Origin of the sequence: Rhizobium sp. BIGb0125, assembly GCF_024810055.1 — a bacterium.
Lineage (GTDB): Bacteria > Pseudomonadota > Alphaproteobacteria > Rhizobiales > Rhizobiaceae > Agrobacterium.
This window is the reverse complement of the sequence record NZ_JANUDV010000001.1, coordinates 1-57,671: the sequence shown is the minus strand read 5'-3', so window position 1 is coordinate 57,671 and position 57,671 is coordinate 1. Positions and strand designations below refer to the sequence as shown.

Sequence of the window (57,671 nt, the reverse complement as noted above, 5' to 3'; positions counted from 1 at the left end):
TCAAGAACGATACGCACGCCACTTTCCTTGAGTTTGACCAGGGCCGCAATGCTGGTCGCACCGGTCAGCATTACGGTTTCCGTCACCTCAAGCTCAAGGCGCTCAGGTGACAATCTGGTTTCCTGCAAGGTCTGCTCAACCGTTCCGACGATATTGCTCTGTCGCAACTGGACGGCAGAAAGGTTTACAGCCAGCCTGATGTTATCAGGCCAGCTCATCGCATCGGTGCAGGCTTGTTTCAGGATCCATTCGCCGAGCTGAATGATAAAGCCGGTTTCTTCCGCCAGCGGAATGAACTTGTCGGGCGGGATCATCCCCTGTTTGCGGTGACGCCAGCGCACAAGCGCTTCATAAGCGGCAATCCTGCCATCATGCAGATTGATGATCGGCTGATAATGCAGCTCGAATTCATTATTCTGCAAGGCAAATTTCATGTCCATTTCCAGCGCGTGCTGGTCTTGAACGGCCATGTCCATGCCTTCTTCATAGAACACGGAAATGCCGCGCCCCATTGCCTTTGCACGGTACAAACCAAGATCGGCATTTTGCAGCAACTGGCCCGCAGACACGCCATGCGCAGGCGCACAGGCAATGCCGATACTGGTGCCAACCATCACTTCATGGTCATCCAGCATGAAACTGGTGGAGATGGATTCCAGAATGCGCGAAGCCAGCTTCTGGCCCTCGCGCAATGGATTGCGGCTCACCCTCTGCACAATCGCAAACTCATCACCACCGAGACGTGCCGCGATGTCATCAGGACCAAGTACGGAACGAACACGCGATGCGGTGGACACTAGAAGCGCATCGCCTGACGCATGGCCAAGCGTGTCATTGACCGTCTTGAAGCGGTCGAGATCAAGCAACATGACATTGAACATCTTGCCGGTCTGGGCGGTCTCTTCCAGGCAGGCATTCATGGTTTTCATTAGCAAGGCACGGTTGGGCAACCCGGTCAGCCCGTCATGGTGGGCCATATGCTCCATTTGCAGCGCCATATCGCGCACCTGTCGCAACCGGCCTCTTTCGACCACCGCCTCACGCAGGCTTTCAATGGCTGTGGCCATCGCACCGATTTCGTCCTTGCGGTTGCGAAACGGTGTTTCCACATCGGTTTCTTCGTTGGCGATACGCAACGTCGCCTGAATAAGCGCCGGAACGGGTTTGAGAAACCGCTTGGCAACAAAGCTGACGATGATGCCTGTGACGCTAAAAACCCCTAGCAGAACCAACAGGGAGTTCCGGAGCAACCGTTGCTGGACATTGTAAAGCTCCGAAGCCGTGCCGATACTGGTCGCCACCGCACCGATAACCTCGCCACCTTGGTTTTTCACGATCGGCAGCAGCCCAATATAATGTTTGACGCCGTCGATTTGCGCAAAGCCGGTGGCAAACTCACCTTTGCCACCATAATCCTGAAATATCGGATCATGGATCGGTGCCAATACGTCTGACCCGGAACCACCATCATAGGCAACGGCAACGCTGACAAATGCAGCCTGCTCGGTATCATAACGGTAAAGCCACGTGGTCTTTTTGGTTTGCGCACTGACCAGCGCCAGCACATCGATGGGACTGAAACCGGTCACCAGGACGGATTCGTCATCGCCGATCGGCTGATCGGTGACAATGCGATCGACCTGCCCGCCATCATCCACACTGACAGCAATGTAGGTGTAGATGCTGCGCAAGGTAGCACTGGCGATTTGGGTATTGATCCGCGCCTGGTTACGCCATTGTTCACTGGCGGCAGTCACAAACATCGACCAGCCGACAAAAGCTCCGGCGCCATAGGCAAAAATTACTCCGCCCAGAAAAACAAGGGTGATTTTACCAACAAGCGAACGCCTCCACGCGTTCACACGCATGAAAAGTGTCGGCTGGCGGATATGAGCGCCTGCCTGTTGTGGCACCCCCGTTTCAATCGAACGGATAATTTTCTGAACCATGTGACAAAGTAATTCCCAGTCATACGAAGGCACTGTGTCCGGTTTGTATTTTTCTCACAGGCCTCACCCCATGGAAAACCATCATCAACGGGGGGTATTGAGAACCAATTAATGAAATAGAATGATTACGACGCATAAGTAAGAATCTTATCAAAAATGCATAAAAGCCGCCCCTTAAGGACGGCTTTCACGATGATGCAGCAAATATACTGTCGCTCACATATTCAGAGCGGGAGTGTTCTCCACAAAAAATTGCGGAGAACAGCTTGTATTTTAGTGGTTGTCACGCGGCAGACCCTTGGTCTGGGCAATACGCTGATATTTCACCGCAGGCTCGAGCACGGCACCACTTTCCATCTGACCAACAATGGCACGCTGGATTTCCTGCCATGGAGTCTGGTGAGCCGGGTATTCGTAACCGCCATCCTTCTCCAGAGCTTCGTAACGTGCAGCCAATTCTTCACCGGAGATTAGAATGTCAGCCTTGCCGCGACCCACGTCAACGCGAACGCGGTCACCGGTTCTCAGGATCGCAAGACCACCGCCAGCGGCGGCTTCCGGCGAAGCATTGAGGATAGATGGGCTCCCGGATGTACCAGACTGACGGCCGTCACCAATGCAAGGCAGCGAGTTGACGCCCTGCTTCAGCAGGTAGTCTGGTGCACGCATGTTCACAACTTCAGCTGCGCCCGGATAACCGATCGGACCTGCACCACGCATGAACAGGATCGTGTTGGCATCGATAGCCAGAGACGGATCGTCGATCCGGTGGTGGTAATCTTCCGGACCATCGAACACGACCGCACGACCTTCGAAGGCTTCCGGATCGTTCGGGTTGGACAGGTAACGGTTGCGGAACTCTTCCGAGATAACGCTGGTCTTCATGATGGCAGACGAGAACAGGTTGCCACGCAGTACGCGGAAACCGGCACGTTCTTTCAAAGGCTGTTCGTAAGGACGGATAACCTTTTCGTCTTCAATGATCGCACCGCGACAGTTGTCGCCAATGGTCTTGCCATTGACCGTCATGGCGTCTTCCTTGATCAGACCCTGCGTCATGAGCTGGTTGACCACGGCCGGGACGCCACCGGCATGGTAATAATCTTCGCCGAGATATTCACCGGCTGGCTGCAGGTTCACCAGCAGCGGAACGTCTTCACCGTATGTCTGCCAGTCATCAACCGTCAGTTCAACACCGACGTGACGTGCAAGACCGTTGAGGTGGATCGGTGCGTTGGTAGAACCACCGATTGCCGAATTGACGCGGATTGCGTTGATGAAAGCATCCTTGGTCATGATATCGGAAGGCTTCAGGTCTTCCTTGACCATTTCAACAATGCGCAGACCGGTGAGATAGGAAACTTCCTGACGGTCACGGTAAGGAGCCGGAATAGCGGCAGAACCTGGCAGCTGCATGCCGAGTGCTTCAGCCAGCGAGTTCATGGTCGTGGCCGTACCCATGGTGTTGCAGTAACCGGTTGAAGGTGCAGAGGAAGCAACCAGCTTCACGAAGCCCTGATAGTCGATTTCGCCCTTGGCGAGAAGTTCGCGTGCCTTCCAGACGATGGTACCAGAACCGGTACGCTCACCGCGGAACCAGCCGTTCAGCATCGGGCCGACGGACAGTGCAATTGCCGGAATGTTGACGGTGGCCGCCGCCATAAGACAGGCAGGCGTGGTCTTGTCACAACCGATGGTCAGAACAACGCCGTCAAGCGGGTAACCATACAGCACTTCAACGAGGCCGAGGTAAGCAAGGTTACGGTCGAGACCAGCGGTCGGGCGCTTGCCGGTTTCCTGGATCGGGTGGACTGGAAATTCGATAGCGATGCCGCCAGCTTCACGGATACCTTCGCGCAGGCGATTGGCCAACTCAAGGTGGTGACGGTTGCAAGGCGAAAGATCAGAACCGGTCTGGGCAATACCAATAATCGGACGGTCTGACTGCAATTCCGCCTGGCTCAAGCCGAAATTCATGTAACGCTCGAGATAAAGCGCCGTCATATCCGCGTTGGCCGGGTTATCGAACCAGGCGCGAGAACGCAGTTTTCCGGAAGTGGACGGAAGATTATCGGAATTTCCCATGGTGATTGCCTCAAAACAAAAATAAGACGACAGCCGCGTCAATGCTCTGTCTGGGAAGGTATCCGCACGCAGCTATGCCACTACGGTCCACGCTTCCGTTATTTGTATTACTATTTATCGAGGGGAACGCTTGTCAAGAGTCGTTGGCACCAAACACGGCACTCTCGTATAAAAGAGCTAAACAGCATTATTTTTAATACGCTAATTTACCACAAAGACACATATGTTTTTTATTGCAAAGCAAACATGAGTGCAATAATCATACTATATGCTGAATCTTCATCGCCCTGTTGTGTCAGGAGACGACCAAGCTATTTCTCGCAAATGGCTGAATTTTGACGTACAGTTTTAACGAAATGCAGAAATGGGCCAACGCCAAGGAGATTTCGTGGGGCTGCTTGAAACGACGATCACAGGACGTAAAAGACGCAGTAGCCACGCACATGTTGTTGCGGAACTAGGCAGCGGAATAGTCTCGGGCAGCATTGCCGAGGGATCGATCCTGCCGGGAGATGCCGATCTGTCGCTGAGGTTTGGTGTTTCGCGCACAGTTCTCCGGGAAGCAATGAAGACATTGGCCGCAAAACGGCTGGTCGAACCCAAGGCGAAAGTTGGCACCCGAGTTCTGGGCAGTGAAAGCTGGAACTTTTTTGACGCTGATGTTCTTGGCTGGCGCTGCGACGCTGGGCTAGATCAGGAATTTGTAGAACATCTGGCAACAATCCGCATGACGCTGGAACCGGCAGCCGCAGCGGCTGCCGCCACTCAGGCATCAAGCGACGATATTGCAGCGCTTTATGCAATTGCTGCCCGGTTTGATGACCTTAGCCACACACCGGAAACCATTGCCAAGGTGGACCTTGATTTCCATCTCGCAATTGCCCGCATGTCCGGCAATCCATTCATGCGTTCGGCAAGCGGTCTGATCGAAGCAGCGCTGGCAATCTCCTTCAAGCTGTCGTCACCAGCCGCTTCGCCAGAAACCATCGAGGAAATCGCAACCAACCATTTGCGTATTGCCCACGCCATTGCCCTGCGTGATCCAGAAAAGGCAACGGTTGCGATGCGCCATGTCATTGAAGCCGGGAAAGACCGTATTGCCGTTCACCTTACAAAATAGACAGCAATTTTGAAAACTGGCTTCAGGACAGAATGAAGCCTTTACCATCCTCAAGTTTGAGAACAGTCAAACGGTTGCTGTTAACAGCACCGGTATCAATTCCGATGCGGTTTGGGCCTGTTTCCGGCCGCTCATAAACCGTATGACCGTGCACCACCAGAAACGGCAGTTCCGGCCCGCGTGACAGAAACGGTTCGCGGATCCACAACAGATCGCGGTCATCCTGCTCCTCCAGTGCCACGCCCGGCCGCAAGCCGGCATGGACAAACACGTAAGACCCGATCCGGACATAACCGACCATATTTTTCAGCAGCTCCACGTGCTGTGAAGGAATGGTGTCAGCCAGCGCCCGCTTCAGATCATCAATGCCCTTTTTGCCACGCGTCAGCATGTAATCGGCATCGATGCCGTAGGACAGCAATGTCTGGCGGCCGCCAAAGTCCAGCCAGTTCATATGGCGTGCCGGGTCATCCAGAAATTGCAGAAACGCATCATCGTGATTGCCACAGACGATATAGCGCTGCAGGCCGTAAGAAGACGGTGCACAGAGATAGTTCATCACATCCGCGGAGTTTTTGCCACGATCGATGTAGTCACCCAAAAGAATGACGAGACCTGCCTGTCCGTTTGCAATCAGATCACCTGCCACAAGGCTTTCGGCATGCTGCAGCAGATCTATACGACCGTGAACATCCCCGATGGCGTAGATAGGATAATGCGGGATTTGCGGACCAAGATCGATTCTCTGCCTTCTGGGCTCGGTCGCTGCCTGTGGTGCAGCCTTGTTCCCGAACAGTCTTTGCAATGACGGTATCATTCTATCGAAAAACTTTCCTGCACAGCATTCCAATTCATTTGGGGCTGCCAGCCGCGGCCCGCTCCAAAGGCGTTACAGCATTCTTTTCCAACAACATATCAGAAACGCTGCGTCCATTTATACGGCAATCGACGAGCCATGTCCTGAGTGCGATGGAAGTTCTACGACATTCCACAAACTTTCTGGCCAGAATATTCCGCAAAACAACCGATGCCTTTGCGCCACATGCATTTCTTTGGCCGCTCTTATCAATGCAAATCTTGCGTGAGGGTATTCCAACGACATTTTCCAGAAGGAAAATACCTTCGTCCGTCGAGAAGGACGCACTGTCGTGGATTTTCATGTTGAATTGTGCACGGAACTTGTAGGGAAATTCATCGATCAAAGGAATATCCGGTTCGCGGCGCTGTACTTTTACAGGTTCCGTCGTCCAAACGGCCCGCTGATCCGGTGAATACAGCCCCTTTTCAAGCAAATGTGATGATGCATCACTTTCTGGTGGCGCGACAATTTGTGCAACCACCATCATAGCCAGCATGAAAAAACCAACAGCGCAAAACAGACGGAAAACAAGTCTTGTGACTTCTTGCATTAATCATACCGAAAATTATTGTTTCATAGAACTGTTCAATGGTTTATGGGCGTCAATTCTATAACACCCACGTTATGACCTTAAAAAATTTCAGAAAATGCATTTGCCATGCATGAGGTGCTGTCTTGAGTACGCTTTCCCTGCCAGTGAGCCTCGTCATAAGTAAAGCACGGAGCATTTGTTCAGTAATTTACTGGTTGATTATCTTGCTGTCGGTCGTTGATTACGGTGGCTCGGGTACAAAAACTGTTCCAATCCTCTGTCTTGGCATTTTTGCACTGCTGCCGATGATGCTGGCAACGGCAGGTCTGCCGAAATATTCCCGTTCAGTTATAATCGGAACGGCCGTTGTTTTGATAGCTATTTTGGGTTTTATCACGTTCCAGACCAGCCCGCTGCCCGGCCATATGCTGGCGCACCCCGCCTGGCAGGAAGTGGTCAAACTCAACCCTGATACCGTGCCAGTGATATCCTTGACCCCGGCGGACGACATGGGCGGTTTTCTGAAAATCGCGCTGTGTGCAGGCATCTTCATGCTTGGCCTGATGCTGTATGATACGGATGAGCGCGCACTGTCAGCACTCAAGATCATCGGCATCGGTGGCGGGATCATTGCCATATGGTCCATCCTGCAGTTTCTGCTTCTGCCCGGCACTCTCGGCTTTGGGCAGAAGAAATTTTATCTCGACAGCCTCACCAGCTTCTTCATTAACAGAAACACCGCAGGAACGTTCCTCGGCCTGTTGCTGCTAGCATTGTTTACGCTGGCATGGCGCACACTTGAGCCCTTGGAAATTCGCCATATCTGGGGACGCATCACCTATGGCACAGGCCTGACCGACAACCAGAAAAAACAACTTCTGCATACCGGCTTTTATACTCTGTTGCTGTTTGCAACCTTCGTTGCATTGATGCTGACCCGCTCGCGTGGCGCAACCGCTGCAACATTCATTTCCCTGATGATGCTTGCCGTTATGCTGGTGTTTGGTTCGAAAAAATCATCCGCCACGAGTTTCGCCCGACCAACGCTGTGGACACGCATTCGCCCCTTTGCCCTCACGGGCGCTGCAATGTTCATGGTGATGATCATGTTCTCGGCCTTTGCCGGACGTGCATCTCTGCGCATCGAAGCCGCTGGCGGTGAAGACGGCCGTTTCTGCGTCATGCCGTTTATCAAATCCGCGGTTGCAGATCATTTGCCTTGGGGCAGCGGCCTGTCCAGCTTCCAATCCGTCTATGCCGGATATCATGAAGCCGCGTGCGGCATATCCCGTGTATGGACCCGTGCCCATAATGTTTACATGGAAGGCCTGCTGACGTTCGGCATCGTGTTTGCCATTCTGGTTGCGATTTTTGTCGTCACCTTCGCAACCATCTTCATACGAGGCATTTTCAAGAGAAAGAACTACGGTTTCGCACCCAAGCTCGGCCTTGCGGCTATCGTTCTGGTCGCCATTCACTCGGCAATCGATTTTTCCGTGCAGATACCGGGCATGGCAACAAGTTTCGCAGCGCTGCTCGTGCCGCTCGTCACCATAAGCCTGCGCCCCTCCGCCGGGAGACGGAAAAGACAGAGCCGTTCCTCATAACAATTTGCGGAGCGGGCTGATGTGGCGGGTGTAATACCAGCCGGGAGATTGTGCCGTAATAAGGTTCTCATACATGGCACGAGGAACAGCGATTGTCCTTTGGCGACCATCGTGAAATGTCACGGACAGCATGCGTTTATCCTCGTCATATGACGCAGATGCAATAAGTTTCGATTTCAAAGTCGAACTGTCCGTTATGTGCTCAGCCATTGCCTGTTTCCATTCGCGACGGTGTAACTTTTCGTTAATCTTGTGCGGCGCACAACAGAATGTCAACTCACCAAATCTCTTCGGTCAATTGTGCGGTATACAGCCAGAATGGCCTTGCTCGAATTGTTACGTGATAAGTTTAAGCCATCAATTTGACGGACGTTTAAAATAAGCCTGAACCTTATTTACAAAATAAAAATATCCATACGTGTTGTCTGTGTTGGTATAACTATCAATGCGGCCAAAGTACGAAGGGTAGTAATCATTTCGCGCCCGAAAAGTTCCGCACATCCATTCGCAGAACAAGTCAAAAACTAAAAAAACTTTTTATTACAAATAGATAAGTCGGAAAATATTGCTCCCGCAATAGCCCGCGGCGACGTAACCCGAATTGGTATCTATCAAAACATTCCCTTATCAGACACAGTTTGACCGTTGCCACAGGGCAGCACGGAAGCGTCGCAGAAATGCATTTGTGTTTGGCACGTAAGCAGCCCTTCCTTCTTAAACGACAATCATATGAACGCATGACTTGCAGCCGGCAACAGCTGCCAGAACGGATTTGTACGCCTTTGTATTTTGTAACGTGCAATCCCAAAAACCCGGCGCAACCGGATAATAAGGCCTGATCAACAGGTCGGGATGAACCGCAGATGAATTGTATTGATCACATCTGCCCAACTGTAACCGCTACGGAGCATGCACAGACGAAAAATCCCGTTTAGATGAAAGGGATGTCGAAAGCTGCTCCAATTTCTTTTGGAGGAAATGAAATGGGTGCTTACGATCACAAATCGCCAAGCGGCAGCGACGACGACATCACGAAAATCGGCGCGCTTTCAGACGGCTTTGCCAACACAGCGACCAATGACACCAGCGTAGAAGACAGCAATGTCGGCGCAGCCAATGGTAACAACCGCAACAACGACAATAGCGACAACAGCACCAACACGGACATTGATGCGAAAGTCGACGTTGCCGTTGGCAATGGCGACAACCGCGACAATGAATACGACTGGAGCTATGACAGCAAAACTGTAAGCCTGTCGGACAATGACACCAACACCAAGACGACGACCATCACCGACACAGACACCAAAGTTGACTATGACTGGAGCTATGACAGCAAAACAGTCAGCATGTCGGACAACGACACCAACATCAAGACAACCACCGTTACCGATACCGACACGGACATCAAGAACATATCAGATGACGACACAACCAACACGTCAGGAAGCTTCAATTCTTCCGAAAGCTTCTACAAGTCGGACACCGACTTTGCCGTTCTTGATGATGTGAAGGACTTTGGCAATCTGGGTATTGCCGGTGGCGACCTCACATTCAACCTCGGTGACGACTTCTCGTTCACACTGGATGTCGACAATGTACTGAACAGCTCCCTCAACGGTGGCAGCCATAACACAGGCTTCAGCCTTGTGCAGGCCAACCACCTTGCTGATCAAGACGTCGCTTATGACGTCAAGATGAACAACGGCGGCGCTGAAAACCACCTCAAGGCCGATGCAGGCACAGCCTACGGTGCTGAAGGTGTGGATATGGACGGCAAGGGTTGGGACCTCAAGGCAGGCGACGACGTCGCAGGCACGAGCACAGCCGATGCATCTGCGATCCTGGCAAATTCCGGCTTCCACATGGAACTGGTACAGGGTGCCAACATGCTCAGCAATGCCGTTGATGTCAGCATCATCGGTGGCAACTCTCACATCACCGATGTGGGCGAAGATACCTCAAGTCACTGATGCTCCCTCGACAATGAAAAGGCTGCACCGGCACCCGCCGGTGCAGTTTGGCGGTTGTGAAAACCGGCAAAGGGCATCCGGTGGCAGCAGAAATCGCACGCTCCCAGTCTCCCCTGAAGTGACCAGCCTGCGATTTCTGTTCGTGATGCCGCTCTAAAAGGAGGGGTTCACCATGTATGTGTATGACGACAAAATTTCGGAAATGATCGCGCACTTCATCGGGCTGTTCGAGACCGAAACAGAAGAAGCACGCATGCGCCAGAAATTTCTCGACGGCAGAAGCACCCCGGACAAAAATCCTGCCCTGCAGACAGAGGAAACACAGGATCGGGATTTCGATTCCCGGCTTGCCTTGCAGGACTATGCACCCGGCGTCAATTACCACGCTCCCTATTATGACTGGAATTACCTCGGCTACAGACCAGCCGGAGATTTCAACGACGCTCTCGACCGACTGCACGCCGGTCATGCTCTCGGGTTGAGCGCACCGCGCATCCACCATCCGGGGGTCGGGCCGTTTTCGCAAGAACAGGAACTCGTAATCCACGGCGGCCCTGGCTCCACCATCGCGCACACCGCGCAGGTCAATCTGCTTCAGGACGATGACTATCTGAACATGACTGACGGTGTGAACATTCCACGCGACACGACCTTTGTCACGGCACGCATGATGGAGTTTTACGACAAGGCCGAGGGTTATATTCCGTTCTCGGGCTTCACCCGCACGGATGAATACGCAAAACTCCAAGACATTGCCAAGGATGTCCATGACTACGTCGACAATGCCCGCGAAAATGACATTACCTCCCTAAATACCGGTGCAGAAGTCGATTTCGTTTTGGCTGCCCATCAAATTAATGGTGTCTACATCAATGGCGCGCTGTCCGCAGAGGCACCCGATGTCAATGATTTCATGCCGGAGCGCGGAATCGCCAAACCTGCTGAAGAACCAGAAAAAAGTGAAGTTTCACTGGAAAGCGACGCAGCACATCCCAATAGTGTGGATGTTGCAGCGGGCGCCAATATCGTCGCCAATATTACAACTCTAACCAATACCGGCGTCATGGCTCCAGTCATGGCTGTGATGGGCGATTACCATCAGATCGATGCGATAACCCAAGCCTTTGTTTATAGCGACCGCGACGAAATAGACAGCGCACTCACAACTTCAGAAAACCATTCTGCAACTGCGGCATACAATATCGCGACATTCGAAAGAGGCGCGTACGAATACTCGACGAACCCTTCTGCCGTTGATGAGCATGGAGACTTGGTATTCCCAACCGCCTGGCGCGTCAGCGTTGTTGATGGCGATGTCTGCTTTGTGAACTGGCTGGAACAATATCAGTTCATTTCCGACAACGACACGATGACCATCACGACCACCGGCTCCGAGGTCAGTGTGCTGACAGGCGGTAATGCCGCCATCAACCTGTTTTCGTTCCTAGGCATGAGTACGCAGTTCGATCTCATCATCGTTGGCGGCAATGTGCTTGACATGAGCATCATCAGTCAGATCGCCGTACTCTACGATAATGACTGGGTGCGCGCCACGGCCGATTTGGGCGGCACCAATGGTGCCGTTGCCCAATCCGGCAACAACCTCATCTGGAACCAGGCATCTATCCACAATATTGGCAGCAACGATCGTTTCGAGGCAATGCCGGACCACATTGGCAAAGCGGTTGATGCCATCAATGAGCGCGATCGAAACCTTCCTGATGGCTTTGCGACCGACCCGACCTTTGCGGGCTACGCGGGACTGAATGTCCTTTACATCACGGGCAACCTCTTCGACGTCAACATCATCAAACAGGTTAGCATTCTAGGAGATTCCGACGATGTGACCCAGGCCATATCCAAGGTTCTTGAGAGCAATCACGATGCGACCGTGACTGTCGACACCGGAAGCAATGCCATCGTCAACATCGCCCAGATTGTTGACTACGACAGTTTCGGTTCCACAACCTACCTGGCAGGTAACCTCTATTCAGATGCGATCCTCATTCAAGGCGGCATCATCGAACATGATACCTCTCAGCCAACGCCCGTTGGAAGCGGCCTCGCAAACGAGGTCATAGCATTTCTCCATGATGACAACCCTGCGGTGGACGATACCGACGGCGTTATTAACGCCGGTCACGACCTGTCCTGGTCGTCGGCACATCCAGTCGACGTCATGCAATCCGTCGTCGCGTAAATAGCATTCCGAAGGAGAAGCAGATGAACCAGTTTTCGCGTAATCTAACTGCCGACGGAAAGGCAAAAACCGAAGACGAGGTAACCGAGGCATGCATTTCGGCCATCAATGATGCCGTTGAAAAATTTCGCACACTGTCCCAACCCGTTGAAGAGGTAAGAAGCAATGAAAAGGTGGAACTTACCGCTCCACCACCGGTCGAACCGACCCGGCCAACAACAACAATTTCCGCTCCAGAAGTGCCAGTCGCACCAACGCCTCAACCCATACCGCAGGAAACTGCACGTATAGCCCCTGAAGAACAGGTTCCTCCGCAACGGCCCATCGACCGTGAAACAAGCGAGCCAGAACCACAGTTGAAATCAGCACCAGAGGTTCCAGCCTTCACCAAAACAATCGATAGCAATGTCGGCCCTGTACGTGACAATGAACGCCGCGTGGCGACCGGCGGTGGCGGCAATGGCAAGGACCCGGAATTTCGTGGCGGTGGCGGCGGTGGTGGCGGCGGCGACAATACCGGCTTCCACAAACGCAGCGAACCGGTGAATTTTGCGGTCAGCCTGGCGAAGGGAATTGCGGCAATCCGGCGCAACATGATCATCGTGATGTTGTTCACAATCGCCATAAATGTACTGCTGCTTGCCATTCCTCTTTATCTTTTTCAAATTTCCGACCGCGTTTTGACCAGCCGCTCAATGGATACGCTGATCATGCTGTCCGTCGCAGTCCTTGGCGCGGTTCTGTTGCAGGCGTTCCTCGATTCCATTCGCCGCTTCATCCTGATGCGCACGGCGGTTGAACTTGAGGTACGTCTGGGCGCCCCAATTCTTAGCGCCGCCGCGCGCGCATCGATGCATGGTAATGGCAAGGACTACCAGATTTTGCAGGACCTGCAGCAACTGCGGTCCTTTATCACCTCGGGCACGCTGATTGCGTTTCTCGACGCGCCATTGATGCCGTTTTTTGTTGTGGTCGTATATCTGGTGCATCCGCATCTGGGCATCATCATCATGGTCTGTTGTGCGGTCCTGTTTCTGATCGCATGGCTGAACCAAAAGTTCACAGCCCGTCAGTTTGCCGAAGCAAATGTCTATCTCAGCCGCGCCAACTTCCATCTCGACTCTATGTCGCGCAATTCGCAGATCATCAACGCCTTGGCGATGATCCCGGAAGCTGTGAAAATGTGGGGGCGTGAGACAGCCGGTTCGCTGCAGTCACATGTTGCAGCACAGGATCGCAACATTATCTTTTCCGGCATATCCAAAGCCTGCCGAATGATCACCCAGATCACCTTGCTCGGCTGGGGGGCCCATCTGTCCCTGACCGATCAGTTGACAGGCGGCATGGTCATTGCTGCGTCGATCATTTCCGGCCGCGCGCTGGCACCAATTGAAGGTGCTATCGAAGGTTGGCACCAGTTCAACAAGTCGGCCACGGCCTACGGACGCATCAAGGCGCTGCTGTTGAATTCACCGCTTAATTTCCCACGCCTGCGCTTGCCCAATCCTGAAGGGCGACTGGATGTAGAACGCCTGCTGTTTGTGCCACCACCACAGAAGAAGGTTATTCTCAACGGCATTTCCTTTTCTCTGCAAAAGGGTGAATCGCTTGCCATCATCGGCAATTCCGGTTCCGGCAAAACAACCCTTGGCAAGATGCTGGTCGGCTCGATCATGCCAACCTCAGGCAATGTGCGCCTCGACCTCATGGATCTGCGCAATTGGGACCAGCGGCAGTTCGGAGAAAGCATTGGCTATCTGCCACAGGACGTGCAGCTCTTCCCCGGCACCATAAAGGCTAACATCTGCCGCATGCGTGACGATGTCGAGGATCGCCAGATTTTTGAGGCTGCGGTGCTGGCGGATGTGCACGAATTGATCGCCGGTTTCCCGCAAGGATATGAAACCGTCGTGGCGGCCGATGGCGCACCACTCTCCGGCGGCCAGAAACAACGTATTGCCCTTGCCCGCGCTTTCTTCGGAGATCCGAAATTCGTTGTACTGGATGAGCCGAATTCAAACCTTGATACGCAAGGCGAGGCTGCCCTGGCAAAAGCCATTATACACGCAAAGAAGCAGGGCATCACAACGGTCACGATTACCCAGCGCCCTGCTCTTCTGCAATGCGTCGACAAGATCATGGTCCTGAAAGACGGCACCGTGGCGATGTTCGGCGAGCGGATGGACGTCCTTAAAGCGCTGTCGCGCGGCAACAAAAGCGAACAAAATGGCCCTGCTCCACGCATTGAGGGAGAACGCAAATGACTTTCCGGAAAAAAGGCAAAAAGCAGGATATAAAAGAACAAGGCCAGCTTGAATGGTATAGCGAGGTGCCACGCTCGATACGTTTACACAGCGTTGTTGGTCTGGCCGTGCTTTTCACCGCATTTGGCGGGTTTGGCTACTGGGCGGGAACCGCACCGCTGGCATCTGCCATCATCGCGCAAGGCAGTTTCGTTGCCACCGGCAACAATAAGATCATCCAACACTTGGAAGGCGGCATTATCAAGGATGTCGGCGTCAGTGAAGGTGATGTGGTGCATGAGGGAGATGTACTCCTCACCCTCGACAAGACCGCAGCTCTTTCTAACGAACGGATGCTGAAACTGCGCCAACTGCGACTGGAAACGATCGTCACCAGACTGCGGGCAGAAGCGCAAGGTGAGAAAACTTTCAAAGTGCCGGATATCGTTTTGAAAGAAGCCGCCGACCCGGATATCAACGCGATCATTCAAAGCCAGAATGTTGTGTTTCACAGCAAACAGATCAAGCTTGAAGAACAACTGAACCTTATAGAGAAGAATATCAAATCCCTTGAATTCCGCTACGAGGGCTACAAGGGTCAAAAAGACTCTTTTGATCGTCAGCTATCTTTGCTGACGCAGGAACGGGATTCAAAGGTGCGCCTCGCCAAGGAGGGCGTCATCCGCAAAACCGATATGCTTGCGCTGGAACGGGCCATAGCGGACGCTATGGGCGATATTGCCCGGCTGAGTGGCGAGATGAACCAGAGCGAGGCAGAGATTGCCAAGTTCCGGCAAGAAGCAATCATCGCGATCAACTCCAACAAACAGGCAGCACTGGACGCATTGGAAACGGCCGAATCCGACCTCGACAGTATTCGCCAACAGCTGCACGAAGCGGCCGAAGTGCTTGATCGTACCATTATCCGCTCACCGGTGACCGGCACAGTCATACGTTCCTATTACCACACCGCAGGTGGCGTTATTACCACCGGCAAACCGATCATGGAAATCCTGCCAGCGGGTGTTCCGCTGATCCTTGAGGCACAGGTGCTACGCACCTCCATTGACCAGTTGCATGAAGGTCAGACAGCGGCGATCCGCTTGTCTTCCCTCAATCGCAGAACCACACCCGTGCTGCATGGCAAAGTGTTCTACGTATCTGCCGACAGTATCGAAGAAAGCAGCGGTCTTTCGACCAAGGATGTCTACATTGTGCGTGTCCGCATTCCCGATGAGGAAATTGCCCGCGTCAATGGCTTTCATCCTGTTCCCGGCATGCCGGCGGATGTGTTGATCCAGACATCTGAGCGTACCTTCTTCGAGTATCTGACGAAACCGATTTCGGACAGCATGTCACGCGCCTTCAAGGAACGTTGATGATCGTCAGACGGAAGCATATGATCGTGCTGTCATGCCAGATGGGAGGACCACAATGGCAGCCATGTCAGATGTTCTGTTACGTGTCGGACGTTTAAATTACGTCTGGACCAATACGGAAAGCCTGCTGATCTACATCATCGCTCATCTGCTTCGCGTTGAAAAAGAAGCAGCCATTGTGGTGTTTCTGACACTTAATACAACGCGCGCCCGCATCGATCTCATCGAGCGACTTGCCAAGCTTTCCGCAACGCCTGCGGCCGAGCGGAAGGCCATTCTCGGTATGATGGCACGGTTGAAGTCAGAATCCAAAATGCGCAACAAATACAATCACTGCATTTATTCGTTTGACGAAAACGGCGAGATTTCCAGCACACAACTGATGCGTCTGTTCGACGATGACAAGGAAGTCCGCTACGGCAAGGTTGAGCAGATGGACCAGAAGGAGTTGGACTCCCTTGAAAAATCGATCGGCGCGATAGTCGAACTCAGCAAGACCATCTGGAATTTCATTCACGCCAGCCCTCATGTGTCAGGCGAGTTGTAAAGCCATCTCAAGCCTCCCACTCATATTGACAAGCGAAAAGCAGGCGCTCTTATACGGGGAAAATTCAAAGGATAATTTCCCCATGAGCCTGCCCATCATCGACATCGTTACCGAAAACCCGACCGAGCAGGATTGTGCAGCAATCATCGCACCACTGCGCCAGTTTAACCGGGCAAACCGCGGTATGATTGAGGATAAGCCGGACTTTGCCGTGCTGGTACGTGACCCTGGCACTCGTGAGGTACTGGGCGGCCTTTACGGCACCGACAGCTACGGTTGGGCTTTTGTGAAATACCTCGTCGTTCCCGAACAGTTCCGTGGCCAGAAACTCGGCTCACACCTGATTGAAGAAGCCGAAAAAATTGCTCGAGACCGTGGTTATATCGGCATATGGCTGGATACTTTCGAGTTTCAGGCCAAACCGTTTTACGAAAAGATGGGCTACACCGTATTTGGTGAACTGGAAGGCGCACCAAATGCCATCGGCCGTTACTTCCTCAAGAAAAAATTCTGATCATTTGGCCACGTCTTTTCGGTGACATGGGCGTGAGCCTAATCCCTATTGATGGCCGATTTTCACCCATAGGGAATATTTGAAGCCGAATAATTCCCAATACAATGAACACTCCCGACAGAGGTAAATCGTAACGGGAGGGGACCATGCGCATCGATGTAATCGATACGGATCAGGCGTTTGACGATGTGCGTGAGAATTGGGATCGCGTTTTCATGAGCGACCCCTTCGCACAGCATTTCCTGTCTTGGGTGTGGTTGAAACGCTATCTTTTCCGCCGCAAGCGCTGGTTTATTCTGGCCCTGCGCGAAAAGGCCGAAGGTTCTCCCTACGTCGCCTTTTTCCCCTTGCGCATTGTCACGATCCTCAATGAAAAGACCGGTCGTTTTTATGATGAAATGATCATGGCCGGGAATTTTGCCGCTGACTATACCGGGTTCCTGACCATGGCCGAATATGAGCAGCATGCCGTTGAGGGCTTCTGTTCCTATATTCGCCAGCAGAACTGGACCAACCTGAAAATAGAATATTTCTACGGTCCTCCCGGACGCCGCGAAGCGATGATACGGGCACTGCAAGGGCCGGACGTCATGTTCCGGGACAGCACGCCCAAGAGCCTGAATGACATCGACAATTGCGTGTGCCCGGGCGTACCGCTGCCGGACACTTTTGACGCCTATCTCGATAGTCGTATGAGCAGCCAGTCACGACAGAAATTACGGCGTTTCCTGCGCAAGGTGGAAAGCGACGCGGACTGGCAAATCACCTTTGCAACCCCGCAAACCATCAAACGCGACATTACAATCCTATTCGACCTGTGGCGCATAAAATGGGCGCCTTTCAAGGGCAAGGAGCGCACCGAAAGGTTGATCGCGGGATCACGCGAAATGCTGATGGATTGTTTTGTTGACGGCAATCTGGATGTGCCCGTTTTGTGGTATCAGGGCAAACCATTGGGTGCACTTGCCAATATTGTTGATCGGCAGAAAATGGCCGTCCTGTTTTATGTCACGGGCCGAGATGAAAACTGGAAAACCCCTTCACCGGGTTTTGTTCTGCACGGTTATTGCATACGACGTGCGATCGATAATGGCTTCCACTATTATGACTTCCTGCGTGGCAACGAGCCCTACAAATATATGTTCGGGCCGGATGAACGCCAGATAAGCTGCACGTTGTTTCGCTCCCGCACCGGGGAAAATCTCGGCGGCACCTTACATCCTCGTAGCATTCGCTTCGTCTATGAAAAGGCGCTGCAATTGTACAAAGAGGGCAAGAAGGGGAATGCCGAGGTTGCCTTCAAACAAGTGGTAGACGCAGCGCCACAACATTACGGCGCACGCTTTGGACTGGCAAATCTGCTGTTTGAAAAAGGAAAACTCCCGCAGGCGGAAGTTGCCTTTTCCACTCTCGCCAGGCAGGTCGATAGCCCCGTTCCTGTGCTGATGCGGTTGGGTGAAACACAGCTTGCGCTGCATCACTACGAAGAAGCATCGGTAACCTTCCAGAAAGTCACCAAACTGTCGCCATTTAACCGCGAGGCGCTCTACAAACGTGGCGTTGCACTGACCGCGTCTGGAAATACAGTCGAAGCACTGGAGATATTCTCGACGCTAAAGGGATATTATTCCGACAATCCTGTTCATCGGGAATACACTGAAAAAGCCAAGTTGGCCTTTGACCGATTGATGGGAAGTCTGGGAATTGGCCTGTCGAAATTGCCACCCGTTCCGGCGACGCCAAAACTGCTTCATTCCTGATCCAAGCCAGCACAGAAAGCGCCCTGAAAAGCCGTTATTTTTCAGGGGGTGTGGAACAAAAAGCGCGCGCGCAGATTATCGTTCCAACAACCTTAAGCGCGAAGACAATTTTGAGCTACTTTCAACCTAAAATAAGGCAATTTTAGCAATGGATTTCCACAAATTTGATTTTTTGGTAGACAATTCAAGTTAATTGAATTATATGATGAGCACACTTCATCGCGGAAGCACCGTAATTCTCAATATTACTGCGTGCAACATGGCCGCTAAATTCGCGTGCGTGACTTCGTTATTGAACAAGTTGCACGATAAAAAATCCATAATGTTCGGGTGAAACCGGACAACCAATAATAACGCAAGAAAGACTACGTATAAGGATATTTATTCTTTGACGTTACAGTCTTCAACTCAAGGAGAATGCCTGCGCTATTGAGCGCGGCTCATATTGTATGGCTTTGACAACTGAAAATGAGACGTCTGTGCAGCAGCACTCGACCAAGATCAGTCTGAAAAACATCTACAAGGTTTTTGGTGACCATCCCGAGAAAGCCTTGAAAATGCTCCGGTCGGGGCAGAAAAAATCCGAAATTCACAAAGCGACGGGCTGTTCGATCGGTGTCAATGATGCCAGTTTCGACATCCGCTCTGGCGAAATTTTCGTCATTATGGGCCTGTCGGGCTCTGGAAAATCCACTCTCCTGCGCCTTCTTAACCGGTTGATCGAACCAACATCCGGTTCGATCGAAATCGATGGACGCGATATTACCGGCATGTCGCAGCGTGACCTGATTGACGTGCGCAGACGCGACATCAGCATGGTATTCCAGTCCTTTGCCCTGCTTCCCAATCGCACAGTGCTGAACAATGCCGCCTTCGGTCTTGAAGTGGCAGGCGTTGGTGAAACAGAGCGCAACGAAAAAGCCATGGCCGCCCTCGCTGCCGTTGGTCTTGCCGGTTATGAAAACAGCCGTCCCGATCAGCTTTCCGGTGGTATGAAGCAGCGTGTCGGTCTGGCCCGCGCTCTTGCTAGTGAACCCACAATTCTATTGATGGACGAGGCGTTTTCGGCACTCGACCCGCTGATCCGCACAGAAATGCAGGACGAGCTTGTCCGGCTTCAGTCTGAACACAGCCGCACGATTGTGTTCGTCAGCCACGACCTCGACGAAGCCATGCGCATCGGCGACCGTATCTGCATCATGGAAAACGGCAATGTTGTGCAGGTCGGCACACCTGACGAAATCGTTCTCAACCCAGCCAATGATTATGTGCGTTCGTTCTTCCGCAACGTCGATGTCTCGCACGTCTTCAAGGCTGGCGATATTGCCCGCAAAACGCAGGTCACCATCATCGAACGGCAGGGCGTTTCAGCCGCCGCAGCGCTGGAGCGCATGAAGAGCTTTGACCGAGAATACGCGATCATTCTCGGCCGCGACAAAACCTACCATGGCATGGTCAGCCAGACCTCCGTAGTGGAAAAGGTCAAGGCTGGCGCGAGCGATCCTTACCGCAACGCCTTCCTGCCAGAAGCCGAGGCGATTGCCGCATCCGAACCCTTGTCCAATGTGATGAGCAAGGTTGCAGGCAGCCCATGGCCTGTGCCTGTCGTCGATGACAGCAACCGCTACCTGGGTTCGATCAGCAAGTCCACGCTGCTGGAAACGCTTGACCGCACCAACTGATGACCATCGCAACCCCATGTCCTGACAAGCTGCGCTTTAAGGACATGCCGCCTTTTATCCCGGCGATTGCGGATGGAACAGCTCACGCCGTTCTTCGTCGTCGCCGCAACAATTGGACCCTCTCATGAATTTCGATATCGGAGACGGTATAGACATTGCCGTCAATTACATTCTGGATAACTTTTCCCCTGCACTGGATTTCATCGCCGCAGCAATCGGCTTCGTAACCAGCGGCATTCAGGACAGCTTGCTGGCCATTCCCATGCCACTTGGCATGGCCATTTTTGTCGCGCTGGCTCTCTGGCGCGTCGGCGCAGGTTTTGCGGTTTTCACGGCCCTGTCGCTTTATCTCGTCAACCATATGCAACTGTGGTCAGCAATGATGGAGACCCTGTCGCTGGTGTTGGCATCGACCATCATCGCCATGCTGCTTGGCCTGCCAATGGGCATTGCCATGGCGCGCAATGACAAGGTCGCCGCGGTTGCCCGTCCAACGCTGGACCTCATGCAGACGATGCCAGCCTTCGTTTATCTTATTCCCGCTGCCATGTTCTTCGGTCTTGGCGCGGTACCGGGCACTATAGCCACCGTCATTTTCTCCATGCCACCGGTCGTTCGCCTGACCAATCTGGGTATTCGCCAGGTGCATGCAGAATTTATCGAAGCAGGTCTCGCCTTTGGCTGCACGCCCTCGCAGCTGTTGCTCAAGGTACAGTTACCGAACGCCATGCCATCCATCATGGCCGGCATCAACCAGACGATCATGCTGTCGCTTTCCATGGTGGTCATCGCCTCGATGATTGGCGCAGGCGGCATCGGTAATACCGTGTTGACAGGCATTCAGCGCCTTGATGTTGGCACCGGTTTTGAAGGTGGCATCGCCGTCGTCATTCTTGCTGTCATTCTGGACCGCATCACCCAGAGCCTTGGCAAGGAACGCCCTGCCTTCTGGCGTGTGCTGTTTCACAAGAACGCCCGCGAACCACAACTGGTCACTGCCACCAACTAACTTTCCCCATAAGCGGGCTCAAACCCGCCCCATGCGAACCTTCAAAAAAGGAGCACATATGTTCAAGACAATCGCAACCCTTGGCCTTGCAGCCATGATGTTTGGCAGCACGGCGACACTTTCCGTCGCGCAGGATGCCAAGCCAGTCAAAATCGGCTGGGCAGCATGGTCGGATGCCGAGTTTGTTACCAAACTTGCCGCCAAGGTCATCACAGATAAGTTGGGCACCAAGGTTGAACTGGTGCAGACAGATGTTGCACCGCTCTATCAGGGTGTCAGCCGTGGTGACATTGACGCCATGATGATGGCGTGGCTGCCGCAGACCCATGCGGATTATTATGACAAGGTCAAAGACAAGGTTGAGACCCTTGGCACCGTTTACGAAGGTGCAAAGCTCGGATGGGTCGTTCCCGACTACATTCCGGAAGATGCCATCGCCTCGATCGAAGATCTGGCCAAGGATGACGTGAAAAAACAGCTGGCTAACACCGTTCAGGGCATTGATCCTGGCGCGGGCCTGACACGTCTGTCCGAACAGGCACTGAAAGACTACGCCTTGAGCGACTACAAGCTGCAGATTTCCAGTGAAGCCGGCATGCTGACCACTGTCGACCGCGCCATGCGGTCTGAAAAATGGTTTGTCGCCACCTCGTGGAGCCCACACTGGATGTTTGGCAAATACAAGCTTCGCTACATCGCCGATCCTAAAAACTCGCTTGGCGAAGCAGAACATGTCGACATTTTGGCTCGTAAAGGCCTGAAGGAAGAAAACCCTAAGGTCGCCGAGTTCCTGTCACGCATGAAGCTGCCAATTGCCGATCTGGAAGCCGCGATGTTCAATGCTCAGGAAACCTCCTACGACGAGGCCGTTGCCAAATACATTGAAGATCATCCCGATCAGATCGCCGCATGGGTCGGCGAAGAAAAAGGCTGATAATTTTACAGCCGGGCGGTCCAAATCGCCCGGCTGTTACCGTGATGACCGGCAGGTGATATCTTGTGACAATCCATTCTTTCCCGACCTTCTCCGCCCATGACGACACGATCGGTGGCCGTCTCTCGCTGGCCCGTGATGCAGCACAGCTTTCAACCGAAATCGTCACTGCAAAGCTTGGAATTTCCGCACTGGTCTGGTCGCACTGGGAAAATGACCGCGATGAACCGCCGGAAAATTATCTCGATCCCATTGCCAGTATTCTTGGCGTCACCCGCAACTGGCTAACCACCGGGCGCGGCGATGGCCCGGCTGATATCTATTTGCAATAAGTACGTGTGCTTTCAGTCGCCAAGTGACGCGAGCCCAAGCACCGCAGCACCCACCAGTCCCGGCTCAATGGCGCACTGCGCCTTGACCACAAGCGGTCGGGAAATTTTGCGCAGGATACGACTGCGCACCGCGTCATCAAGCGCCGACAGCAATTCCTGCGAATTCGAAAGACCGCCACCAACTGGCACGATGCTAGCGCCCGTAACGTTGACCACCAGTGCAAGCGGCGAGGCAAGCAGATCGACCTCGACATCGATGGTACGGCTGGCTTTTTCATCGCCCGCACACCAGAGATCAATGATCTGCTGGCTGGACTTCTCTTCTTGATGCAGAAGCTCGTGCAATTTCTCCAGACCGCGCGCGCTACAGGTTGCGTCGATGCAGCCGTGAAGACCGCAACCGCAGCGGAACGGCGGAATATGAGCCGGTGGATTGCCCGCTTGTGTCGCAGCGACCGGAGCATGCCCCCATTCGCCGGCAAACCCGCCATTGGCATTGATCAGCTTGCCATCAATCACCAGTCCGCCGCCAACACCTGTCCCGAGGATAACACCAAAAACCACCCGGTGGCCTTTGCCGGCACCAATGCCGGCTTCCGCCATCACAAAACAGTCGGCATCATTGGCAACGATAACCGGCAGGCCAAGCTCGACCTCGAGATCAGCTTTCAGATCACGCCCGTGAATGCAGGGAATATTGGCAACGGTTGCCCAACCATTGTCTTCATCGACAACACCGGCAATCGAAATCGACACACATTCAGGCTTCGTTTCGCAGTCTTCAACCGCCTGACGGAGCACGCCGACGAACGCTGTGAAATCATCTTTCGGCGTTGTGACGCGCGGCAAAAGGCGAATGTCTTCAACCGAATACGCCAAGGCACCCTTGATCGTGGTGCCGCCAATATCAAAACACAGAATCATGGACATGCTCTCATTGCGCGTAGGGGTCAGCGGACCAGAATGGCGCGAAAATCATTGACATTGGTACCGGTTGGACCGGTGTGAAATATATCGCCAATAGCAGAAAAGCCGCTGAAGCTGTCATTGCCATCCAGCAAGACCCGTGGATCAAGTCCGGCAGCCCGCAGCCGTTGTACGGTTCTACCATCAACAAAGGCACCGGCATTATCTTCGGAACCATCGATCCCATCGGTATCTGCGGCAAGTGCGCTGATATCAGCGCCGTTGATGCCAATGGCAAAGGCAAGCGCAAACTCACCATTGCGGCCGCCTCGCCCACCTTTTTGCCGCAAGGTGACGGTGGTTTCTCCACCGGACAGCAGAACCACAGGTTTGCGAAAAGGCCGGTTGCGAACAGCCACTTCGCGCGCCAATGCGGCATGCACCGACGCCACCTCACGCGCTTCGCCCTCAATCGAGTCAGACAGGATATGAGCCTCCAGCCCGTGCGACCGGGCAACATCTGCGGCGACCTCCAGTGAAACGCTGGCGGAGGCAATGATGTGTTGGCTGTTGCGTGCAAAAACGACATCACCGGGATGTGGCGCATCCGCTGCTGGCGAATTCAGATGCCGCAATGCGGCCTCCGGCAGGGCAAGTTTGTACTGCCTGACGATCTCAAGCGCATCCTGCCGCGTCGTGTCATCCGGAATGGTTGGGCCCGATGCCACAAATGCTGGATTGTCGCCGGGAATATCCGATACGATCAGGCTGACGACCCGGGCTTTTGTCGCCGCGGCAAGACGACCACCCTTGATGGTGGAAAGATGTTTGCGCACGATATTCATTGCAGAGATTGGCGCCCCCGACGCCAGTAGCAACTCATTGAGGGCGATCTCGTCCTGAAGCGTCAAACCTTCTGGCGGCGCAGGTAACAAAGCCGAACCACCACCGCAGATCAGTGCGATCACCAGATCATTTTCTGAAAGCCCAGAAATGGTCTCGAAAAGCCGCTTGGCCCCAGCAAGCCCATTTTCATCCGGCACCGGGTGGGCGGCCTCAATAACCTCGATTGATTGCGTCTTACAACCATATCCGTAGCGGGTCACCACCACACCGCTCAGCGGTTCAGGCCACAGACTTTCAAGAGCAGCGGCCATTTGTGCAGCGCCTTTTCCGGCACCGATAACCACCGTGCGGCCATTCTTCGGCGGTGACGGCAGATGTTTTTTAATGCCGATTAACGGGTCAGCAGCCTCAACTGCCGCTTTGAACAGAGCCTCCAGCAAGGCGCGATCCCTGGCTGTATCAAAAGTATTATCCAGTCCCAAAGCTTGCCGTCCACTTCGTGATTTCGATACGGCAGGATTGGTGATGAATGCCGCAGAAGCGATTCTTAGGAACAATCGCGCGGCTTGCCAACATTCTTTTGATAGACCGCTGCGCTTGTCCATTTCGGACACGAACAAGCACGCTACGGCAGCCTGCTCAGTAGACATCCCTAAGGTAACGTTTTTCGGATGAAAGCCGCTTCACATATGCCTCGGCGGCATCACGATCCATGTTGCCATGCCTGGCAACAATATCCCTAAGAGCGGTATCCACATCCCGTGCCATATGGCTTGCGTCACCACAAATGTAGAAATGCGCTCCCTCCTCCAACCAGGAAAACAGCGCGGCACCCTGCTCTTGCATGCGGTGCTGAACGTAGATTTTTGCGTCCTGATCGCGGGAAAAGGCCAGATCAAGACGGTTGAGGTGGCCGGTTTTCTGCCACTGCTCCAATTCCTCACGATAATAAAAATCAGTTGCTTGCCGTTGCTCACCGAAGAACAGCCAGTTTTGTCCTTTCGCGCCCGTAGCTTGCCGGTCCTGAAGAAAGCCCCGGAACGGCGCAATGCCGGTGCCAGGCCCCACCATGATCACGGGGGCATCTGAATTGTGCGGTGGACGAAAATGCGCGGAAGGCTGCACAAAAATCGGCACCGGACAGTCCGTGGCACGATCTGCCAGAAATGCCGAGGCTGTACCTGAACGGCTCATCCTTTCATTGAGATAGCGAACAACAGAGACGGTCAGATGAACTTCGTGAGGATGTAATTTCGGGCTGGACGCAATCGAATAAAGCCGCGGCTGAAGCCGTTTGAGATTGCCAACCAGATCCTGAGCACCAAGGGAACAAGGCGCAAAAGCCACCACATCGGCAATCTGCCGGCCCCACAGCCAGTTCGCCAGCTGCGCCTTCCCACCAGCCAGAATGTCGGTCAGGGCTTTGTTGCCGGACAGTGCCGCCCACGACTTTGCAAAATCAGCACTTGCCTTACCAATCTCGAGATGGCGTTGAAGCGCCTCGAAAACTGACATCTCGCCCAGACCATCAAGCGTCACAGGACTATCGGCATCCAAGTGAAGTGAGGTCAGAATTTCTTCCGCCAACATCGGGCAGTTACTAGGCCACACGCCCAGCGCATCCCCGGCCTCGTAAACCATACCGCTTTCGCCAAGATCAAATACAAACTGGCGAACGTCCTTTGCCCCGCCCTCTTTCGTCAGGCATCGATTGACCAGAAGCCGAGACGTGTAGGGAGCTTTGCGCGTAAAAGCCGGTTTGGCATCCGACTTCGCGGTCTCAACGAAACCGACCGATGATGAGGCTGAGGCAACTGCCGCCTCCTTTTTTGGCTGCAGTTGTTCGTGGACACGTGTTTCCCACTCGACAATGACGTCCTGATAATCCGGCTCGCAATCCATCCGCTCAGTCAGGCGCTGCGCCCCAAGTGTCGCCAGCCGCTGGTCCAGCTTACGGCCAAAACCGCAGAACTGGTCGTAATTGCTGTCGCCAAATGCACAGACAGAATAGTGAAGCCTCTCCAGTCGCGGGGCGTTCTCCGCATTCAACATCGTCCAGAACGCCTCGCCTCCATCGGGCGGATCACCATCACCAAAGGTGCTGACGAAAAACAGGCAGATGCCGCTACTCGCCATATCCTCAATTGACAGGTCTTCCAAGGCAACAAGCCGGTGATGTTTGCCCTGTGCAGCCAGTTGTTTGGCAAAAGCAATCGCTGCCGTTTCCGCATTGCCGGTCTGCGATGCCCAGGCAATAACAATGCTTTGACCTGCGCCTTCCACACTGTCCGTCGGCACAAGAAACGGCGCCAGCGGCACCGTATCAGCCTGTCTAAGGCGACTGCGTGAAAAAAGCCCCGCCAGCATGCCATCGATTAACAGTCGGCGTTCCTGCACAAAGGGCGCATTGTCAGGCAGAACCGGTGTTTCAATAGTACCCAAAGTCGCTGCCGCATTTAGGCCAGTTATAAAGCCTTGCAGATAGGTCTGCTCGGGAGTGGTCAACACCGGTGCAGGCGCCAGACTGACACCGGTCATCCTGCTGAAAGCGGCAATTTCCGACACGGGAGAAAGAGAAAAGGCGGTGGCTGGATCTGCAATGGCGTTCACGGGGAAGGTCTCCTTTGCGGATGCGGGCTTGTTGGCTTTTTCGCTGAGGCGAATTGAAACGGCCGTAAATTTGAATTCGGGTTGAAGGGAGATCGGATCAACCGCATCACTGGTCACAGCATTGATGGCGAGATCATCGCCAAACACATCGTTCCAGTGAAATGGCGCGAAACAATTACCGGGCAAAACACGGTCGGTGACCACAGCCGGTAGAATAGCCCGTCCGCGTGCGCTTCTGATTTCCACCCTGTCCTTGTCTTCAATGCCAAATTCGGCAGCATCCTCAGGATGGATCTCGACAAACGGACCGGGGTTGAGCTTGTTCAGCGTAGCGATCTTGCCGGTCTTGGTCATCGTATGCCACTGGTGCTGCAAGCGGCCGGTATTCAGAACGAAGGGTCGCTCCGCCCCCGGCATTTCAGCGGGCTTCATATGCGGCCGTGGGATAAATACAGCCTTGCCGCTGGCCGCGGCAAACACCAGCCGTGGAGCTCCAGACTCGTCCATATTGAGGGGTTGGCTCTGGCCGTCACAAAGGTAGCGGATCGGGTTACGCGACGGGCTTTCTGTCGATGCCACCGGCCACTGCAATGGGCTACGGCTTAACCGTTCATGGCTTGCCCCACGAATATCGTATCCGGTTTTCGGGTTCCAGGCCTGTTTGATCTCTTCAAAAACCTCCGCTGAAGAGGTGTAGCTGAATGCCTCGGCATATCCCATTTCCTGCGCAACACGGGTAATCAGCAACCAGTCGGGCATCGCATCGCCCGGTGGCTCAACCGCTTTTGGTGTCAGCGTGATGTTGCGCTCCGAATTGATCAAGACGCTGTCGCCTTCGGCCCATAACGCGCCGGGCAGGAGAATATCGGCGTAGATATTGGTTTCCGTGTCGAGAAACGCGTCTTGCACCACTACAAGCTCGGCTGCCTTCAAACCCTTCAGGACATTGTCGCGGTTAGCAACGCTGGCAACCGGGTTGGTGCAGATGATCCAGCAGGCCTTGATCAGCCCGTCCGCCATCTCCTGAAACATCGAAACCGTCCCACCACCCGCTTCCGCCCGCAAGCTGCCATGCGGAATGTTCCATAGATCTTCGACGAAGGTTCGGTCTGCTTCAACAAGTGCGGAACGCTGGCCCGGCAAACCCGGACCCATGTAGCCCATTTCACGCCCACCCATGGCATTGGGCTGGCCGGTCAGCGAGAAAGGTCCGCTCCCGGGCCGACAGATCTTGCCCATGGCGAGGTGCAGATTGCAGATCGCATTGGTGTTCCAGGTGCCATGCGTGCTTTGATTCAGCCCCATGGTCCAGCAGCTCAGCAACTCCCGCGCCGCACCCATCATGTCAGCAGCCTGCAGAATATCTGTGACTGCAAGCCCGGTAATGTCAGAGACTTTTTCAGGCGTGTAATCGGCCAGAAAAGCAGGCATTTGCTGCCAGCCTTCAGTGAACTCGGCGATAAAGCCGCTGTCTGTATGGCCGTTTTTGACAATCAGATGCAGAAGACCGTTGAGCAGCGCCAGATCGGTTCCCGGCCGAATTTGTAGAAACAGGTTCGCCTTGACCGCCGTGCCATTACGGCGCGGATCAACCACGATAAGACGGGCACCCTGTTTGACGCGGTCCATCATCCGCAAGAACAGGATCGGATGACAATCAGCCATATTGGCGCCGATCACAAAAAACAGGTCGGCCTTGTCGAAATCCTCGTAAGAACCGGGCGGTCCATCAGAGCCAAGTGACAGTTTGTAGCCACTGCCAGCACTTGCCATGCAAAGGCGCGAGTTGGATTCGATATGTTTGGTGCGGATAAATCCCTTGGCCAGCTTGTTGGACAGATATTGCGCCTCGAGCGACATCTGGCCGGACACGTAGAGTGAAACCGCATCCGCCCCGTGCCGTTCAATAATCGCATTCAGCCTCTGTGCGGTTTCCTTGATCGCCTTTTCAACGGCAACCGGAACCTGGTCCTGGTCGCGTCCATGGCGCATATGCGCCTTATCCATCCGGCCTGGATCAGCGATAACCTGCGCACAGCTATTGCCCTTCGTGCAAAGCCGGCCAAAATTTGCCGGGTGGGTCTTATCGCCGGAAACCTTGACGACGCGGTTATCCTTGACTTGCATCACGATACCGCAGCCGACACCACAATAGGGACAGGAACCTTTGACCGTTCTGGTATCTGTCATGGCAAAACCTGCATACACATCACCCGGTTCGAGCAAGACCTTCCGATCTTTTAAAAATCCCAAAAACAAAAAAGCTGCAGATCGAAAATTGCCGCTCCTTTAGGAACGTCAGTTTCAGATCAGCAGCTTTGCTATAAGCGCCCGCCGTTGGACGCCTTCAAAACGAAGCAACAAGCGTGCCAAATAAAAACGGGATTGTAATTGCAGCGAAAAATGCCCGCACACGGGTCCACGCTTGGGATTGATTTTAGGTTCAAGGCACAAAAATCGGCAGCATCAATTTGCCATGCCTACACAACGGGCAGTGAATTCAGGGGCGAACACAGAGGTGTAACACACTCAGATCAGCCACAAGCCCCCTGCTCATCGACGCCCGGTCGCAGCATGAATGGCATGAAGCCATGCAACCACACGCCAAAACTCAGCGCCCACAAGGCAGCACTCAGACCATGATGATAGGGCGCTATAGTGGATAGTGCATCAAACTCGGGAAGCACCCGAACCAGTGCGGCAAGGATCATCAGACCAGCAGAAACATGCGCCTGCCATGGCAAACGGTCGAGGTTGCGCCCCGTATGACGAAGACCGGCGATGATAAACACCGCCATTACAGCGCAGCCGAGCGCGCCCAGCGACAACATGTGCAGACCGGCAGCTGACGATAGGTTAAAACTAAGACGGGTTGCCCCAAGCGCCAGAAAACCGATGCCCGCAAACGCATTGCCAAAAGCCAGCAGTAGAACCTCGGTTTTGAACGCAGCGCGGCCGACAAACCATTCAGCCAGCCGGTCGAAAAATGCAGCGCCGGCAGCAAGAGCAAGCCATGCAGACACGTCACTGTCTGGGAAGGCGAGTTTTGCCACCAGATAGAGCGTGACCATGGCACCCGCCATGTGTCTGCGTCCGGGATGCGGCCGGTAAGGCGAGCTTTCGCCCGTGGGATCAAGCGCCAGATTGATGACAACGACATTGATGCGCGAGGCCGACAAGGAAAACAACACGATGAAAATGCAAAGGGCGGCTTCCAGCATACGAGATGCCAGTTCAACATCGCCAACCTGCCAGGCATAACGAACACCGGCCTCAGCCCCGGCAAACAAAAGCAGCCAAGCCAGAAATGCCAGATGTTTTGTCGTGCGCCTCTCCAGCATCGCCCTGCCAATGATAGCGGCGATGCCAACCAGAAATGCAAGATCAAACACACCTGCGAGCAGGCTTAAAGCATCAGCTCCCAAAGCACCGATAATCCGGGCGGGCAACCAAAGTGCGGCAAGACAGAGCAGCGTATTGCCGGTGCTGGTTTTGGTATCGGTCCATTCTGGCACGGCGGCCACCAGAAATCCGGCCAAGGCCATGCCATAGGTGCCAAAAATCATCTCATGCGCATGCCATTGCGACGGGGTTATATCGTGAGCAAATGGCAGGTCATAACCGCCCACCAGCACCCATAAGAAAGGCCAGAGGGCGCCATGCAGGGCTGCAAGCGGAAAGAACAACCGCAACGCTTCGGACAGGATCGGATGCCGTTTCATCGGCGCCGCTCCCGTGCCGAAAACAACTCACCGAATGCCGGATCACGCGACAGTCGGTCTGCCTCTTCAAAGATCATCCGTTCCTGACGCTGCCCCGGCTGCCCGTCAGGCAGATAATTGGCAAGCACCCGACCATCAAACCCGGAAAGCACAATCAGCCGGTTCGCGACCCGCAGCGCCTCATAAAGATCATGCGTCACCAGCAGGGTGGCGAAACCGCGTCTGGTCGCTGCCGCAATCAACAAATCCTGCAAATGGCGTCGCAAGCCGACATCCACGGCACTGAACGGCTCATCGAGAAACAGCATATCCGGATCTACGGAAAGCGCCCGTGCCACTCCGGCGCGTTGACGCATGCCGCCGGAAAGCTCAACCGGGTATTTTGTAAAATCGGTTTCTTCCAACCCGACTTCCAGCGCAAAGGCACTGGCAATCTGCCGGCGTTCGCGTTTCGACATGCCCTCGGCCGCAAGACCATAGGCAATATTGTCGATCAATGTCATCCACGGCAAAAGCCGCGGTTCCTGAAACACCAACCCCTGCCGGTGATAGCCTCTCTGCAGACGGCCCTTCACCGGTTCGATAATGCCAGCGGCAATTTGCAGGATGGTCGTCTTACCGCTACCGGAAGGACCGAGCAGAGCAACGGTTTCACCCTTGGTGACATCCAGATCGAAATCTTCAAACAGGGTCCGTCCGAGAAAGGCGTGACCGACACGCTCAAAATGCAGGGCAACAGTGCCATTCATCGTTTCACACCCCATGGCAGCCCGGCGGCCCGCCACCGCTCCAACGCTTCGCGCAGCAGATGCAGCAATCCGTAATCGGTCAGCAGTGCCAGCGTTACGGTGATCGCCAGCCACGCCGTTACCTGCGGAATGTCGAACAGGGCCCGCGCCGTTGCCAGTTCACCGCCAATACCACCAGAATTGGAAAGAAGCTCTGCCATGACGGTGACCTTCCATGCGCTGCCGGCCGTCGTGGTCCAAGCGGGAAACAGGTAGGACAACACATGGGGAAGCGTGACCGTGCGCAGGCGATAAAACCACGATGCCCCAAAAGCCTGCGCCATGACCTCAAACTGCCGGTCACGTTTGGCTACCCCTTCCAGTGCACCGGCAAAGGACACCGGAGCGGAGGCAATTACCACGGTCATGACAGCCGTGCCGCCGGATGACCCAAACCAGATCAGCGCCAGCACGATCCAGCCGATCGGCGGCACGCCCAGCATCACCGTCACCACCGGCTTCATCAATCGCATGGCCGCAAAGGAATAACCTGCCAGCAGTCCAGCTGTCGTGCCGATGCCAGCCGCGATCACAAAACCGGCAAGCGCACGCACCGCGCTTTGCGACAGAATGTCGAAGAAATCTGGCCGAGCTGCCAGTTGCGCAATCGCGGAAAACGTCTCTCCCGGCGACGGCAGAATGAACGAGCCGTAGATTTCATGCCCGGCCTGCCAGGCAGCGAGAAAACAGAATATTCCCGAAAGTCCGGCCCACCCCGCCCAGAGATAGCGCCCAGTCCAGCCGAAACCTTCGAGAATACGGTTCATGTCATTCACACCAGATAGAAGCTGTCATCCGGCTTTTTACCACCGATAATGGCGGGGTTAGCCTTGGCAAGCTCATCATAGAAGGCCTCGAGATCAGCCCGCGCTGCACTGGCTTTCAATGCCGACAGGTGGCTGGTCGGGAAGGAAGCAGCGATAATGTCAGCCGGGAAGCCCAGCGCATCGGCAGCGGCCTCTGCGGCGGTCTGCGGATTGGCAATGGCACTTGCCAGCGCTGTCTCGATACCCGTCTGCAATGCAGCGATGCCAGCCTTGCCGAGCTTCTGCTGAAACTCCGATGTCAGCGCCAAACCAGCCTGCGGAATTTCAGCTTTGCCGGACACCCTGGCCCATTCCTTCTGCACATCAATGGTGCGATGCACGGTCATGAAAAAGGATTTGGCCTTGATCAAGACGGCGGTTGCCGCGGGTTCGCTGAGCAACGCGGCATCCACTCTGCCCGTCAACAACAGCTGCACGGCTTCCGGTGGGGAAGCGGCATATTCAAGTGCGATTTCCCCTGGCTTGATGCCCTGTTCTGCGATCAGTCGGGCCAGCACGAAGTCGGGCATGTCGTTCTTGAACGGCAAGGCAACTGTCTTGCCTTTCAGGCTTTCCAGTGTCGTCAGCGTTTCGTCTTTCGACACGATGTAGAGAAGCCCGGTGGTCAGAACGTTCAGGAAGCCGATGCCCAGCCCACGATTGTGAAGATTGGCCGCGCCGTAACTTGGCATGACGACCGCCCCCATTGAACCGGAAGCGACGGCCGCGCGCATTTCATCCGGTGTTTTCCACGCCTTGAAGATCGCACCTGGCGCAACCTCGTTCAGAAAACCACCCTTAACCGCATGGGCAAGCACGGCTGATGGTGCCGCCGGTGGGCCATAAAAGGTCAGCGGTGCCTCAGCCCTCAGCAGCGAGGGTGCGGCGAGACCGGCGACCGTAAAGGCTGACAGTGCCGAAAGGGTTTGGCGGCGTGTAAACAAAGTCATGATCCAGTCCTTTCGTTAAAAACGTGCCTTGATGCCGGCATAAAACGCACGTCCATCACCAGGCAGGTAAACCGCCTGGCCGGCGCTTGCCTGATCAAGAATGAGCGTGGAGGAGGCATAGGTCTTGTCGAAGACATTGGTGACTGCGCCATAGACCGACAGCGTATCGTTGATGCTATATTCGCTCTTCACATCGACAATAGCGTAAGGATCGGCAAGCACCGTATTCATATTATCAACCGGGGTTTTGAAGGGCACCCATTGCAAGGCCGCAACAATGTCCCACTGCTCAGTCAGGGCATGTTGCAGGGCGAGATTGACGACATGACGCGGCGCTCCGGCCAGTCGGTTGTTGCCACGCACCGGATCGTCATGGAACCGGAAGTCCTGCAGCAAATAGCCCACGCGCGCCGTCAACCCGTCGATGATTTCGCCGGACACACCAAGTTCAAGACCGGCATGGGTCGTGTTGTCGGCATTGAAGGCTGCCAGTAAGGAACCGCTGCTATCGCGCAGGCTCAACAGCTCATTGTCGACCCAGGAATAATAGGCTGTCGCATCGAAGGTCCACAGGCCACGTTCACCGCGCCAGCCCATCTCCACCGTTGTTGCGGTTTGCGCGTTGAGATCAGGCGTCGAAAAGACTGTCGGCGAGGCGTTTGGTGTGCCTCCGGTGGTGCCGAGAAGATCATCATGGGTCGGTGGTTCAAAGCTGCGGCTCAACGCGGCAAACAGCATGTTGTTTTCATCTGGCCGCCAGCTGGCAGCAATGGCCGGTGACCAGCCGCTGTAGCTGCGCTCATAGCTGGTATCGACAGCTGCCACACTCGACAGGACGCCACCACCGGCACCATAGGTCAGACGTGGCCGGGTCGCTGCCGTCCAGAGATCTTCACTGTCACGCGTTGCATAGGTGTAGGACAAGGAAGGCGACAGCGTCACCGTATCGGATAGCGGGATGTTCAATCCGGCATTCAACGATAACGTCGAAGCATCGAGATCATTGCTGGAGAAAGCCGGGCCATCACCACCGGCGCGATTGATATTGTAGGTGCGGTCCGACCAGCCGACCGTGTACTGCACGGATGTTTCAAACAGCGGCAACAGGGCAGAAGCATCCGGCTGATAGGCGTAACGCAACAGGCCGGTCACATCGCCACCTTCGGTGCGTCTTACGCCACTCGACACCGGAAAGCGGAACATGTCCTTGGTGTAGGTGTAACCGAGACCAATATCGAACAGATGTTCTTCCAGCTCGATTGATGTACGAGAGCCGATCAGGAACTGGCTGGCTTCACGACGCGGTTTGTCGCGGATGACATTGGGTCCCTGACTGGTGGGTGGACCTGGTGAAACCTGTTGCGGATTGGCCTCCATCGCGGTCTTGTTCAGCGGTCCAGCCACGTCAAAACCAAGATCTGTATAGCTGGCAAAGATACGGGTTTTCACGATGTCGGAAAGCTCGGCTTCCACCACGCCGCCGACATTAACCCGACGGGAGTCGTTGTAATCGCGGAAACCGTCGCGGCGACTGACATCGGCATAAAATCCGGCTGCGAAACGTTCGCCGTCAAAACCGGTTCTTGCGGAAACATCGGCCTGCCCAAAGCTGCCACCGCCCGCGGAGATCGTCGTGCCCTTTTCGACCGGCGAAGCGAAATTGATCGCCCCACCCAGCACACTCGCACCCAGGCGGTTTGCTGTGTAACCACGGTAGACTTCAATAAGACTGGCCTGCCCCGGATTGGCCAGGCCGACAATATAGGAGCCATCGGCGCGGTTGATTGGCAGGCCATCCTTCAGCACCAGAATTCCGCGTTCAACCGGGTTTTGCTGCAAACCGGAGCCGCGGATCTGGATACGCGGCTGGTCATTGCCACCGAAGAACCGTTGAACAACAACGCCGGGAGCCGAAGACAGCACTTGGGCCAATGTCGGCACGGCTGGACCGGCATCCGCCTGCGGCTGAATAGAGGAAACCCCGCCCGGAACGGCCTTTAGACGTCTGCGCGCCTGCTCCACGCCCGACAATGTTTTGCCTTCAACCGTTATGGTGTCCAAAACTGTCGTAGAGCCTGGCGCCGCCGATTGTGCCAACGCAACACTCGAAACCCCGGCGGCGAGCAATGCCGTTACCGTAAATAACCCAGTCCCCAACAAGCGCATACGCCATTCATCCCTTGATAGACTTTACTGTCCCGGAGATGACATTTTGCAAGTACCCGCTCTTTGCTCTGGAACAAAGAACAGAGAAAACATGATAATTAGACGCATGTTTCTGGAGAGGTTATTTCCTTGAGAATTCGGGAGCCCTCCTGCGCGGCAGCAGCAATGTCTGCAAACAGCAGGCTAGCCGCTTCGATAATGCCGCTGTCCATCTCGTCATCCTCGGCAAAATCCCCCAGCATATCCAGGAGGATACCGATCTTGCGGCGCTCCTCACGCGCCGTCGCCAATAGTTTCGCCTGATTGCGCTGCTGTTCAAACGCCTCGAGCTGCTGCAGGGCCGCATCCACCTTGTCGCGACACTCACAGTCCAGTGCACTTTTCATGACGACACTGCGCACCAGATGAATGGCGTCGGGAATGTCGCTCACGCTTAGGGTTCTCGGCTGCATTTTTTCAACCGGGTTTTGCATATCGATCATCAGAGGTTTGCTCCATGTGCTGTGTTGCGGGCGCGGGCAACCCATGCGGCGCCCTCGCGTCCATGATGGAAACCGTTAGAAAGCGGCACGCCGGGATAGATGCGCTGCATCTGCGTGATGCCATCATCGGCATCGCACCGGCCAGTCAGCACATCATCATAAATCCTGGCAACCGCCGCCATGTCACAGTCCTGCGGCGAGAGACGGAAACGGGAAACACCCGCCTGCGCCAAATCACGCAATTCTCCGAGCAGCGACTGACAGGTGTGCGATACGGTCTGTACGCCGTTCAGCGCCAGAAACGACTGCTGATCAAGCGTTTTGACCGCCAGACCGTCCGGATCATCCTTGCAGACAAACTGGCAATTATCCTTGATGTTGCCCTTGGAGCGGGCATGGGCACAGCGCGCCGAAATGGCGAGCGGCATGCGGCCGAATGCAAATACCTCAAACTCAACATCAGGCGTGTCAGCAACAATGCGATTGACCGATTCCACCGGCAACTCCGGCGGCAGACAGATCGCGGTGGCGCCACGTGAGGCCAGCAGTCGTGCCGTTGCAGCATTATACACATTGACCATTGGACCAATGACATGCGGCGTGCCGCGCAACATGCCCAAGGCCGAAAGGTCGTTTGCTTCCACAGGGTAAGGGCTGTCGGCGATCAGGCCACGAACATGGCGGCTTTCGCGCTCCAGCGTCACCAAGGCAAGGGTCGACAGAACAATCTGTTTGCCGGCATTTTCCAGCCGTTCGATAACCTCGGCCAGATGCGGTTCGGTAAAGTGGAAGCGCTTGGAACAGACGGTTTCACCGAGAAAGACCTGGGTGACCGGTGCCTCATCAGCGATGCGGAAATAAAAATCACGCCACTTTTCCCCTTCCCACAAATAGAGAACGGGCCCAAGCGTTAGCGTTGCTATTTGTGACATGCCATTATCTCCAGCGTTTTTCGTATGCGCCCGACGTGGTGCGCTGGCCTTCACTCAAAAGCCTGAGCCGCGACAGAAGTTTGCCGCGTTCATCGGCGCTGGCATCCAATGCCTTGCGAAGGGTGGACACAACCTCGGCCACATAGGCCTTGCCGCGTTGTCTGCCTTCGATTTTCAGCGCGCTGACGCCGGCATCGCGCAGGGCGTCAATCTGATCCATCACATCAAGTGAGACCGGGTCTTCAAAGGCATACCCCTTGTCATCGGCCACATCGAAACGGCCCTTGCACAGGGTCGGGTAACCCGCCGCCTCACCATCCGGAAAACGGTTGATGGTGTAGTCGCCAAGCTCCGACACCAGGTCCTTGCCGTCCTGCCGGTAACGCACATGGCTGGCCGGAGAACAGACGCCATTCATGTTCGGCGACTTTCCCGTGGCATAGGACGAGAGCGAACAGCGCCCTTCCGCCATGACGCACAGACCGCCAAATACAAAGATCTCAATTTCGCAGCGGATCTGCCGTGCCAAACGGGCAATATCCGGAATGGTCAAGGTTCGTGGCAGCACAACCCGTTTTGCCCCAAATGCATCGACGAGGAAGTTCACGGCATCCGCATTGGAAGCGGAGGCTTGTACCGACACATGGATACGTTGCTCGGGGAAGGTTTCCGCCACGTGGGCCATCAAACCGAAATCGGCAAGAATAAGCGCATCGGCGCCGGCCTTAACGGCATCGGCCGCAGCCCGATACCAAATCTCCTCGCTGCCTGCTCGCATGAAGGTGTTGAGCGCCACGAAGGTCTGTGTGCCATGTTTGCGGGCATAGACAATCGCGTCCGCCAGTTCTTCACGCGAAAAATTCAGACCCGGAAAATTGCGGGCATTGGTCTCGTCACGGAAACCGCAATACACGGCATCAGCCCCCGCATCGACGGCCTCACGAAAGGCGGCGGGTGTTCCTGCAGGACAGATCAGTTCCATGCCGCACCCCCGCCTTCAGACAGGATGCGCCCACGCAGGTTGCTTGCAGCCTTGGTCACCCATGGACCAAGCGGCCCGGCAATGCTGCCCAGATCGTTTGGCAGATCTACACCGCTGTCATCCAGCGCATTTCTGAGCGCCAGCATGGCCTCCATGTCTCCGGTGACCGTCAGATCACGCGAGAAGAACAGTGCGTCCGCGTCTTGCCGTCCCTCCATCAGGGCAAGCAGCATGAACAGCGGTCCCGTGACCGAAGCGTCCGCTTTCAAGGAACGGCTTTTACGGCTGACGATGATTGACGAACGTGCCGGATGAACCACAAAAGCAAATGGCAGATCGTTTGGCAGAAACGCATAATGTTTGTTGCGATGTTCCGCGAGGCGGCCAAACAGATCGGCATGTTGCTTCATGATTTGCGTCAGCATCAGCGCGGTCATGCGCTGCACAATCGGCAGCGGCAGGTAACGCATCGGTTTCGCAAGAGTGGCGGGGAAAGTCATCATGGGCGTCTCTAACTCTATGGACCAGTGTGCGGCAAACTAACCGCACCGGACGCAAATCCGTTTGACCGAGCGCAAAGACAGAATGATTTGCAGCCGCCAGACAGAACCCATGATGGATAAAAAAACCACGCCGACCCGCGCCGGTGATCTGCGCGACTTCCTTGCCATGCTAGAACAACGTGGTGAGTTGAAGCGCATTGAACAGCCCGTGTCGCTGGTGCACGAGGTGACAGAAATTCACCGCCGGGTGTTGCAAAATGGTGGGCCTGCCCTGCTGTTTGAAAAGCCGGTGGCCGCAGACGGCAAGGTGCATGACATACCGCTTCTGGCCAATCTGTTCGGTACGCAGCAACGGATAGAATGGGGCCTGGGGGTTGAGACCGGCGGCCTGAAAGCCCTTGCGGAGCGGTTTGCCGAACTGCGCGAGCCACGCCCTCCACACTCCATCAAGGATGCATGGAACAAATTGCCGATGTTGCAGGCGGCGTTTTCCATGCGCCTGAAACAGGTATCGCGGGCACCGGTGCAGGACATTGTTCTGCAGGGTGATGAGGTCGACCTCGGAAAATTACCCGTGCAATGGTGCTGGCCGGGAGAACCTGCGCCGCTGATAACCTGGCCGCTTGTCATCACCAGATCACCCGATAATCCCGCCGACATCAATGTCGGGATTTACCGCATGCAGGTGCTCGGACCCAACAGGTTGATCATGCGCTGGCTTGCCCATCGTGGTGGTGCACGACATCACCGTATGTGGCAAAATCGCGGAGAGGATATGCCGGTTACCATTGCGATCGGCGCCGATCCCGCCCTTATTCTGGCGGCCGTCATGCCCCTGCCGGAACATATGAGCGAGCTTGGTTTTTCTGGCCTGCTGCGCGGCATGCGAAGCCGCATCGCGCAGGCAGTGACGGTACCGATGCCGGTCCCCGCCAATGCGGAAATCATTCTGGAGGGAACCGTCTCGGCGAATGAGACGGCAGCAGAAGGTCCCTATGGCGACCACACCGGTTATTACAATTCGGTTGAGCCGTTCCACGTCATGACCCTGTCGGCCATCACCATGCGGCAAAAGCCGGTCTACCTCTCCACCTATACCGGCCGGCCGCCGGATGAACCCTCGGTTCTGGGTGAGGCGATGCTGGAAATCTTCCTGCCACTGGTCAAACGACAGTTTGCCGAAATCGTTGATCTGTGGATGCCGCCGGAAGCCTGTTCCTACCGCGTCATGGTTGTTTCCATCGACAAACGATATCCCGGTCAGGCCAAGCGCATCATGATGGGCTTATGGTCCATGCTGCCGCAGTTCAATTACGTCAAACTGATCATCGCCGTGGATACCGATATCAATGTTCGCAAATGGGAGGATGTCATCTGGGCACTTTCCACCCGTTTTGACGCCTCACGCGATGTGACGATCATCGACAACACACCCATTGATTATCTCGATTTCGCCTCTCCTAAGGCCGGTCTTGGCGGCAAGATGGGACTGGATGCCACCCGCAAACTGCCAGGTGAAACAGAGCGGGAATGGGGCCGCGTGCTGTCGATGACGCCAGATGTGATTGCCAAAGTCGACGCCATGTGGAGTGAGCTCGGATTGGGAGAAAAACCATGACCATATCACGGGTCGTTGTTGGCATTACCGGTGCATCCGGCGCCGCTATTGCCGTGCGCATCATTGAGCGTCTTGCAGACATGCAGGGAATAGAAACCCATCTGGTCATCTCGCCCTCTGCCCGTCAAACATTGCTGCATGAAGTCGGCGCGGCCGCCGTAGAGCGAATTTCGGCGCTGGCGCATTTCAACCATCCGGTCACCGATATTGGCGCTGCTATCGCCAGCGGTTCCTTCCACACGGCGGGCATGATTGTTGCCCCCTGCTCCATGCGGACACTGGCGGCAATCACCCATGGCTTTTCCGACAATTTGATTGTCAGGGCAGCAGATGTGCATTTGAAAGAGCGCCGCAAACTGATTTTGATGGCACGGGAAACACCGCTGCACCTAGGCCATTTGCGCAACATGTGTGCGGCCACCGAAATGGGCGCAATGATCATGCCGCCCGTGCCTGCATTTTACCATCTTCCGGAAAGTGTGGCTGATATTGTCGATCAACTTGCCGCCCGCGCAATGGACCAGCTTGGCCTATCGGCGTCGCCACAGGCAAAAGCATGGGAGCCGCATGTGATTGCGGCCTCCTGACGTCTTGCGATTACATGTAAAGCATCGGGTCGGCACCGAAGAGTGCGGCGTGACCGCCAGCCAGCAACCACCAAGTGATAAGTCCCGTCAAAGCGGCAGCAACCAGCAATGGTGCATCAAAGGCTGGTCGCACCTTGCCGGACAACAAAGCTGCAAAAGGAATGGATGAGGTACGGGCTGTCGCCTCACCCCAGCCAGATCCCAGTCTCTTGCGGGCGCGTTTTTCAATCATTGGAATTCCGCCGAGCGAAAACAGGGCAAAACCTCCAAACAGGATCAGCGACCGCAGGTCACCATTGGGAACGAGATGCCCTGCTGACCAGAACAGAAAACCCCATAAAACCGGATGCCGGGTAATGGTGACGATCGCCCCGGCCTTCTCTCCCTGCCGCACCGAGATGGACAGCGGGTTGACGCTGCACAGGCCGGCAAGAACAAAAAACACCCCAAGTGGCGCAGCAAGAAATGTCACATGCGCTTGCCAGGGCGCGGTGTCCCACAGGGGAATATAGTCCACCATCAGGGCCGCATGGAAAACCCAGCCAAGGGCGGCCAGCGACACCAGAGAATAGACACCGAAATATGCGGGCCTGCCCATTGCTGCAACCAGCTTGCCACGCACCGATGGCACGGCTGGGATAGAATGCAGGGCAACGAACAATGCCAGCGCGGCTAAAAGTTCTATCACGGCAGGATCCTCGCTTGTTCTCTTACTGCCCCAGAAACAGCACGGTCGCTATGGCAGCAGAGGCCAGCACGGCCGAAATGGTGCCCGGTCCCTGTAACACCCCCATTCGGTAAAGAAGGATAGAAAAGCCGATAATAATAGGCGTTGCGACAATGAGTCCGACCTGAGCGTCGTTCATGCTTATGCTCCATCAAATGGTAATTGCGCTTTGTCATGACCATAAGCGTTTACTGACGGCGTTCTTTGATCGGCAGCAAAGAAGCACATGATGCACCCGCCTATCTCTGACTTGCTATTCGGCAAATATGGATGAGGTCATGGCGGCAAAAGACGAGGATAACGGCAATCTGCTGATGTGGATTCTGGTATGGAGTGAGTTGATTGTATTTGGGGCATTGCTGGCGGCATTTCTGATCGCCTTTGCTCTGAACGAAGAAGGATTTATCGCAGCAAGGGGCCATTTGCAGCCGCAAATTGCCGGCTTCAATACACTGGTACTGTTGGGTAGCGGCTGGCAGGCGGCGATTGCCGCCCGTCGTAATAGCCCGGTGCAACTAAGAAGGCGGGCGCTGATTTTGGCGGCCCTGCTGGGTTTCGTCTTCACCGCATTGAAGCTCTACGAATACAGCACCGAAATCGCCTTCGCATCAGATGCGGCCTACGGCGCTTTTTACGAGCTGTATTTCATGCTCACCGGCTTTCATCTTTTCCACGTCATCTTTGTTGCAGGGCTGCTGCTGATCGTTGCCGTGAAACCGAAAGATGAAAACGTCACGCTCGTCACGACCATCTGGCACATCATCGATCTTGTCTGGATCGTCATTTTCCCCGTTATCTATCTGGTGTAGACCCATGCTTGATCGTACATCTTCACAACTGCGCAAAACCTTTGTCATTCTTAGCATTCTGGTGCTGGCCGGCATGGCCGTGGTGACGGCAAGACAGGCCGGTTACATGCCTGCACTTGCTGCGGCGTGCCTGGTGCTGCTGTTTGCGCTGTTAAAATCCCGACGCATTATCGATGAGTTTCTGGGCCTTGGCGGCGAGCCGGGTCTTTTGCGTAATGCCCTGCTGGCATGGCCGGTGCTTTTCGCCGCAGCAGCGCTGCTGCGCGCTGTTCTGCAGGGCGTCTACCATCTTTGAAAGCAACCTGGGGCCGATAGCGTGCCTGTTGTTTGCCAAATGGCAAAGACGGTTCTGCCCCAGCCTCTAGAAAGGTCCCAGCCCTACCGCAGTGCGCCGCCCAACAGCCAAACACCCCGGAAAAGGGTTCGATCAAGCCGGTCCGCGCTGGCGGTTCCCCGGAATGGAAAGGACCATGGCATGGCAGAACGCCTGACCAAGACAGGAGCGCGCAACGTCTTTTATGGCGGCTCCATATTCTTCTTTGCGATTTTCGTCGGGCTTACCGCCCACAGCCATTATTACATGCGCACCGTTTCTACGGATGAAAGCACGCTGACGGCAAGTGTCGCCCGCGGCAAACATGTCTGGGAGAAAAACTCCTGCATCAACTGTCACACTCTGCTCGGCGAAGGTGCCTATTTCGCACCAGAGCTTGGCAATGTCTGGAAGCGTTACGGCGGCGTTGAGGACAAGGAGTCCGCACGCGATTCCATCAAGGGATGGATGGCCGCACAGCCGACCGGCATCGAAGGCAGACGTCAGATGCCCCAGTTCAACCTGACCGATCAGGAACTTGATGACCTTGTCGACTTCCTCGAGTGGGCAAGCCGCATCAAGACCCAGAACTGGCCACCGAATGATGCCGGGTGAGATGTGAGGCAAGGAGAGAAGACATGAAATACCAGACGCAAAAAGTCGCCATGCTTTACTTCTATGGCGCCATTGGCCTGTTCATTGCGCAGGTCATATTCGGTGTGTTTGCAGCGACAATCTACGTGCTGCCCAACACGCTTTCCGAGCTTTTACCCTTTAACATCGTCCGCATGATCCACACCAACGCCCTTGTTGTCTGGCTGTTGATGGGTTTCATGGGCTCGACTTATTACCTGCTGCCGGAAGAGACGGAAACCGAGCTTTACAGCCCGAAACTGGCGATCATCCAGTTCTGGCTGTTCCTCGTCGCCGCCGCTGTTGCCGTGGTCGGTTACCTGTTCCGCATCCATGAAGGACGCGAGTTCCTGGAACAGCCCTTTGCCATCAAGGTTGGCATCGTCATCGTCGTGCTGATGTTCCTGTTCAACATCACCATGACAGCTTTGAAAGGCCGAAAGACCACCGTCATCAACATCCTGCTATTTGGCCTTTGGGGTTTGGCGATCTTCTTCCTGTTTGCCTTCTACAACCCGGTCAACCTGGCACTCGACAAGATGTACTGGTGGTACGTCATCCATCTCTGGGTCGAAGGTGTGTGGGAACTGATCATGGCCTCGATCCTGGCCTTCCTGATGATCAAGCTCAACGGCATTGACCGCGAAGTGGTTGAGAAGTGGCTCTATGTCATCGTCGGCCTGGCACTGTTCTCAGGCATTCTCGGCACCGGCCACCACTTCTACTGGATCGGCGCTCCCGGATACTGGCAGTGGATCGGTTCACTGTTCTCGACGCTGGAAGTCGCACCGTTCTTCACCATGGTCATCTTTACTTTCGTGATGACCTGGAAGGCCGGACGCAAGCACGACAACCGCGCCGCCCTGTTGTGGTCGATCGGTTGCTCGGTCATGGCATTTTTCGGGGCTGGCGTCTGGGGTTTCCTCAACACGCTGTCATGGGTCAACTACTACACCCACGGCACGCAGATCACGGCCGCGCACGGCCATCTCGCCTTCTTTGGTGCCTATGTGATGCTGAACCTTGCCATGATGGCCTATGCCATGCCGGAAATGCGCAAGCGCGCACCGTATAACCAGATGCTGTCAATGGCCAGCTGCTGGATCATGTGCACCGCCATGTTCCTGATGACCTTTGCCCTTACCTTTGCTGGTGTTGTGCAGGTGCACCTGCAGCGCGTGCTCGGCGACAATTACATGGACGTGCAGGAACAGCTGTCGCTGTTCTACTGGATACGCCTGGCGACGGGCGCTGGAGTTCTCATTTCGGCTCTCATGTTCACCTGGGCAGTCCTGGTGCCCGGCAAGGAACGACGGAGTGACGTCACCCGTGCAGTGCAGCCTGCCGAATGAGAAACGCGCCGGCCCTTAAACCCCAGGGGCCGGCGCTTCCCTTTTTCAGAATCTCATGGAGAGAAAAACATGAACACGATCTTCAGGGACGGACCAAAGACCACCACGGAAATTCCTTTCTACAGCCCGTCCGGCAATGAGTGCCAGCTGTTTGAAAGAGCATGGACCCGGCAACTGCCGCTGCTTCTGAAAGGTCCAACCGGTTGCGGCAAAACCCGCTTTGTCAGCCATATGGCCGCCAAGCTCGGCCTGCCGCTCTCCACCGTTTCATGCCATGACGATCTGGCTGCCGCCGATCTGACCGGCCGTTATCTGCTGAAAGGTGGCGATACGGTCTGGATGGATGGCCCGCTGACCAGAGCGGTTCGTCAAGGCGGCGTTTGCTACCTCGACGAAATTGTTGAAGCCCGCAAGGATGTCGCCGTCGTGCTTCACCCGCTGACGGATGACCGGCGTATTCTGCCGCTGGAACGCACCGGCGAAGTGCTCGACGCACCTCCCGGCTTCATGCTGGTAGTGTCCTATAACCCCGGCTACCAGAACCTGCTGAAAAGCCTGAAACCCAGCACCCGGCAGCGGTTTGTCGCCATTGAATTCGACTTCCTGCCGAAGGACCAGGAAATAGCAGTTGTTTCGAAGGAAAGTGGTCTTGATGAATCCGACATCGAACCGCTGGTTAATCTGGCGCAGCGTCTGCGCACCCTGAAAGGCCATGACCTTGAAGAGGGTGTCTCGACCCGCCTTGTCGTATATTGCGCAAGCCTGATCGATGCCGGCATGAGCAATCGTGACGCCGTCCGCGCAGCCATGATTGAACCGCTGACCGACGAGCAGGATGTCAAGGCGGCTCTGTTCGAGATCGCGGACGCAATGATCCGCTAAGGCACTTTGCGTCTTCAACGGCGCAAAAGACCCTCCGACACACTGAAGCTACGTATCGTCATTGCGAAATTCGAAACCGGATTTCGCGCCGATGCGGCAAGGATAGTTCGATGCTGGATTTTCTGGAACTGGAAGAAACCGTTGGCCGTGCATGGCATCGCCTGATTGGCGGAACTGCAACATGGCTGCGTTTTCCTGAACATGCCGTCAAACTGGACGATGTGCAAACGTTGCTGGCTGTGTGCTTTCGCGGTTTTGGTGGTGAGCGGGCGGTGCAGATCGCGCCGGCCCGTGCCCGCACGTCCACCCACCGCTTGCGTTTGCGTCAACGCATGGGACTTGGTGAGGAAAAGTTGGCCCAGCCGGGCCGTGACCACGCCACGTTGATGTTGCCTCCAGTCATCGACCTGTTCCCGGACGAAGGACTTAACCGTGACCTCTATGTCTGGCTCGCAGCCGCGATGGCTTGCCTGCCACTCGACCAGTTTCCATCAGATGATTTGCTGCTGAACGATCTCACCCGGCTTGATCGGGCATCAAAGTTGGCCGACCATGTCATGGAAGCCTTTCCCGGCATGAAAAATCGCTATCGTCGCCTGTGTGCTGCCATCCTTGCCGTGCGTCAGAAAAGACCACTTCCCAAGGTCGAGCAGCAGGTTGAAAACCGTATTCTGGCGATGCTGGCAAATGGTGCCGAACACCATGCGCCAGTCGCGCCGTTCCAGTTCCCATACAAGGCACCGCCTGGTTATCTGCCGATGCTGCCGGTTCCCCTTTGGCCCGATACACTGCTGCGCGAAGCCTCCGAACCGCGCGACAATGAAGACCAGCCCGCCAGCGGTGCTCAGCCCCAATGTGCACCCACCGCCCGGCACATTGCGGTCAGAGAAAAGGCGGAAAATCGCCAGACCGAACGCAGCCCGTTCATTCTCAATCGGTTCGAAAAGATCTTGGCCATGGCTGAAATGGTGAATGTCGATCGCCCCGGAGACGATAGTGACGATAATGACGCCAGCGCCGCCGATGAACTCGATGAGATGACGCTTGGCGAACGCAAGGGCAGACCATCCGCCCGCTTCCGTTTCGATCTTGACCTTCCACCGGAAGCACTGGATCGCACCCCGTTGACGGCAGATCTGACCTACCCGGAATGGGATTATCGCAGCGGCACCTATCTACCCAACCATTGCCGCGTGCTTGCTTCGGCGGCCGCTGGTTCGGAAACACCGCCAGAAGCCGATGAACAAACCAAGAGCTTGATCCGTCGTGTCAAACGACAATTCGAGGTTCTGCGTCCTCGCCATGAAATACTCAAAGCCCAGATCGACGGAAACGATCTTGATCTGGATGCCGTAGTCCGTGTGCGAAGCGACATGGCTGCCGGCGGTCAAGGCAGTGATCGCATTCACATGATGAGCAGACCGCAGGCTCATGATCTTGCCGTCACCATTCTTGTCGATGTGTCGTTGTCCACTGATGCGTGGTTTGATAACCGCCGCGTTCTGGATGTCGAGAAAGAAGCCCTGCTGGTGTTGGCAAACGGACTGTCCGCCTGCGGCGACAGCCACTCCATTCTGACATTCACCTCCCGTCGTCGCTCATGGGTGCGGGTGGAAACGGTAAAAGATTTTGACGAGCCAATGGGCGACAAGGTGGAGCGACGCATTTCCGCACTGAAACCTGGCTATTACACCCGTATTGGCCCTGCGGTTCGCCATGCGGCTGCGGAGTTGCGCAAGCGCCCTGACAGACGCAAGTTGCTGTTGCTGCTGACCGACGGCAAACCCAACGACGTTGACCACTATGAAGGCCGGTTTGCCATCGAAGATAGCCGCCGGGCCATCACCGAGGCAAGGCGCTCCGGCGTCAACGTGTTCGGTGTGACGGTGGACAGGCAAGCCCAGTCCTACATTCCGGCGATCTTTGGCAAGAATGGCTACGCCATCGTCAACAGGATTTCCAAACTGCCCTCGGCCTTGCCCGCCATCTATCGCAGCTTGGCCGGTTAACCGCAGCAAATACCACCAAAATAACAGCCCCGCCAAATAACGGGGCTGTTTTGTTTCAGTCTTCATTACCTTGCAGAATGTCCTCCTTAAGGCGGTATCCACCTTAAGGAGGTAAGGATCAGGCCGCTTTGCTATGCGTGCGGCCCGATGAATGCAGATAGGCATCGAAACAGGCCGCAACGGCACGAATAATGAAGCGTTGATCCGGTTTGACGCTGACGATGCCATCTCTGATGTCAACGACGCCATCATCTTCCAGCATGGAGAGCTGGCGATTGTCCTCCAGCAACATGGCAGCATCAAAACCATGACCTGCAGCAATCCCCGCCACATCGGCGCGAAAATCGCACATCAACCGTTCAATCAGATCGGCGCGCATCCGGTCTTCGGTGGTCAAACGATACCCCTTGACGGTCGCCAGTTGCCCGCTGGAAATCTGCCGCGCATAAATGCCAGGTGGCACTTCGTTTTGCACATACCCACCAGGCATGCGTCCAATGGCGGAAGCGCCCAGACCGATCAAAGTCTGGCAGGCATCCGTCGTGTAGCCCTGGAAATTGCGATGCAGACGTCCTGACTTTTGTGCAATCACCATGTCGTCACCGGGCAAAGCGTAGTGATCGAGACCGATGCGGATATAACCTGCCCGCTCGAGAGTGGCGGCAATAGCATCTGCCTGCTCTGCCCGCGCCATGGCATCTGGCAAGACCTTTTCATCAATCAGTTTCTGATGCTGTTTGAAGCTCGGGATATGCGCATAGCCAAACACCGAAAACCGGTCGGGCCGCATTTTGATCGCAGCCTTGGCCGTGGCAATACAGGACGCCACGGTTTGATGTGGCAAGCCGTAGATCAGGTCAAAATTGATACGGGGAACGCGGGCAACTCTTAGCCTCGTGACGGCGGTCTGCGTTTGTTCTTCGCTTTGGATGCGGTTGATGGCCTTTTGCACGATAGGGTCAAAGCTTTGCACTCCAAGGCTTGCACGCCTGACACCGCCCTCACCCAGCGCAACCGCCATGTCCGGTGTCAATGTTCTGGGATCGATCTCGACAGCCATCTCGGTGGTCTTGTCAAAAACGAAATTTTTGCCCAGCAATGCAATCAACCGCAGGAACTCCTCCGGCTGCATGATGGTGGGTGTACCACCGCCAAAATGCACATGGCCAACCTTCAGGCGACCAGATGTCCGCGCCCGCACCAGATCAATCTCCGCATGCAGGACGTCGAGGTAATCAAGGATTGGTTGATCGCGGCTGGTGATCGTGGTGTGACAGCCGCAATACCAGCACATCGACCGGCAGAACGGAATATGCAGATAAAGCGAGACTTTATCCTGCGGCGGAATTTCGGTAATCCAGTCCGAATAGGTTCCGGCCCCTATCGAGGCCGAAAAGGCCGGTGCAGTTGGATAACTGGTGTAACGCGGCAGTCGCGCTTCGCCGTATTTCTCGATAAGCGGCTGATGCATGGGGCACTCCTTTACGGTTACAAATGTGCCCGTATCCTGCCCACGAAGAATGCGCCCTTCTTTGCGTAAAAGCGCATACATGACAATTTTCAGATTTATTTGAGCCGCGTCAACGTTGCCCGCTGTGACAATAGGTAGCTTGCGGGCTGCTTAAGCGGCTGCCGCACGCATGAGCAATCCTTGTCTTGCGGCGATGGAAACAGATTATGTCCGAAGCTCAACCCGTTACCAACATTGATGTCAGGGTCATTCCGCCACGTGAACGCCATCCGCAGATTTTTGGTGCTCTTGGCGCATTAACCGCCGGCCAGTCGCTGCAGATCACCAGTGATCATGACCCGCGCCCGCTGCTGTACCAACTGGCCACCAATTTCCCAGGCGAGTTTGGCTGGGAATATCTCGAGCAGGGTCCGGAAGTCTGGCGCCTTGACATCAACCGTATGGAAGGTGAGAGCGAAGGCAGTGAAGAAGAACATTCCGGCTGCGATTGTTGCTGTGGATCAAACCATTAAGAGCAATCTGCCTCCATGCTAGACGTCTGCAAAAATCGGCAAAAGCTGTTTCAAAGATAAAAGGTGAACCATGAATGGCAGCATGAAAGAACTGGATCTGCGTCCACTTTTGCGCAGTGGCATCGAACCATTCCCCGCCATCATGGAGACTGTGGCATCGCTGGCTCCGGGTGAAGGTTTGACGATCATGACAACCTTTCGCCCGGTGCCATTGTTCAATGTCATGGCGCGCCGCGGGTTCGATCATCTGGAAAAAGAGCTTGGCAATGGTGAGTGGGAGGTCCAGTTCATTCCGCATAAAAAAAGCGAAGAACTCTCCGTGTCACCAACGCTGGTCCATGATGCCGCAGAACCAGAAGCATGGCCGGATCCCAGCGAATATCTTGATCTCGTCGAACTCGCTCCACCACTGCAAATCAAGCGGCTGACGGAAGCCACAAAGAGCCACCCTCCGGGTTCGGTCATTTTTGCCGTTATGCAGCAGGAACCGGTTTTTCTCTATGCTGACCTGATGTCGAATGGCCATCAATGGGCAGGAAACTTCGACGAAGGCCGCACAGCATTCCGTATGTTCATCAGGATTGGCATGCCGCCGAACTGACAGCGTAATCTCGGCAACAAAGCATACTTCCATCAAAATGCCCCGCCTGTGACAACAAGCGGGGCATTTTCTTTGGTTCATTCTGAAAGATAAAACCGCTGCGAACCGTCAAGCCCGCAACGGTTTGCGCTCCTGTGTCAGGATCGGCCCGAATTCTATGCAGAACAACAGAAAGCCTATGATCCACAGGGCGCCCGAGCAGGCGTAAAGGTGCATCATGGCATCCGGGAAGGCCTCTGCGGCTGGTCTCAGCACTGCGCTTCCAATCAGCGCCAGATAGGCGGCAACTGTCATCTTCGTTGCATGGAGTTTGCGACCGGTATGACCAAGGCTGGCGCGCGTCATCACCGCCAGCATCATGCAGGCAACAACGCCGACGGTAAATATATGCAGCACCGAGCGGGCATCCATCCCCTCATAGACACCCAGCGCAATGGCCATGAAGCCGAGCGGTATGAAGGCATAAGCCACATGCAGAACCACCAGCAATTGCTCCGGCCATGTAGCCCAACCGCGCCACCGCACAAGCCTGACCGCATGCATGAACCCAGCGATTGCAGCGACAATGGCCGTTAATGGGCTCTCGGGTGCAAGGGTCCAACCACCAAGGGCGGCAACCCCCGTTAAAATCGCCGCCGTATCGAAGGTATTATAAGGAACAGGAAAATCGGTACGGCCACACTTGTTGATCCAGTTGCGGGTAAAACTTGGAACGATGCGTCCACCGACGATCATCACCAGAACCGTATAGGCCGAAACCGCAAGCCGTGTGGCAACGTGGCTGTGATCGCCGCTGATCGCCGCAAAATGAAAGACGATATTGGCGGCTGAAAGCGCCAACAAGCCCGCCAGTACCTTCAGGTCTTTCCATTTGCGCCCGGCAATGACTTCTCTTGCGCATATCGCCAGCAGGGCCGGAAGAAACAGACCATCGATCACCGCAGCTAATGTCATGCCAAACATGCCAGGCACCAGGAACATCAACCGTCCCAAACACCATAACCCGAACAGCAGCACCAGTGGCAACCCGGACACCGGCAATCGGCCTGTCCAGTTCGGCACGGCTGTCAGCAAAAATCCGGCAAGCACAGCCGAGGCAAAACCAAACAGCATTTCATGCGCGTGCCAGTTATGCGCGCCATAATCGCCGCCGATCTGGATGAACCCGCTCAGTGCGGAAATCCACAGGACCATGGTGACGATTGCCCAAATGGCCGCCGCCAGAAAGAACGGGCGGAAACCATAAGAAAAAATGACCGGTCCGGTGCGTGACAAACCTCTTGGAACTCCGCCTTTTGGACGGGCATGTCCTTCTTGCCGGATTGTTTCTGTACCACTCATGATATTGCTCCTGGGATTAGCCTTCGTGGTGAATTCTTGACATCTGTCTAACCACCCCTGGCCACCCCGTCTTTGCGAACAGGCAAAGACAGCGACACCCCCAGCCAAAATGTCGCAGCCGTCAAAACGGGCTCTTTGTTCCATCTCAAATTGTAATTCGCGAGTTGAGCTAAAAACGATCACGACAGGGCCAAGCAAGGCTTGTCCTATCGGAGAAGGAGAAACCCGATGACTGACAACTTCAACATCACACGCCGGAACATACTGGCTAGTGCGGCTTTTGCTGGTGCGATGGCACCTGTCATCGGCGCAGCAACCGCGCATGCAGCAGGCGAAACAAAGACAGCTGAGAAGGCTTTGACACCCGCCGAGATTTCGGCACTACCTCGCGTTAAAGTGGAATTGGCGAAACCACCTTTCGTGCATGAACACACCCAGAAAGCTGTCGGCGGACCAAAAATTGTCGAGTTCACACTGACCATCGAAGAAAAGAAGATGGTACTGGATGACAAGGGTACTGAAGTTCACGCCATGACGTTCAATGGCTCGGTTCCCGGCCCACTGATGGTCGTTCACCAGAATGACTATGTTGAATTGACGCTCATTAACCCTGACACCAACGAACTTCAGCACAACATCGACTTCCACTCGGCGACAGGCGCTTTGGGTGGCGGCGGCCTGACAATCGTCAACCCCGGTGAGAAGGCAATCCTGCGCTTCAAGGCCACCAAGGCTGGCGTATTTGTCTACCACTGCGCACCTCCCGGCATGGTGCCTTGGCACGTTACCTCGGGCATGAATGGCGCCATCATGGTCCTACCACGCGACGGTCTGACGGATGGTCACGGTAAGGAACTGGCCTATGACCGCGTCTATTACGTCGGTGAGCAGGACTTCTACGTGCCCCGTGATGAGAAGGGTGCCTTCAAGAAGTATGACAGTGCTGGCGATGCCATGGTCGACACGCTGGAAGTCATGCGCACGCTGACCCCAAGCCATATCGTCTTTAACGGGGCAGTCGGTGCTCTGACAGGTGATAACGCGCTGAAGGCAGCAGTTGGCGAAAAAGTCCTGATTGTGCACTCGCAGGCCAACCGTGATACCCGTCCACACTTGATCGGTGGCCACGGCGACTATGTTTGGGCGACCGGCAAGTTCCGCAACATTCCTGATGTCGATCAGGAAACCTGGTTCATTCCAGGCGGCACGGCAGGTGCAGCATTCTACACCTTCGAGCAGCCAGGCATTTACGCCTATGTGAACCACAACCTCATCGAAGCCTTCGAACTGGGCGCGGCCGCTCACTTCAAGGTCACTGGTGACTGGAACTACGACCTGATGACTGCGGTTCTCGCACCATCGAGCATCTAACATGACCAACAGCCAAGGGACCGGAAACAGCCCGGCCCCTTGGCCCACCCCGTGGGTGTACGGAATACAAGCTGCACATATTCACGACTGATGGCGCAAGGAGATTGCTATGACCGCGCTTCGTCTAAAACCTGCATCGAAAGCTCTCTCGATTGCGATTCCGCTATCAATTATTGCGGTGCTGACCGCAACAGCAGCTCTCCAAGCGGGCATCATCGGTTCAGACAGTACACCTGTTGCGAGCGTTGACGCACCACAAACCATTGTCATTCCGACGGGCACTTTTAGTTATCGTGAAGACGGCGAATATTTCAAAAACGGTTACGCCGTTGACGCACCAATGCGCACCATGACAATGAACCGTGCACTGACAATCATGAAATATCAGGTCTCGGGCAGCGATTATAACCGTTGCGTAACGGATGGTGCCTGTGCTGCACCAGAGCCTGGCTTTACCGTTGCACTTGATGTGAGAACGCCGGCAACTGGCATCAGCCACGACGATGCAAAAGCCTATGCTGCGTGGCTGAGTGCTCGCACCGGCGAGGTCTGGACCTTGCCAAGTGACGCGCAACTGGCTTTCGCTGCCGGCTCGATCTTTCCTGATGAAAAACTGGATGTCGATACGGATTCGACCAACCCTGCCGCGCGCTGGCTGGCAGACTACGAACGCCAGACCAGCCGTAAAGCCTCGAGCAATCCGGTACCGCAATCATACGGCACGTTCGGCGAGAATGAGCATGGCCTGTCGGATTTTGGTGGCAACATATGGGAATGGACGGCGACCTGCAGTCGCCGAGTCAATCTGGATGCCAACGGCAATGTAACGAGCGCCGTCTCTTCATGTGGTATTCCGGTTGCTTCGGGCAAACACCGTGCAGCGCTTAGCGGTTTTGTGCGCAATCCGAAGGGTGGCGGCTGCGCAGTGGGCGTACCTCCGGATAATCTCGGCTTTCGGCTGGTCAAAGACACACGTTGGTATGCACCACTTGCAGCAAGGCTGCGCAACCATGGTTGGTCGGTTTAAGAACCCGACAACCTTTCCACAACCCTCGACACGTGCTAAAGACAGCGACGAAACAATACGGAAATATTTAACGAGACTAATCCTGCCGTCACCGCTCGATCAGAAGCGTCGACTACCGCAGACAAGCGGAAACAGGGTGTCTGGAGAGGACATCTGGTGAAGATTGACCGCAGCGTCATCCGGGCTTTGCCTTTGTTCAGTAAAATGTTGGACGAAGACCTCGACAAGCTTCTGTCCCATGCCAATTCCCGGCTTGTGCCACCCGGCGAAGCGATCTTTGAGCAGGGACAGGCCGCATCCCATTTTTTCCTGCTGATTCATGGCCGGTTGAAGGTCACCCAGGTGACGCAGGATGGCCAGCAGATCATTGTACGCGTAGTGCATCCCGGCGATCTGTTCGGTTTTGCCAAGGCTCTTCAAAGAACCGATTACCCCGGCACGGCGACCACCGCCGCTGAAAGCGTTATTTTGTCCTGGCAGACAGACCTCTGGCCACAATTTGTTGAGCAAAACCCTTATCTGGCAGTGTCTGCCATGCAGACCATCGGCCAGCGGCTGGAAGAAGCCCATACCCGTATTCGCGAAATGTCCACGCAGGAAGTTGAGCGCCGTGTTGCCCACGCCGTGCTTCGTCTGTCACAACAGGCCGGGCGCAAGGAAAGCGAAGGTATTCGGATCGATTTCCCGATATCCCGACAGGATATTGCTGAAATGACCGGAACGACACTGCATACGGTGTCGCGCATTCTGAGCAGCTGGGAATCCAAGGGTCTTGTGCAGGGAGGCCGCCAGAAACTTCTGGTCTGCAACATGCCGGGGCTGATGCAGCTTGCGGATGGCGCGCGCGAGTAACGCCATCGACAAATGTAAAGAGGCATTTGGGGAGGAGCGCAGGCCCCTCCTGTTGTTTTCACACAGCAGCATCCCAGACCGGTGCGAGGCCATCCGGGGACACGATACGGCCATCTGCTTTGGAAAGCGCGTGAATGGCCGCCATTTCCTCTGAAGACAGAGCAAAGTCAAAAATCGCTGCGTTCTCGGCGAGACGAGCTTCAGTCACCGTCTTGGAAAGCGCAATGATGCCGTCCTGTTGGACGAGCCAACGCAATACGACCTGCGCAACCGACTTGCCGTGGCTGGCAGCAATATCTTTCAGAACTGGGTCTGCAAGCACCTTGCCATCCGCCATGGCAAAATAGCTGGTAATCGACATGCCGGACTTTTTGGCTTCGGCGATCACGACATCCTGATTGAGATACGGATGATACTCGATCTGGTTGGTCACGATCGGCGCCTTTGAAAGTGAAACGGACTGCGCCATCAAAGCCGTGTTGAAGTTGGAAACGCCGATATGACGCACCTTGCCGGCTTCCTTGACCTCATTCAACGCACCGATCTGCTCACCCAATGGAACCGCGTCGTTTGGCCAATGGAGAAGTAACAGGTCGACATAGTCGGTTTTCAGCTTTTTCAGGCTTTCATCGACAGAAGCGATAAAGGCGTCGTGTTTGTATTTGTCGACCCAGACTTTTGTGGTCAGGAAGATGTCGCCACGCGCAATGTCGGAACCGGCGACGGCCTCGCCAACTTCCGCTTCATTGCCATAAATCTGCGCAGTGTCGATATGGCGGAATCCGGTCTTCAGCGCCTTCGGCACAATCCTGAGGACATCACTGCCGGGGACACGAAACGTACCAAAGCCGAGCGCGGGAATGGTCGCCCCATTTGCGGTAACAGTGTGCATTGGCTTACTCCTTGATTAATCCGCAGCGATTTTCGCCGGGAATGATTGGACTTGAGAACCGACCAGACATCAAGTGTCGGTTCGGCAAGCCCGGCCGCAAATCGGCCGGGCTGATAACGGTCAGGCAATGTTCAACGCCGGTGACGCGGCACGACGGTCGAGCGCACCACTCCAAATTGTCAGAAGCAGGGCAACGGCAACAAGAATGGCACCAACCCAAGGCGTAGCGACAAGACCGAGCGGCGATTCCACAACTAGACCGCCCAGCCACGCGCCGATGGCAATGCCGAGGTTAAAGGCAGCAATATTGAGTGCAGAGGCGACATCAACGGCTCCCGGCCGATGCTCTTTGGCCAACTGCACGCATAGAGCTGCAAACCTGGCACGTTTGCAAAGGACAGGAAACCGAGTGCAGCCAACGTCACCAATGTCAGAACAGGTGACGCAGCGGTAAAGGAAAACACCAGCAGCACGATTGCCTGCGCCAGGAACAGACCGACAAGCGCTCTGACCGGATTGTGATTGGCGATCCTGCCGCCGCCAATATTACCAGCAGCAATAGCGATACCGTAGAGTACGAGGATAAGACTGAAGCTGGATGCGGAGAAGCCGGTCACTTGCTGCAGGATTGGCGCGAGAAAGGTGAAGGCGACAAACGTGCCGCCATATCCGAAAGTGGTCATGGCAAAGACGATCAGCAGGCGACCTGAACCGAGAACGCGGACCTGATCAACCAGACGTGCAGGCGCTGCCTTTTTGAGCGTATTTGGCAGAAGTGTTGCAATTGCCAGAAAAGCAATGACACCGAGCATCGAGACCGCCCAGAAGGTAGCGCGCCAGCCGAAAACCTGACCAATATATGTACCAAGTGGAACACCGGTGACGATGGCAACCGTCAGGCCCATGAACATCATGGCAATTGCTGAAGCACGACGGTTCTCCGGCACGAGATCTGCAGCGATGGTCGCACCGACCGAGAAGAAAACGCCATGCGCAAAAGCGGCCAGTACACGTGCCACAAGAAGGAACTCATAACCGGATGACAATGCCGCCAGCCCGTTACCAACAATAAACAGCGCCATAAGGCCAAGCAGCAGCGGCTTTCTTTCTATCCTGCCAGTCAACGCCGTCAGGACCGGCGCACCAAAGGTCACGCCAAGCGCATAAACGCTGACGATAAGACCAGCGAGCGTCAATGAGATGTTGAGATCCGTCGCAACAGTCGGCAACAATCCGACAATTACGAACTCGGTGGTACCGATCGCATAGGCGGCGATCGTCAAAGCAAATATAGCCAAAGGCATGGTGACTTCCTCTTTACCCTCGAAATCTATCGGGGCGCTGACGACAACTCTGCTGGTCGTCTGACTGATTGATGCACCCTATATGGGGGAAGACGACTTGCCTGATAATCTGCAATAATGGATAAATACCTTTGAATTGAATTCACAAGGTAGCACGTATGGACAATCGTACCGGCGAAATGGAGGTCTTCGTTGCAGCCGCTGAACTGGGAAGTTTTTCTGCCGCCGGACGCAAACTGAAGCTCTCACCTTCTGCCGTCAGCAAACTCGTAACCCGTATTGAGGACCGTCTGGGGACACGTCTGCTGTTACGCTCAACTCGCCTCGTCACCATGACCCCAGAAGGCGAAATTTATCTGACCAGAGCAAAACGCATTTTGGCTGACATCCAAGAGACCGAACAGATCATCACCAGCGGCGGCAAAGTGGTTCCCCGCGGACTTCTGCGTGTGAATGCGACACTCGCTTTCGGTGAACGTTATCTGCTGCCACTCGCACCAAAATTCCTTGACCTATACCCAGAAGTTCAACTCGATATTTCACTGACAGACGGCGTTATCAGCCTTATTGAGGAACGAACGGATATCGCGATCCGCTCGGGCGCCCTGCAGGATTCCTCCCTGAGGGCCCGCAAACTGCTTGAAGTGCCACGGGTCATCGTCGCGTCGCCGACCTATATCGACAAACATGGTATGCCTAAAACGCCGCAAGACCTCGCACACCACAACTGCTTCAGTTTCAATTTCAGCCGAAGTCTGAACGAATGGCCGTTCAGAAATCCTGGATCTGACGATGTCTACCGTCTTGCCGTTTCAGGCAATGCGGCTGTCAACAGCGGGTTGGCGATGCGGCGATTATGCCTTGAGGGTTTAGGCTTGGGGCGTGTTGGCGGTTTTCATGTGGAGGAAGATATTGAAGCGGGCAGACTTGTGTCTGTTCTGGACGATTATAA

General features: G+C 55.1%; 49 protein-coding genes and 1 pseudogene (1 of these 50 running past the window's edge). 27 read left to right on the top strand and 23 right to left on the bottom strand.

Annotated elements, in window-relative coordinates; all coding sequences use genetic code 11:
* Window positions 1-1,868, bottom strand: the 5' portion of a protein-coding gene (locus tag M2418_RS00245) for an EAL domain-containing protein (protein WP_310503175.1). 331 nt of this gene lie to the left of the window's left edge; the window shows 1,868 of its 2,199 coding nt (coding positions 1-1,868); the start codon lies at window positions 1,866-1,868; the stop codon falls past the left edge of the window.
* Window positions 1,869-2,222: 354 nt separating this feature from the next.
* The gene (locus M2418_RS00240) at window positions 2,223-4,034 is read right to left on the bottom strand and encodes an IlvD/Edd family dehydratase (protein ID WP_192487952.1); all 1,812 of its coding nucleotides are present in this window, start codon (window positions 4,032-4,034) and stop codon (window positions 2,223-2,225) included.
* A gap of 388 nt (window positions 4,035-4,422) precedes the next feature.
* On the opposite strand from M2418_RS00240, the gene M2418_RS00235 reads away from it, so the two are divergent.
* Window positions 4,423-5,154 (top strand): FadR/GntR family transcriptional regulator, encoded by a 732-nt coding sequence (locus M2418_RS00235; protein ID WP_250982333.1) that lies wholly within the window; start codon window positions 4,423-4,425, stop codon window positions 5,152-5,154.
* Between the two features lie 22 nt (window positions 5,155-5,176).
* Here M2418_RS00235 and M2418_RS00230 read toward each other — a convergent pair whose 3' ends face one another.
* Both M2418_RS00230 and M2418_RS00225 read right to left on the bottom strand, forming a co-directional pair.
* Window positions 5,177-5,959, bottom strand: a complete 783-nt coding sequence (locus M2418_RS00230) for a metallophosphoesterase (RefSeq protein WP_259142132.1) — start codon at window positions 5,957-5,959, stop codon at window positions 5,177-5,179.
* Between the two features lie 46 nt (window positions 5,960-6,005).
* The gene (locus M2418_RS00225) at window positions 6,006-6,563 is read right to left on the bottom strand and encodes a hypothetical protein (protein ID WP_259142130.1); all 558 of its coding nucleotides are present in this window, start codon (window positions 6,561-6,563) and stop codon (window positions 6,006-6,008) included.
* 206 nt (window positions 6,564-6,769) lie between these two features.
* On the opposite strand from M2418_RS00225, the gene M2418_RS00220 reads away from it, so the two are divergent.
* Window positions 6,770-8,152: an O-antigen ligase gene (locus tag M2418_RS00220; RefSeq protein WP_259142128.1), complete on the top strand. Its 1,383-nt coding sequence runs from the start codon at window positions 6,770-6,772 to the stop codon at window positions 8,150-8,152.
* Here the strand turns inward: M2418_RS00220 and M2418_RS25720 are convergent.
* On the bottom strand, window positions 8,147-8,362 hold the full coding sequence (locus M2418_RS25720) for a KTSC domain-containing protein (protein ID WP_352230542.1): 216 nt from the start codon (window positions 8,360-8,362) through the stop codon (window positions 8,147-8,149). The two genes, M2418_RS00220 and M2418_RS25720, sit on opposite strands and share 6 nt — an antisense overlap.
* A 773-nt stretch (window positions 8,363-9,135) precedes the next feature.
* Here M2418_RS25720 and M2418_RS00215 point away from each other — a divergent pair.
* From M2418_RS00215 to M2418_RS00165, 11 genes are all read left to right on the top strand, one after another.
* Complete coding sequence (locus tag M2418_RS00215) at window positions 9,136-10,125, top strand: fibrinogen-binding protein (RefSeq protein WP_192487946.1); 990 nt, start codon at window positions 9,136-9,138, stop codon at window positions 10,123-10,125.
* Window positions 10,126-10,303: 178 nt separating this feature from the next.
* Window positions 10,304-12,325, top strand: a complete 2,022-nt coding sequence (locus M2418_RS00210; protein ID WP_259144660.1) for a hypothetical protein — start codon at window positions 10,304-10,306, stop codon at window positions 12,323-12,325.
* 23 nt (window positions 12,326-12,348) lie between these two features.
* Window positions 12,349-14,589, top strand: a complete 2,241-nt coding sequence (locus tag M2418_RS00205; RefSeq protein ID WP_259142118.1) for a type I secretion system permease/ATPase — start codon at window positions 12,349-12,351, stop codon at window positions 14,587-14,589.
* Entirely contained in the window at window positions 14,586-15,947 is a 1,362-nt protein-coding gene (locus M2418_RS00200) for an HlyD family type I secretion periplasmic adaptor subunit (RefSeq protein WP_192487944.1), read from the top strand. The genes M2418_RS00205 and M2418_RS00200 overlap by 4 nt, the downstream gene beginning before the upstream one ends.
* Before the next feature lie 55 nt (window positions 15,948-16,002).
* Entirely contained in the window at window positions 16,003-16,494 is a 492-nt protein-coding gene (locus M2418_RS00195; RefSeq protein ID WP_250982338.1) for a hypothetical protein, read from the top strand.
* An 82-nt stretch (window positions 16,495-16,576) separates the two neighbouring features.
* The gene (locus M2418_RS00190) at window positions 16,577-17,008 is read left to right on the top strand and encodes an N-acetyltransferase (RefSeq protein ID WP_192487942.1); all 432 of its coding nucleotides are present in this window, start codon (window positions 16,577-16,579) and stop codon (window positions 17,006-17,008) included.
* 146 nt (window positions 17,009-17,154) lie between these two features.
* A complete protein-coding gene (locus M2418_RS00185) occupies window positions 17,155-18,768 on the top strand; it encodes a GNAT family N-acetyltransferase (protein ID WP_259142098.1) in 1,614 nt (537 codons plus the stop codon).
* Window positions 18,769-19,217: 449 nt separating this feature from the next.
* Window positions 19,218-20,450 (top strand): glycine betaine/L-proline ABC transporter ATP-binding protein ProV, encoded by a 1,233-nt coding sequence (gene proV, locus M2418_RS00180; RefSeq protein WP_192487940.1) that lies wholly within the window; start codon window positions 19,218-19,220, stop codon window positions 20,448-20,450.
* A 124-nt stretch (window positions 20,451-20,574) separates the two neighbouring features.
* Entirely contained in the window at window positions 20,575-21,459 is an 885-nt protein-coding gene (locus M2418_RS00175) for an ABC transporter permease (RefSeq protein ID WP_405049352.1), read from the top strand.
* A 58-nt stretch (window positions 21,460-21,517) separates the two neighbouring features.
* Entirely contained in the window at window positions 21,518-22,393 is an 876-nt protein-coding gene (locus M2418_RS00170) for a glycine betaine ABC transporter substrate-binding protein (RefSeq protein ID WP_192487938.1), read from the top strand.
* Between the two features lie 65 nt (window positions 22,394-22,458).
* Window positions 22,459-22,725 carry a helix-turn-helix domain-containing protein gene (locus M2418_RS00165; protein ID WP_250982342.1) on the top strand — a complete coding sequence of 89 codons (267 nt, stop codon included), beginning with the start codon at window positions 22,459-22,461 and terminating at the stop codon, window positions 22,723-22,725.
* A gap of 12 nt (window positions 22,726-22,737) precedes the next feature.
* On the opposite strand, the gene M2418_RS00160 is transcribed toward M2418_RS00165, so the two are convergent.
* The 12 genes from M2418_RS00160 to M2418_RS00105 form a co-directional block, all read right to left on the bottom strand.
* Complete coding sequence (locus M2418_RS00160; protein WP_259144658.1) at window positions 22,738-23,649, bottom strand: ROK family protein; 912 nt, start codon at window positions 23,647-23,649, stop codon at window positions 22,738-22,740.
* Between the two features lie 26 nt (window positions 23,650-23,675).
* On the bottom strand, window positions 23,676-25,082 hold the full coding sequence (locus M2418_RS00155; RefSeq protein ID WP_405049351.1) for a glycerate kinase: 1,407 nt from the start codon (window positions 25,080-25,082) through the stop codon (window positions 23,676-23,678).
* Between the two features lie 34 nt (window positions 25,083-25,116).
* Window positions 25,117-29,277, bottom strand: coding sequence for a bifunctional nitrate reductase/sulfite reductase flavoprotein subunit alpha (locus M2418_RS00150; protein ID WP_259142071.1), 4,161 nt, complete (start codon window positions 29,275-29,277; stop codon window positions 25,117-25,119).
* A 344-nt stretch (window positions 29,278-29,621) separates the two neighbouring features.
* The gene (locus M2418_RS00145; RefSeq protein WP_259142069.1) at window positions 29,622-30,809 is read right to left on the bottom strand and encodes an NnrS family protein; all 1,188 of its coding nucleotides are present in this window, start codon (window positions 30,807-30,809) and stop codon (window positions 29,622-29,624) included.
* Window positions 30,806-31,558 carry an ABC transporter ATP-binding protein gene (locus M2418_RS00140; RefSeq protein ID WP_259142067.1) on the bottom strand — a complete coding sequence of 251 codons (753 nt, stop codon included), beginning with the start codon at window positions 31,556-31,558 and terminating at the stop codon, window positions 30,806-30,808. The genes M2418_RS00145 and M2418_RS00140 overlap by 4 nt, the downstream gene beginning before the upstream one ends.
* The gene (locus tag M2418_RS00135) at window positions 31,555-32,364 is read right to left on the bottom strand and encodes an ABC transporter permease (RefSeq protein WP_259142051.1); all 810 of its coding nucleotides are present in this window, start codon (window positions 32,362-32,364) and stop codon (window positions 31,555-31,557) included. The genes M2418_RS00140 and M2418_RS00135 overlap by 4 nt, the downstream gene beginning before the upstream one ends.
* Window positions 32,365-32,369: 5 nt before the next feature.
* The gene (locus M2418_RS00130; protein WP_259142048.1) at window positions 32,370-33,353 is read right to left on the bottom strand and encodes an ABC transporter substrate-binding protein; all 984 of its coding nucleotides are present in this window, start codon (window positions 33,351-33,353) and stop codon (window positions 32,370-32,372) included.
* Between the two features lie 15 nt (window positions 33,354-33,368).
* Complete coding sequence (locus M2418_RS00125; protein WP_259142036.1) at window positions 33,369-35,450, bottom strand: TonB-dependent receptor; 2,082 nt, start codon at window positions 35,448-35,450, stop codon at window positions 33,369-33,371.
* 167 nt (window positions 35,451-35,617) lie between these two features.
* Entirely contained in the window at window positions 35,618-36,001 is a 384-nt protein-coding gene (locus tag M2418_RS00120; protein ID WP_259142034.1) for a hypothetical protein, read from the bottom strand.
* Window positions 36,001-36,933, bottom strand: coding sequence for a U32 family peptidase (locus M2418_RS00115; protein ID WP_259142032.1), 933 nt, complete (start codon window positions 36,931-36,933; stop codon window positions 36,001-36,003). The genes M2418_RS00120 and M2418_RS00115 overlap by 1 nt, the downstream gene beginning before the upstream one ends.
* A gap of 4 nt (window positions 36,934-36,937) precedes the next feature.
* The gene (locus M2418_RS00110) at window positions 36,938-37,915 is read right to left on the bottom strand and encodes a peptidase U32 family protein (RefSeq protein WP_192487927.1); all 978 of its coding nucleotides are present in this window, start codon (window positions 37,913-37,915) and stop codon (window positions 36,938-36,940) included.
* Complete coding sequence (locus M2418_RS00105; protein WP_259142025.1) at window positions 37,906-38,418, bottom strand: SCP2 domain-containing protein; 513 nt, start codon at window positions 38,416-38,418, stop codon at window positions 37,906-37,908. Before M2418_RS00105 ends, M2418_RS00110 begins: the two co-directional genes overlap by 10 nt.
* A 109-nt stretch (window positions 38,419-38,527) precedes the next feature.
* Here M2418_RS00105 and M2418_RS00100 point away from each other — a divergent pair, with 109 nt between their 5' ends.
* Window positions 38,528-40,036 carry a UbiD family decarboxylase gene (locus tag M2418_RS00100; protein ID WP_259142024.1) on the top strand — a complete coding sequence of 503 codons (1,509 nt, stop codon included), beginning with the start codon at window positions 38,528-38,530 and terminating at the stop codon, window positions 40,034-40,036.
* Window positions 40,037-40,038: 2 nt separating this feature from the next.
* Entirely contained in the window at window positions 40,039-40,623 is a 585-nt protein-coding gene (locus M2418_RS00095) for a UbiX family flavin prenyltransferase (RefSeq protein WP_310503173.1), read from the top strand.
* A 10-nt stretch (window positions 40,624-40,633) separates the two neighbouring features.
* On the opposite strand, the gene M2418_RS00090 is transcribed toward M2418_RS00095, so the two are convergent.
* A complete protein-coding gene (locus M2418_RS00090; RefSeq protein ID WP_259142020.1) occupies window positions 40,634-41,311 on the bottom strand; it encodes an NnrU family protein in 678 nt (225 codons plus the stop codon).
* A 22-nt stretch (window positions 41,312-41,333) separates the two neighbouring features.
* A complete protein-coding gene (locus M2418_RS00085; RefSeq protein ID WP_192487924.1) occupies window positions 41,334-41,489 on the bottom strand; it encodes a hypothetical protein in 156 nt (51 codons plus the stop codon).
* A gap of 139 nt (window positions 41,490-41,628) precedes the next feature.
* On the opposite strand from M2418_RS00085, the gene M2418_RS00080 reads away from it, so the two are divergent.
* The 6 genes from M2418_RS00080 to M2418_RS00055 all read left to right on the top strand — a co-directional run bounded on the left by M2418_RS00080 (window position 41,629) and on the right by M2418_RS00055 (window position 47,348).
* Complete coding sequence (locus M2418_RS00080; protein ID WP_259142011.1) at window positions 41,629-42,159, top strand: cytochrome c oxidase subunit 3; 531 nt, start codon at window positions 41,629-41,631, stop codon at window positions 42,157-42,159.
* 4 nt (window positions 42,160-42,163) lie between these two features.
* Window positions 42,164-42,454: a cytochrome C oxidase subunit IV family protein gene (locus tag M2418_RS00075; protein ID WP_259142002.1), complete on the top strand. Its 291-nt coding sequence runs from the start codon at window positions 42,164-42,166 to the stop codon at window positions 42,452-42,454.
* Between the two features lie 180 nt (window positions 42,455-42,634).
* A complete protein-coding gene (locus M2418_RS00070) occupies window positions 42,635-43,087 on the top strand; it encodes a cytochrome c (protein WP_192487921.1) in 453 nt (150 codons plus the stop codon).
* Between the two features lie 23 nt (window positions 43,088-43,110).
* Entirely contained in the window at window positions 43,111-44,457 is a 1,347-nt protein-coding gene (locus M2418_RS00065; protein ID WP_259141992.1) for a cbb3-type cytochrome c oxidase subunit I, read from the top strand.
* 69 nt (window positions 44,458-44,526) lie between these two features.
* On the top strand, window positions 44,527-45,339 hold the full coding sequence (locus M2418_RS00060; RefSeq protein WP_259141980.1) for a CbbQ/NirQ/NorQ/GpvN family protein: 813 nt from the start codon (window positions 44,527-44,529) through the stop codon (window positions 45,337-45,339).
* A 110-nt stretch (window positions 45,340-45,449) separates the two neighbouring features.
* On the top strand, window positions 45,450-47,348 hold the full coding sequence (locus M2418_RS00055) for a nitric oxide reductase activation protein NorD (protein WP_259141978.1): 1,899 nt from the start codon (window positions 45,450-45,452) through the stop codon (window positions 47,346-47,348).
* A gap of 118 nt (window positions 47,349-47,466) precedes the next feature.
* Here the strand turns inward: M2418_RS00055 and hemN are convergent, their stop codons facing one another.
* Window positions 47,467-48,819 (bottom strand): oxygen-independent coproporphyrinogen III oxidase, encoded by a 1,353-nt coding sequence (hemN, locus tag M2418_RS00050; RefSeq protein ID WP_259141969.1) that lies wholly within the window; start codon window positions 48,817-48,819, stop codon window positions 47,467-47,469.
* A gap of 206 nt (window positions 48,820-49,025) precedes the next feature.
* On the opposite strand from hemN, the gene M2418_RS00045 reads away from it, so the two are divergent.
* Together M2418_RS00045 and M2418_RS00040 are read left to right on the top strand one after the other, a co-directional pair.
* On the top strand, window positions 49,026-49,331 hold the full coding sequence (locus M2418_RS00045) for a DUF2249 domain-containing protein (RefSeq protein ID WP_250982362.1): 306 nt from the start codon (window positions 49,026-49,028) through the stop codon (window positions 49,329-49,331).
* Window positions 49,332-49,401: 70 nt separating this feature from the next.
* Window positions 49,402-49,932, top strand: a complete 531-nt coding sequence (locus tag M2418_RS00040) for a DUF2249 domain-containing protein (RefSeq protein WP_259141965.1) — start codon at window positions 49,402-49,404, stop codon at window positions 49,930-49,932.
* Between the two features lie 108 nt (window positions 49,933-50,040).
* Here the strand turns inward: M2418_RS00040 and M2418_RS00035 are convergent, their stop codons facing one another.
* Window positions 50,041-51,273, bottom strand: a complete 1,233-nt coding sequence (locus M2418_RS00035) for an NnrS family protein (RefSeq protein WP_259141963.1) — start codon at window positions 51,271-51,273, stop codon at window positions 50,041-50,043.
* Between the two features lie 228 nt (window positions 51,274-51,501).
* Here M2418_RS00035 and nirK point away from each other — a divergent pair, with 228 nt between their 5' ends.
* The 3 genes from nirK (at window position 51,502) to M2418_RS00020 (ending at window position 54,523) form a co-directional block, all read left to right on the top strand.
* Complete coding sequence (gene nirK / locus M2418_RS00030; protein ID WP_259141954.1) at window positions 51,502-52,644, top strand: copper-containing nitrite reductase; 1,143 nt, start codon at window positions 51,502-51,504, stop codon at window positions 52,642-52,644.
* A 109-nt stretch (window positions 52,645-52,753) separates the two neighbouring features.
* The gene (locus M2418_RS00025) at window positions 52,754-53,671 is read left to right on the top strand and encodes a formylglycine-generating enzyme family protein (RefSeq protein ID WP_259141951.1); all 918 of its coding nucleotides are present in this window, start codon (window positions 52,754-52,756) and stop codon (window positions 53,669-53,671) included.
* Window positions 53,672-53,827: 156 nt separating this feature from the next.
* A complete protein-coding gene (locus M2418_RS00020; protein ID WP_192487911.1) occupies window positions 53,828-54,523 on the top strand; it encodes a Crp/Fnr family transcriptional regulator in 696 nt (231 codons plus the stop codon).
* A gap of 58 nt (window positions 54,524-54,581) precedes the next feature.
* On the opposite strand, the gene M2418_RS00015 is transcribed toward M2418_RS00020, so the two are convergent.
* Together M2418_RS00015 and M2418_RS00010 are read right to left on the bottom strand one after the other, a co-directional pair.
* Window positions 54,582-55,415, bottom strand: a complete 834-nt coding sequence (locus M2418_RS00015; protein ID WP_259141947.1) for an aldo/keto reductase — start codon at window positions 55,413-55,415, stop codon at window positions 54,582-54,584.
* Between the two features lie 120 nt (window positions 55,416-55,535).
* Window positions 55,536-56,719: pseudogene (locus M2418_RS00010) on the bottom strand (MFS transporter).
* Between the two features lie 158 nt (window positions 56,720-56,877).
* Here M2418_RS00010 and M2418_RS00005 point away from each other — a divergent pair.
* Window positions 56,878-57,671: LysR family transcriptional regulator (locus tag M2418_RS00005; protein ID WP_259141945.1), on the top strand; the 794-nt coding region annotated here is incomplete at its 3' end.

Excerpts from the sequence above, each read along its gene's own strand:
- M2418_RS00240 (WP_192487952.1), bottom strand. The coding sequence starts at position 4,034 with ATGGGAAATTCCGATAATCTTCCGTCCACTTCCGGAAAACTGCGTTCT.
- M2418_RS00225 (WP_259142130.1), bottom strand. The coding sequence starts at position 6,563 with ATGCAAGAAGTCACAAGACTTGTTTTCCGTCTGTTTTGCGCTGTTGGT.
- M2418_RS25720 (WP_352230542.1), bottom strand. The coding sequence starts at position 8,362 with ATGGCTGAGCACATAACGGACAGTTCGACTTTGAAATCGAAACTTATT.
- M2418_RS00215 (WP_192487946.1), top strand. The coding sequence starts at position 9,136 with ATGGGTGCTTACGATCACAAATCGCCAAGCGGCAGCGACGACGACATC.
- M2418_RS00205 (WP_259142118.1), top strand. The coding sequence starts at position 12,349 with ATGAACCAGTTTTCGCGTAATCTAACTGCCGACGGAAAGGCAAAAACC.
- M2418_RS00200 (WP_192487944.1), top strand. The coding sequence starts at position 14,586 with ATGACTTTCCGGAAAAAAGGCAAAAAGCAGGATATAAAAGAACAAGGC.
- M2418_RS00195 (WP_250982338.1), top strand. The coding sequence starts at position 16,003 with ATGGCAGCCATGTCAGATGTTCTGTTACGTGTCGGACGTTTAAATTAC.
- M2418_RS00190 (WP_192487942.1), top strand. The coding sequence starts at position 16,577 with ATGAGCCTGCCCATCATCGACATCGTTACCGAAAACCCGACCGAGCAG.
- M2418_RS00185 (WP_259142098.1), top strand. The coding sequence starts at position 17,155 with ATGCGCATCGATGTAATCGATACGGATCAGGCGTTTGACGATGTGCGT.
- proV (WP_192487940.1), top strand. The coding sequence starts at position 19,218 with ATGGCTTTGACAACTGAAAATGAGACGTCTGTGCAGCAGCACTCGACC.
- M2418_RS00175 (WP_405049352.1), top strand. The coding sequence starts at position 20,575 with ATGAATTTCGATATCGGAGACGGTATAGACATTGCCGTCAATTACATT.
- M2418_RS00170 (WP_192487938.1), top strand. The coding sequence starts at position 21,518 with ATGTTCAAGACAATCGCAACCCTTGGCCTTGCAGCCATGATGTTTGGC.
- M2418_RS00160 (WP_259144658.1), bottom strand. The coding sequence starts at position 23,649 with ATGATTCTGTGTTTTGATATTGGCGGCACCACGATCAAGGGTGCCTTG.
- M2418_RS00155 (WP_405049351.1), bottom strand. The coding sequence starts at position 25,082 with ATGGACAAGCGCAGCGGTCTATCAAAAGAATGTTGGCAAGCCGCGCGA.
- M2418_RS00150 (WP_259142071.1), bottom strand. The coding sequence starts at position 29,277 with ATGACAGATACCAGAACGGTCAAAGGTTCCTGTCCCTATTGTGGTGTC.
- M2418_RS00145 (WP_259142069.1), bottom strand. The coding sequence starts at position 30,809 with ATGAAACGGCATCCGATCCTGTCCGAAGCGTTGCGGTTGTTCTTTCCG.
- M2418_RS00140 (WP_259142067.1), bottom strand. The coding sequence starts at position 31,558 with ATGAATGGCACTGTTGCCCTGCATTTTGAGCGTGTCGGTCACGCCTTT.
- M2418_RS00135 (WP_259142051.1), bottom strand. The coding sequence starts at position 32,364 with ATGAACCGTATTCTCGAAGGTTTCGGCTGGACTGGGCGCTATCTCTGG.
- M2418_RS00130 (WP_259142048.1), bottom strand. The coding sequence starts at position 33,353 with ATGACTTTGTTTACACGCCGCCAAACCCTTTCGGCACTGTCAGCCTTT.
- M2418_RS00120 (WP_259142034.1), bottom strand. The coding sequence starts at position 36,001 with ATGATCGATATGCAAAACCCGGTTGAAAAAATGCAGCCGAGAACCCTA.
- M2418_RS00115 (WP_259142032.1), bottom strand. The coding sequence starts at position 36,933 with ATGTCACAAATAGCAACGCTAACGCTTGGGCCCGTTCTCTATTTGTGG.
- M2418_RS00110 (WP_192487927.1), bottom strand. The coding sequence starts at position 37,915 with ATGGAACTGATCTGTCCTGCAGGAACACCCGCCGCCTTTCGTGAGGCC.
- M2418_RS00105 (WP_259142025.1), bottom strand. The coding sequence starts at position 38,418 with ATGATGACTTTCCCCGCCACTCTTGCGAAACCGATGCGTTACCTGCCG.
- M2418_RS00100 (WP_259142024.1), top strand. The coding sequence starts at position 38,528 with ATGATGGATAAAAAAACCACGCCGACCCGCGCCGGTGATCTGCGCGAC.
- M2418_RS00085 (WP_192487924.1), bottom strand. The coding sequence starts at position 41,489 with ATGAACGACGCTCAGGTCGGACTCATTGTCGCAACGCCTATTATTATC.
- M2418_RS00080 (WP_259142011.1), top strand. The coding sequence starts at position 41,629 with ATGGCGGCAAAAGACGAGGATAACGGCAATCTGCTGATGTGGATTCTG.
- M2418_RS00075 (WP_259142002.1), top strand. The coding sequence starts at position 42,164 with ATGCTTGATCGTACATCTTCACAACTGCGCAAAACCTTTGTCATTCTT.
- M2418_RS00070 (WP_192487921.1), top strand. The coding sequence starts at position 42,635 with ATGGCAGAACGCCTGACCAAGACAGGAGCGCGCAACGTCTTTTATGGC.
- M2418_RS00065 (WP_259141992.1), top strand. The coding sequence starts at position 43,111 with ATGAAATACCAGACGCAAAAAGTCGCCATGCTTTACTTCTATGGCGCC.
- M2418_RS00060 (WP_259141980.1), top strand. The coding sequence starts at position 44,527 with ATGAACACGATCTTCAGGGACGGACCAAAGACCACCACGGAAATTCCT.
- M2418_RS00055 (WP_259141978.1), top strand. The coding sequence starts at position 45,450 with ATGCTGGATTTTCTGGAACTGGAAGAAACCGTTGGCCGTGCATGGCAT.
- hemN (WP_259141969.1), bottom strand. The coding sequence starts at position 48,819 with ATGCATCAGCCGCTTATCGAGAAATACGGCGAAGCGCGACTGCCGCGT.
- M2418_RS00045 (WP_250982362.1), top strand. The coding sequence starts at position 49,026 with ATGTCCGAAGCTCAACCCGTTACCAACATTGATGTCAGGGTCATTCCG.
- M2418_RS00040 (WP_259141965.1), top strand. The coding sequence starts at position 49,402 with ATGAATGGCAGCATGAAAGAACTGGATCTGCGTCCACTTTTGCGCAGT.
- M2418_RS00035 (WP_259141963.1), bottom strand. The coding sequence starts at position 51,273 with ATGAGTGGTACAGAAACAATCCGGCAAGAAGGACATGCCCGTCCAAAA.
- nirK (WP_259141954.1), top strand. The coding sequence starts at position 51,502 with ATGACTGACAACTTCAACATCACACGCCGGAACATACTGGCTAGTGCG.
- M2418_RS00025 (WP_259141951.1), top strand. The coding sequence starts at position 52,754 with ATGACCGCGCTTCGTCTAAAACCTGCATCGAAAGCTCTCTCGATTGCG.
- M2418_RS00015 (WP_259141947.1), bottom strand. The coding sequence starts at position 55,415 with ATGCACACTGTTACCGCAAATGGGGCGACCATTCCCGCGCTCGGCTTT.